The sequence below is a fragment of the Bacillus sp. P14.5 genome, from assembly GCF_003316765.1.
GTDB lineage: Bacteria > Bacillota > Bacilli > Bacillales > Bacillaceae_B > Rossellomorea.
Genome location: NZ_NIJF01000091.1, coordinates 1 through 55,356 on the forward strand (window position 1 = coordinate 1; position 55,356 = coordinate 55,356).

Annotated in this window: 68 protein-coding genes, 1 rRNA gene, 1 pseudogene and 2 other annotated features (1 of these 72 only partly in view); of the genes and pseudogenes, 69 read left to right on the forward strand and 1 reads right to left on the reverse strand. The window is 43.7% G+C overall.

From position 1 onward, the window contains the following. Nucleotides 1–139: 139 nt before the first annotated feature. Together rrf and B9Z54_RS17650 are read left to right on the forward strand one after the other, a co-directional pair. Nucleotides 140–256 (forward strand): 5S ribosomal RNA (gene rrf, locus B9Z54_RS17640). Between the two features lie 487 nt (nt 257–743). Next, complete coding sequence (locus B9Z54_RS17650; RefSeq protein WP_162785278.1) at nt 744–1,139, forward strand: hypothetical protein; 396 nt, start codon at nt 744–746, stop codon at nt 1,137–1,139. Between the two features lie 357 nt (nt 1,140–1,496). Here B9Z54_RS17650 and B9Z54_RS17655 read toward each other — a convergent pair whose 3' ends face one another. After that, nucleotides 1,497–1,985: a hypothetical protein gene (locus tag B9Z54_RS17655; protein WP_113929724.1), complete on the reverse strand. Its 489-nt coding sequence runs from the start codon at nt 1,983–1,985 to the stop codon at nt 1,497–1,499. 538 nt (nt 1,986–2,523) lie between these two features. On the opposite strand from B9Z54_RS17655, the gene B9Z54_RS17660 reads away from it, so the two are divergent. The 67 genes and pseudogenes from B9Z54_RS17660 to truA form a co-directional block, all read left to right on the forward strand. Beyond that, the gene (locus tag B9Z54_RS17660; protein ID WP_481747804.1) at nt 2,524–2,988 is read left to right on the forward strand and encodes a CtsR family transcriptional regulator; all 465 of its coding nucleotides are present in this window, start codon (nt 2,524–2,526) and stop codon (nt 2,986–2,988) included. Between the two features lie 15 nt (nt 2,989–3,003). After that, a complete protein-coding gene (gene mcsA / locus B9Z54_RS17665; RefSeq protein WP_113929726.1) occupies nt 3,004–3,546 on the forward strand; it encodes a protein-arginine kinase activator protein McsA in 543 nt (180 codons plus the stop codon). Then, nucleotides 3,546–4,616, forward strand: coding sequence for a protein-arginine kinase McsB (gene mcsB, locus B9Z54_RS17670; protein ID WP_113929727.1), 1,071 nt, complete (start codon nt 3,546–3,548; stop codon nt 4,614–4,616). The genes mcsA and mcsB overlap by 1 nt, the downstream gene beginning before the upstream one ends. Nucleotides 4,617–4,628: 12 nt before the next feature. Then, nucleotides 4,629–7,070 (forward strand): ATP-dependent protease ATP-binding subunit ClpC, encoded by a 2,442-nt coding sequence (gene clpC, locus B9Z54_RS17675; protein ID WP_113929728.1) that lies wholly within the window; start codon nt 4,629–4,631, stop codon nt 7,068–7,070. 463 nt (nt 7,071–7,533) lie between these two features. After that, complete coding sequence (radA, locus tag B9Z54_RS17680) at nt 7,534–8,886, forward strand: DNA repair protein RadA (protein ID WP_113929729.1); 1,353 nt, start codon at nt 7,534–7,536, stop codon at nt 8,884–8,886. A 4-nt stretch (nt 8,887–8,890) separates the two neighbouring features. After that, nucleotides 8,891–9,964, forward strand: coding sequence for a DNA integrity scanning diadenylate cyclase DisA (disA, locus tag B9Z54_RS17685; protein ID WP_113929730.1), 1,074 nt, complete (start codon nt 8,891–8,893; stop codon nt 9,962–9,964). A gap of 216 nt (nt 9,965–10,180) precedes the next feature. Next, complete coding sequence (locus B9Z54_RS17690; protein WP_113929731.1) at nt 10,181–11,269, forward strand: PIN/TRAM domain-containing protein; 1,089 nt, start codon at nt 10,181–10,183, stop codon at nt 11,267–11,269. Between the two features lie 106 nt (nt 11,270–11,375). Beyond that, entirely contained in the window at nt 11,376–12,062 is a 687-nt protein-coding gene (gene ispD, locus B9Z54_RS17695; RefSeq protein WP_113929732.1) for a 2-C-methyl-D-erythritol 4-phosphate cytidylyltransferase, read from the forward strand. Between the two features lie 19 nt (nt 12,063–12,081). Further along, a complete protein-coding gene (gene ispF, locus B9Z54_RS17700; protein ID WP_113929733.1) occupies nt 12,082–12,564 on the forward strand; it encodes a 2-C-methyl-D-erythritol 2,4-cyclodiphosphate synthase in 483 nt (160 codons plus the stop codon). A gap of 202 nt (nt 12,565–12,766) precedes the next feature. Beyond that, on the forward strand, nt 12,767–14,224 hold the full coding sequence (gene gltX / locus B9Z54_RS17705; RefSeq protein ID WP_113929734.1) for a glutamate--tRNA ligase: 1,458 nt from the start codon (nt 12,767–12,769) through the stop codon (nt 14,222–14,224). A 47-nt stretch (nt 14,225–14,271) separates the two neighbouring features. Beyond that, nucleotides 14,272–14,493, forward strand: a binding site (T-box leader). Between the two features lie 175 nt (nt 14,494–14,668). Further along, nucleotides 14,669–15,328, forward strand: a complete 660-nt coding sequence (cysE, locus tag B9Z54_RS17710; RefSeq protein WP_113929735.1) for a serine O-acetyltransferase — start codon at nt 14,669–14,671, stop codon at nt 15,326–15,328. Further along, nucleotides 15,318–16,715 carry a cysteine--tRNA ligase gene (gene cysS / locus B9Z54_RS17715; RefSeq protein ID WP_113929736.1) on the forward strand — a complete coding sequence of 466 codons (1,398 nt, stop codon included), beginning with the start codon at nt 15,318–15,320 and terminating at the stop codon, nt 16,713–16,715. The genes cysE and cysS overlap by 11 nt, the downstream gene beginning before the upstream one ends. Before the next feature lie 2 nt (nt 16,716–16,717). After that, nucleotides 16,718–17,146, forward strand: a complete 429-nt coding sequence (locus B9Z54_RS17720) for a Mini-ribonuclease 3 (RefSeq protein ID WP_113929737.1) — start codon at nt 16,718–16,720, stop codon at nt 17,144–17,146. After that, nucleotides 17,146–17,889: a 23S rRNA (guanosine(2251)-2'-O)-methyltransferase RlmB gene (gene rlmB, locus B9Z54_RS17725; RefSeq protein ID WP_113929738.1), complete on the forward strand. Its 744-nt coding sequence runs from the start codon at nt 17,146–17,148 to the stop codon at nt 17,887–17,889. Before B9Z54_RS17720 ends, rlmB begins: the two co-directional genes overlap by 1 nt. A 5-nt stretch (nt 17,890–17,894) precedes the next feature. Then, nucleotides 17,895–18,403, forward strand: a pseudogene (locus tag B9Z54_RS17730) (NYN domain-containing protein). Nucleotides 18,404–18,471: 68 nt separating this feature from the next. Continuing rightward, nucleotides 18,472–19,125 (forward strand): RNA polymerase sporulation sigma factor SigH, encoded by a 654-nt coding sequence (gene sigH, locus B9Z54_RS17735; protein ID WP_275887825.1) that lies wholly within the window; start codon nt 18,472–18,474, stop codon nt 19,123–19,125. Between the two features lie 84 nt (nt 19,126–19,209). Then, nucleotides 19,210–19,359, forward strand: a complete 150-nt coding sequence (gene rpmG / locus B9Z54_RS17740; protein ID WP_113929739.1) for a 50S ribosomal protein L33 — start codon at nt 19,210–19,212, stop codon at nt 19,357–19,359. Between the two features lie 50 nt (nt 19,360–19,409). Further along, entirely contained in the window at nt 19,410–19,586 is a 177-nt protein-coding gene (gene secE, locus B9Z54_RS17745) for a preprotein translocase subunit SecE (protein WP_113929740.1), read from the forward strand. Nucleotides 19,587–19,781: 195 nt separating this feature from the next. Next, the gene (nusG, locus tag B9Z54_RS17750; protein ID WP_113929741.1) at nt 19,782–20,315 is read left to right on the forward strand and encodes a transcription termination/antitermination protein NusG; all 534 of its coding nucleotides are present in this window, start codon (nt 19,782–19,784) and stop codon (nt 20,313–20,315) included. Nucleotides 20,316–20,494: 179 nt separating this feature from the next. Beyond that, a complete protein-coding gene (gene rplK / locus B9Z54_RS17755) occupies nt 20,495–20,920 on the forward strand; it encodes a 50S ribosomal protein L11 (RefSeq protein WP_148941924.1) in 426 nt (141 codons plus the stop codon). A 121-nt stretch (nt 20,921–21,041) separates the two neighbouring features. Beyond that, nucleotides 21,042–21,740 carry a 50S ribosomal protein L1 gene (rplA, locus tag B9Z54_RS17760; protein WP_113929743.1) on the forward strand — a complete coding sequence of 233 codons (699 nt, stop codon included), beginning with the start codon at nt 21,042–21,044 and terminating at the stop codon, nt 21,738–21,740. A gap of 56 nt (nt 21,741–21,796) precedes the next feature. Continuing rightward, nucleotides 21,797–21,938: a sequence feature (ribosomal protein L10 leader region), on the forward strand. 43 nt (nt 21,939–21,981) lie between these two features. Continuing rightward, entirely contained in the window at nt 21,982–22,482 is a 501-nt protein-coding gene (rplJ, locus tag B9Z54_RS17765; protein WP_113929744.1) for a 50S ribosomal protein L10, read from the forward strand. Nucleotides 22,483–22,545: 63 nt separating this feature from the next. Next, a complete protein-coding gene (gene rplL / locus B9Z54_RS17770) occupies nt 22,546–22,908 on the forward strand; it encodes a 50S ribosomal protein L7/L12 (RefSeq protein ID WP_113929745.1) in 363 nt (120 codons plus the stop codon). A 122-nt stretch (nt 22,909–23,030) separates the two neighbouring features. Next, nucleotides 23,031–23,636, forward strand: coding sequence for a class I SAM-dependent methyltransferase (locus B9Z54_RS17775; RefSeq protein WP_113929746.1), 606 nt, complete (start codon nt 23,031–23,033; stop codon nt 23,634–23,636). A 239-nt stretch (nt 23,637–23,875) separates the two neighbouring features. Continuing rightward, entirely contained in the window at nt 23,876–27,433 is a 3,558-nt protein-coding gene (rpoB, locus tag B9Z54_RS17780) for a DNA-directed RNA polymerase subunit beta (protein ID WP_113929747.1), read from the forward strand. 55 nt (nt 27,434–27,488) lie between these two features. Beyond that, nucleotides 27,489–31,082: a DNA-directed RNA polymerase subunit beta' gene (gene rpoC / locus B9Z54_RS17785; RefSeq protein WP_113929748.1), complete on the forward strand. Its 3,594-nt coding sequence runs from the start codon at nt 27,489–27,491 to the stop codon at nt 31,080–31,082. A 296-nt stretch (nt 31,083–31,378) separates the two neighbouring features. Further along, a complete protein-coding gene (locus tag B9Z54_RS17790; protein WP_113929749.1) occupies nt 31,379–31,627 on the forward strand; it encodes a 50S ribosomal protein L7ae-like protein in 249 nt (82 codons plus the stop codon). A gap of 102 nt (nt 31,628–31,729) precedes the next feature. Beyond that, the gene (rpsL, locus tag B9Z54_RS17795) at nt 31,730–32,152 is read left to right on the forward strand and encodes a 30S ribosomal protein S12 (RefSeq protein WP_113929750.1); all 423 of its coding nucleotides are present in this window, start codon (nt 31,730–31,732) and stop codon (nt 32,150–32,152) included. A 51-nt stretch (nt 32,153–32,203) separates the two neighbouring features. After that, nucleotides 32,204–32,674, forward strand: a complete 471-nt coding sequence (gene rpsG / locus B9Z54_RS17800; RefSeq protein ID WP_113929751.1) for a 30S ribosomal protein S7 — start codon at nt 32,204–32,206, stop codon at nt 32,672–32,674. Between the two features lie 49 nt (nt 32,675–32,723). After that, a complete protein-coding gene (gene fusA / locus B9Z54_RS17805) occupies nt 32,724–34,802 on the forward strand; it encodes an elongation factor G (protein WP_113929752.1) in 2,079 nt (692 codons plus the stop codon). Between the two features lie 130 nt (nt 34,803–34,932). After that, nucleotides 34,933–36,123: an elongation factor Tu gene (tuf, locus tag B9Z54_RS17810; protein WP_113929753.1), complete on the forward strand. Its 1,191-nt coding sequence runs from the start codon at nt 34,933–34,935 to the stop codon at nt 36,121–36,123. 279 nt (nt 36,124–36,402) lie between these two features. Then, entirely contained in the window at nt 36,403–36,549 is a 147-nt protein-coding gene (locus B9Z54_RS24980; RefSeq protein WP_162785279.1) for a hypothetical protein, read from the forward strand. Between the two features lie 636 nt (nt 36,550–37,185). Then, nucleotides 37,186–37,494 carry a 30S ribosomal protein S10 gene (gene rpsJ, locus B9Z54_RS17820; RefSeq protein ID WP_034676072.1) on the forward strand — a complete coding sequence of 103 codons (309 nt, stop codon included), beginning with the start codon at nt 37,186–37,188 and terminating at the stop codon, nt 37,492–37,494. Between the two features lie 34 nt (nt 37,495–37,528). Beyond that, nucleotides 37,529–38,158 (forward strand): 50S ribosomal protein L3, encoded by a 630-nt coding sequence (gene rplC, locus B9Z54_RS17825; protein WP_113929755.1) that lies wholly within the window; start codon nt 37,529–37,531, stop codon nt 38,156–38,158. 30 nt (nt 38,159–38,188) lie between these two features. Next, nucleotides 38,189–38,812 carry a 50S ribosomal protein L4 gene (gene rplD, locus B9Z54_RS17830; RefSeq protein WP_113929756.1) on the forward strand — a complete coding sequence of 208 codons (624 nt, stop codon included), beginning with the start codon at nt 38,189–38,191 and terminating at the stop codon, nt 38,810–38,812. Next, nucleotides 38,812–39,096, forward strand: coding sequence for a 50S ribosomal protein L23 (gene rplW / locus B9Z54_RS17835; protein ID WP_113929757.1), 285 nt, complete (start codon nt 38,812–38,814; stop codon nt 39,094–39,096). The genes rplD and rplW overlap by 1 nt, the downstream gene beginning before the upstream one ends. 29 nt (nt 39,097–39,125) lie before the next feature. Then, nucleotides 39,126–39,956 carry a 50S ribosomal protein L2 gene (gene rplB / locus B9Z54_RS17840; protein WP_113929758.1) on the forward strand — a complete coding sequence of 277 codons (831 nt, stop codon included), beginning with the start codon at nt 39,126–39,128 and terminating at the stop codon, nt 39,954–39,956. Between the two features lie 60 nt (nt 39,957–40,016). Continuing rightward, a complete protein-coding gene (gene rpsS, locus B9Z54_RS17845; RefSeq protein ID WP_113929759.1) occupies nt 40,017–40,295 on the forward strand; it encodes a 30S ribosomal protein S19 in 279 nt (92 codons plus the stop codon). 19 nt (nt 40,296–40,314) lie between these two features. Then, complete coding sequence (gene rplV, locus B9Z54_RS17850) at nt 40,315–40,656, forward strand: 50S ribosomal protein L22 (RefSeq protein WP_006838981.1); 342 nt, start codon at nt 40,315–40,317, stop codon at nt 40,654–40,656. A 3-nt stretch (nt 40,657–40,659) separates the two neighbouring features. Next, nucleotides 40,660–41,316 (forward strand): 30S ribosomal protein S3, encoded by a 657-nt coding sequence (rpsC, locus tag B9Z54_RS17855; protein ID WP_113929760.1) that lies wholly within the window; start codon nt 40,660–40,662, stop codon nt 41,314–41,316. A 2-nt stretch (nt 41,317–41,318) separates the two neighbouring features. Continuing rightward, complete coding sequence (rplP, locus tag B9Z54_RS17860; RefSeq protein ID WP_113929761.1) at nt 41,319–41,753, forward strand: 50S ribosomal protein L16; 435 nt, start codon at nt 41,319–41,321, stop codon at nt 41,751–41,753. After that, the gene (gene rpmC, locus B9Z54_RS17865; RefSeq protein WP_113929762.1) at nt 41,743–41,946 is read left to right on the forward strand and encodes a 50S ribosomal protein L29; all 204 of its coding nucleotides are present in this window, start codon (nt 41,743–41,745) and stop codon (nt 41,944–41,946) included. Before rplP ends, rpmC begins: the two co-directional genes overlap by 11 nt. Before the next feature lie 19 nt (nt 41,947–41,965). Then, nucleotides 41,966–42,229 (forward strand): 30S ribosomal protein S17, encoded by a 264-nt coding sequence (gene rpsQ, locus B9Z54_RS17870; RefSeq protein WP_113929763.1) that lies wholly within the window; start codon nt 41,966–41,968, stop codon nt 42,227–42,229. A 41-nt stretch (nt 42,230–42,270) separates the two neighbouring features. Further along, nucleotides 42,271–42,639 (forward strand): 50S ribosomal protein L14, encoded by a 369-nt coding sequence (gene rplN / locus B9Z54_RS17875; RefSeq protein WP_113929764.1) that lies wholly within the window; start codon nt 42,271–42,273, stop codon nt 42,637–42,639. 35 nt (nt 42,640–42,674) lie between these two features. Beyond that, nucleotides 42,675–42,986: a 50S ribosomal protein L24 gene (gene rplX, locus B9Z54_RS17880; protein ID WP_113929765.1), complete on the forward strand. Its 312-nt coding sequence runs from the start codon at nt 42,675–42,677 to the stop codon at nt 42,984–42,986. Between the two features lie 25 nt (nt 42,987–43,011). Beyond that, nucleotides 43,012–43,551 carry a 50S ribosomal protein L5 gene (gene rplE, locus B9Z54_RS17885; RefSeq protein ID WP_113929766.1) on the forward strand — a complete coding sequence of 180 codons (540 nt, stop codon included), beginning with the start codon at nt 43,012–43,014 and terminating at the stop codon, nt 43,549–43,551. A gap of 24 nt (nt 43,552–43,575) precedes the next feature. Then, nucleotides 43,576–43,761 (forward strand): type Z 30S ribosomal protein S14, encoded by a 186-nt coding sequence (locus B9Z54_RS17890; protein ID WP_113929767.1) that lies wholly within the window; start codon nt 43,576–43,578, stop codon nt 43,759–43,761. A gap of 30 nt (nt 43,762–43,791) precedes the next feature. After that, nucleotides 43,792–44,190, forward strand: a complete 399-nt coding sequence (rpsH, locus tag B9Z54_RS17895; RefSeq protein ID WP_113929768.1) for a 30S ribosomal protein S8 — start codon at nt 43,792–43,794, stop codon at nt 44,188–44,190. Nucleotides 44,191–44,221: 31 nt separating this feature from the next. Then, nucleotides 44,222–44,758, forward strand: a complete 537-nt coding sequence (gene rplF / locus B9Z54_RS17900) for a 50S ribosomal protein L6 (RefSeq protein WP_113929769.1) — start codon at nt 44,222–44,224, stop codon at nt 44,756–44,758. 32 nt (nt 44,759–44,790) lie between these two features. Further along, the gene (gene rplR, locus B9Z54_RS17905) at nt 44,791–45,153 is read left to right on the forward strand and encodes a 50S ribosomal protein L18 (protein WP_113929770.1); all 363 of its coding nucleotides are present in this window, start codon (nt 44,791–44,793) and stop codon (nt 45,151–45,153) included. 21 nt (nt 45,154–45,174) lie between these two features. Then, nucleotides 45,175–45,675, forward strand: a complete 501-nt coding sequence (gene rpsE, locus B9Z54_RS17910) for a 30S ribosomal protein S5 (RefSeq protein ID WP_113929771.1) — start codon at nt 45,175–45,177, stop codon at nt 45,673–45,675. A 12-nt stretch (nt 45,676–45,687) separates the two neighbouring features. Continuing rightward, a complete protein-coding gene (rpmD, locus tag B9Z54_RS17915) occupies nt 45,688–45,870 on the forward strand; it encodes a 50S ribosomal protein L30 (protein WP_113929772.1) in 183 nt (60 codons plus the stop codon). Between the two features lie 31 nt (nt 45,871–45,901). Further along, nucleotides 45,902–46,342: a 50S ribosomal protein L15 gene (gene rplO, locus B9Z54_RS17920; RefSeq protein WP_113929773.1), complete on the forward strand. Its 441-nt coding sequence runs from the start codon at nt 45,902–45,904 to the stop codon at nt 46,340–46,342. Next, a complete protein-coding gene (gene secY / locus B9Z54_RS17925; protein WP_113929774.1) occupies nt 46,342–47,634 on the forward strand; it encodes a preprotein translocase subunit SecY in 1,293 nt (430 codons plus the stop codon). The genes rplO and secY overlap by 1 nt, the downstream gene beginning before the upstream one ends. Before the next feature lie 59 nt (nt 47,635–47,693). Continuing rightward, on the forward strand, nt 47,694–48,344 hold the full coding sequence (locus tag B9Z54_RS17930; RefSeq protein WP_113929775.1) for an adenylate kinase: 651 nt from the start codon (nt 47,694–47,696) through the stop codon (nt 48,342–48,344). Further along, nucleotides 48,344–49,090: a type I methionyl aminopeptidase gene (gene map / locus B9Z54_RS17935; protein WP_113929776.1), complete on the forward strand. Its 747-nt coding sequence runs from the start codon at nt 48,344–48,346 to the stop codon at nt 49,088–49,090. The genes B9Z54_RS17930 and map overlap by 1 nt, the downstream gene beginning before the upstream one ends. 15 nt (nt 49,091–49,105) lie before the next feature. Further along, nucleotides 49,106–49,432, forward strand: a complete 327-nt coding sequence (locus B9Z54_RS17940; RefSeq protein ID WP_113929777.1) for a KOW domain-containing RNA-binding protein — start codon at nt 49,106–49,108, stop codon at nt 49,430–49,432. Beyond that, entirely contained in the window at nt 49,419–49,637 is a 219-nt protein-coding gene (infA, locus tag B9Z54_RS17945) for a translation initiation factor IF-1 (RefSeq protein ID WP_113929778.1), read from the forward strand. The genes B9Z54_RS17940 and infA overlap by 14 nt, the downstream gene beginning before the upstream one ends. Before the next feature lie 38 nt (nt 49,638–49,675). Then, on the forward strand, nt 49,676–49,789 hold the full coding sequence (gene rpmJ / locus B9Z54_RS17950) for a 50S ribosomal protein L36 (RefSeq protein WP_000868344.1): 114 nt from the start codon (nt 49,676–49,678) through the stop codon (nt 49,787–49,789). A gap of 24 nt (nt 49,790–49,813) precedes the next feature. Beyond that, nucleotides 49,814–50,185: a 30S ribosomal protein S13 gene (gene rpsM / locus B9Z54_RS17955; RefSeq protein ID WP_113929779.1), complete on the forward strand. Its 372-nt coding sequence runs from the start codon at nt 49,814–49,816 to the stop codon at nt 50,183–50,185. 17 nt (nt 50,186–50,202) lie between these two features. Continuing rightward, nucleotides 50,203–50,592: a 30S ribosomal protein S11 gene (gene rpsK / locus B9Z54_RS17960; protein ID WP_113929780.1), complete on the forward strand. Its 390-nt coding sequence runs from the start codon at nt 50,203–50,205 to the stop codon at nt 50,590–50,592. Nucleotides 50,593–50,764: 172 nt separating this feature from the next. Then, nucleotides 50,765–51,709 carry a DNA-directed RNA polymerase subunit alpha gene (locus B9Z54_RS17965; RefSeq protein ID WP_113929781.1) on the forward strand — a complete coding sequence of 315 codons (945 nt, stop codon included), beginning with the start codon at nt 50,765–50,767 and terminating at the stop codon, nt 51,707–51,709. 47 nt (nt 51,710–51,756) lie between these two features. Next, the gene (rplQ, locus tag B9Z54_RS17970) at nt 51,757–52,119 is read left to right on the forward strand and encodes a 50S ribosomal protein L17 (RefSeq protein WP_113929782.1); all 363 of its coding nucleotides are present in this window, start codon (nt 51,757–51,759) and stop codon (nt 52,117–52,119) included. A gap of 345 nt (nt 52,120–52,464) precedes the next feature. Next, nucleotides 52,465–53,301 carry an energy-coupling factor ABC transporter ATP-binding protein gene (locus tag B9Z54_RS17975; RefSeq protein WP_113929783.1) on the forward strand — a complete coding sequence of 279 codons (837 nt, stop codon included), beginning with the start codon at nt 52,465–52,467 and terminating at the stop codon, nt 53,299–53,301. Then, nucleotides 53,277–54,146, forward strand: coding sequence for an energy-coupling factor ABC transporter ATP-binding protein (locus B9Z54_RS17980; protein ID WP_113929784.1), 870 nt, complete (start codon nt 53,277–53,279; stop codon nt 54,144–54,146). Before B9Z54_RS17975 ends, B9Z54_RS17980 begins: the two co-directional genes overlap by 25 nt. Continuing rightward, nucleotides 54,143–54,940, forward strand: a complete 798-nt coding sequence (locus B9Z54_RS17985) for an energy-coupling factor transporter transmembrane component T family protein (protein ID WP_113929785.1) — start codon at nt 54,143–54,145, stop codon at nt 54,938–54,940. The genes B9Z54_RS17980 and B9Z54_RS17985 overlap by 4 nt, the downstream gene beginning before the upstream one ends. A 13-nt stretch (nt 54,941–54,953) precedes the next feature. Beyond that, a protein-coding gene (gene truA, locus B9Z54_RS17990; RefSeq protein WP_113929786.1) for a tRNA pseudouridine(38-40) synthase TruA crosses the window boundary here: on the forward strand, nt 54,954–55,356 show its 5' portion. 335 nt of this gene lie beyond the right edge of the window; only the first 403 of its 738 coding nucleotides appear in the window; it begins with the start codon at nt 54,954–54,956; its stop codon lies off the right edge, out of view.

The window sequence follows — 55,356 nt, forward strand, 5'->3', positions numbered from 1 at the left end:
CGTGGCGACACGTGCAGCTGACAGATACTAATCGATCGAGGACTTAACCACGAATTATTAGCGAAACTCGGAATACTTTCTTCTTTCTTCTGACACTTTATCTAGTTTTGAAAGAACGATGTTCTTTCAACTAAATATGTCTGGTGATTAAGGCGAAGAGGTCACACCCGTTCCCATGCCGAACACGGAAGTTAAGCTCTTCAGCGCCAATGGTAGTTGGGGGATCTCCCCCTGCGAGAGTAGGACGTCGCCAGGCAATTTAAAGAGTACCCGAGGGGTGCTCTTTTTTGTGTTACAAAAGAAAAGGAGAGACTGCTCTTCCCTTTCGCAAATTGATAAGACGCAGGAGCGAGGATGGGGAGGAGCAAGAAGGTCGAGGACGAGAGGGAGAGAACACCGGAGTGGGCTCTGCCCATGAGGATGCGAACGAGCGAAGCGGACGAAGAGATTCGCAGCTCATCGCCGTCCTCGCCTTCAGTGCCGATGGTAGTTGGGTCTCCCCTGTGAGAGTAGGACGTCGCCAGGCAATCAGAGAGTACCCGAAGTGGTGCTCTTTTTTTGTATTCCAAAAGAAAAGGGGGAGATCCCCTGCCGCCCATCAATAAAACGCAGGAGCGAGGATGGGGAGGAGCAAGAAGGTCAAGGACGAGAGGGAGAGAACACCGGAATAGGCTCTGCCCATGAGGATGTGAACGAGCGAAGCGGACGAAGAGATTCGCCGCTCATCGCCGTCCTCGCCTTCAGTGCCGATGGTAGTTGGGGCTCCCCCTGTGAGAGTAGGACGTCGCCAGGCAATTCAAAGAGTACCCGAAGTGGTGCTCTTTTTTTGTATTGAAAAGAAAATAGAGGAGATCCTCTTCCTTTCCGCAACTCAATATGACGCAGGAGCGAGGAAGGGGAGGAGCAAGAAGGTCGAGGAAGAGAGGGAGAGAGCACCGGAATGGGCTCTGCCCATGAGGATGCGAACGAGCGAAGCGGACGAAGAGATTCGCCGCTCATCGCCGTCCTCGCCTTCAGCGCCGATGGTAGTTGGGGACTCCCCCTGTGAGAATAGGACGTCGCCAGGCAATCAGAGAGTACCCGGAGTGGTGCTTTTTTTGTATTCCAAAGAAAAGGGGGAGATCCCCCAAAGTACGTAGGAGCGAGGATGGGGTGGAGCAAAAAGGTCAAGGAAGAACAGCCCGCATAGAAAATCCCAGGTATGAAGAAATTATTGGAGAGTGTGAAATATGAGTGAGTTAGTTTCCTTAATAGAGAAACTTACAATAAATAAAAGTATTTCTCCTTTTAATTTATAGAATTTTCAGCGGCTGCTATTCATGGAGTATATATACGGGCATTTACTGAGTAAGGATTAGAGATAATGGTACCTCTAATCCTTTTTCCTGTTGATTTGTTCTGCGAATTACGGTTATGTACCTAACTTCTCTTATTAATAGGCAGAGGGTAGAATTTTTTGAGCGCTATTGTTCTCTTGAATAAATGCCGCAGTTAGTTCAAAAACTATCCTCTTTACTAGAGTTGGTATACAAAGGAATATTTTTTTTAATACTTTCACCTTTATCCATATTTCTCCATTCGACTACCACATATATGTTACTGACTTCGTTAAAGGTAATAGGGCGGCCGGCTTCATTCACATATTCACCACCTTCAATGCTCCCAGTAGAGTTCTCTGCTATATCAATTCCTGTACCTGCCTCTGAACCAGTATGCACCTTGAAATCTTTACCGTTAATGATTGCGTGAGCTTCAAAGTAAATAGAGTCTGAATTATACTCCTCCGCATCTTTCATGATGAGAGTTCCATTGCCTGCTTTAAAGCTTTCTGGAGATATCTCCATTTCATAACCGGTTAGTTTCCATGTTTTACTTTCTCCCGTCAAAGATAAATATACGGACTTCTCATTATCGTTACAGCCAGAAAGTATAACAATAAGTGACAGAATGAGCGGATAGATTAATTTATTGTTTTTGTGCGTCATGGTACACCCCTTGTTTAATATCGGATCTATTAGTTAGTCTGTTTTCAAAGATATTGTCGCTGATTGTGGTTCCAAATTCCTTAGAACTGCAATTGCTCACACTTTTCGAATAAGACTGTACACTTCTGCTCCAATACGCATTAAGAAAAGCAGAACTCCATTACTTAAAGAGATAGAAACTTAGCAGCTTAGCTAATTTAAGTGTAACATAAGCTGATTTTTTTTGATTAACGGATCAATATTACTTAGGCTTATGTCAGAGAATTCCCCTGAACTAACGAGGTGATTGTAGAGGATCAAAAGTCAGCAGCAGCTTAGTGGCTTAAAATTTTTTGTAAGATTATGCTGGGGAACATTCGACAAATACCGGGGCGTGACTGTCACGAAAGCAAACATTCTTATATATTCCCTCAATTCACAGGTTTAAGAAACCCCTGGTCCTGGGAAAACTTTTAAGGCAGATTAATCGATTGCATTCATAAGTTGTTCTGTTGTATAATCTTAGTCAAATATAGTCAAAGTCAAAAGAGGAGGAGGCCTGATGAGGAATATTTCCGATATCATCGAAAACTATCTTAAAACGGTTTTTGAATCAAGCGGCAATGAGATTGTGGAGATTAAACGCAGCGAAATTGCTGACAAGTTTCATTGTGTCCCCTCTCAAATCAACTATGTAATCAATACCAGGTTCACCATTGAACGGGGATATATGGTAGAGAGTAAACGGGGCGGCGGCGGATATATCCGCATTATGAAAGTGCATTCCCACGATCATGCCCATCTTGTCGACCAGTTGATTTCCCTTGTGGATTCCAGGGTCGCTCAAAGTGCAGCTGAAGATTTGGTATATCGTTTGGTGGAAGAAGAGGTTATTACATTAAGAGAAGCGAAAATAATGTTAAGCGTAATGGATCGTTCGGTGCTTTATATTGAATTGCCTGAGAGAGATGAGTTAAGGGCAAGGATGCTGAAGGCGATGCTGATTACGTTGAAATATAAATAGGAGAGGTGAGTTGAATTGATTTGCCAGGAGTGTAATGAAAGACCTGCCACTCTCCATTTTACAAAAATTGTGAACGGGGAAAAGACAGAAGTCCATTTATGTGAAAAGTGTGCTCAGGAAAAAGGTGAAATGTTCATGTTCGAAGGTTCTCCTTCTTTCTCCGTCAACAGCCTCCTTTCCGGTCTTTTGAATTTAAGTCCCGCTATGAAACAGCAGGAGAAGCACATATCCTCACAGGAGGTGCTTCAATGCGAGAAGTGCAAGTTAACATTTCAACAGTTCATTCAAGTAGGGCGGTTTGGCTGTGCGAATTGTTATGAAACGTTCAAGGAAGAATTGACGCCGATCTTGAAGAGGGTCCACAGCGGAAATGTGGAGCATCATGGCAAGGTCCCTTCGCGGATGGGCGGCACGATTCATTTAAAGAAGAAGGTCACTGGTTTGAAAGCCGAGCTCCAGCAGCTCATTCAGAATGAAGAGTTTGAACAGGCAGCTGGCGTGAGGGATGAAATTCGTTCCCTTGAGAAGGAAATTCGGCAAGAGGGAGGCGGGAAGTAATGTCATTAGAAAAGTTTTTGAGCCAAGCCTCGAGTTCGTGGATGAGTGAGGAAGGACCGAACTCTGATGTGGTATTGAGCACCCGTATCCGCCTTGCCCGCAACTTGAGCAATTACCTCTTTCCTACTCTTTTTTCTTCAGAGGAAGCGAATAAAATCCTCGAAAAGATTCAGGAGAGTATTATGGGAGAGTCTGGGGAACATGGAAACCTCGAATTTTTAAGGATGTCTGATATGCAGCCGCTGCAGAAGCGTGTATTGATGGAGAAGCACCTTGTCAGTCCCAATTTGGCCGATGATTCCAGTTATGGCGGGGTAATTCTTTCAGAAAAGGAAGATATCAGTATCATGGTCAACGAAGAAGACCACATCCGCATACAGTGTTTATATCCGGGTCTACAATTAAAGGAAGCGCTGCAGAAAGCAGGTGAAATAGATGACTGGCTGGAGAGCAAGCTGGACTTCGCTTTTCATGAAAAAAGCGGGTATCTGACTTCCTGCCCGACGAACGTGGGTACAGGGCTGAGAGCTTCAGTGATGATGCACCTTCCTGCCTTGATCATCACCCAGCAAATGAACCGCATCATTCCCGCTATCAATCAGCTTGGATTAGTTGTTAGAGGAATTTACGGTGAAGGCAGCGAAGCTTTAGGTAACATCTTTCAAATCTCCAATCAAATCACTCTCGGAAAATCCGAGGAAGACATCGTGGATGATTTAACGGGAGTCGTTAAGCAGATTATTGCCCAAGAACAATCAGCGCGGGAAGCATTAGTGAAAACTTCAAACATACAATTAGAAGACAGAGTGTTCCGCTCTCTGGGTGTTTTGGAGAATTGCAGAATCATTGAATCAAAAGAAGCAGCAAAATGTTTGTCAGATGTGAGATTGGGCATTGATTTAGGGTATATACAAAATATATCCCGCAATATATTAAATGAATTAATGATACTGACCCAGCCCGGGTTTTTACAACAATATTCAGGCGGTCCGCTCCGCCCTGACGAGAGGGATACAAGAAGAGCGGCCTTTATTCGGGAACGACTTAAACTTGAGAATAGAAGCAGTTAGGAGGAGACGATTATGATGTTTGGCAGATTTACTGAAAGAGCCCAAAAGGTATTGGCTTTGGCACAGGAAGAGGCTATCCGTTTATCTCACAGCAACATCGGTACAGAACATATTCTTTTAGGGTTAGTGCGCGAGGGTGAAGGAATTGCAGCTAAAGGATTGACTGCCTTGGGCTTGAGCCCTGAAAAAATTCAGAAGGAAGTGGAAGGGCTGATTGGGAAAGGCAAGGAGAACTCCCAAACCATCCATTACACTCCCAGAGCGAAAAAGGTTATAGAATTGTCCATGGATGAAGCGAGAAAGCTGGGTCATTCCTACGTGGGGACCGAGCATATCCTTCTCGGATTGATCCGTGAAGGAGAAGGTGTAGCGGCAAGAGTGCTGAACAACCTTGGTGTAAGCTTGAATAAAGCAAGACAGCAGGTATTACAGCTGCTTGGCAGCAACGAATCCAACGGACATCAAAGCGGTACCAGCACAAATGCAAATACACCTACGCTGGACAGCCTGGCAAGGGACCTGACCGCGATAGCAAGGGAAGACAGCCTTGACCCGGTCATCGGGAGAAGCAAGGAAATCCAGCGCGTTATTGAGGTGCTCAGCCGAAGAACGAAGAACAACCCGGTATTGATTGGTGAACCTGGTGTCGGTAAAACAGCAATCGCTGAAGGCCTGGCACAGCAAATCGTCAATAATGAAGTGCCTGAAATCCTGCGTGACAAACGTGTCATGACGCTGGATATGGGTACTGTCGTTGCAGGGACCAAATACCGTGGTGAATTTGAGGACCGCCTTAAAAAGGTCATGGATGAAATCCGCCAGGCGGGCAATATCATCCTCTTCATCGATGAACTCCACACATTAATTGGTGCAGGCGGTGCGGAAGGTGCTATCGACGCATCAAATATCCTGAAGCCGTCCCTTGCCCGCGGTGAATTACAGTGTATTGGTGCAACGACGCTTGATGAGTACCGTAAATACATCGAGAAGGATGCCGCGTTGGAAAGAAGGTTCCAGCCGATCCAGGTGGATGAGCCGACACCGGATGAGTCCGTTCAAATTTTAAAAGGCCTTCGGGACCGTTATGAAGCCCATCACCGTGTTTCCATCACGGATGAAGCGATTGAAGCAGCTGTTAAGCTTTCTGACCGCTACATTTCAGACCGCTTCCTTCCAGATAAAGCGATTGACTTGATTGATGAGTCTGGTTCCAAGGTAAGGCTGCGATCTTATACGACCCCTCCTAACCTTAAAGAACTTGAAGTGAAGCTTGAAGAGATTAGGAAAGAGAAGGATGCTGCAGTCCAAAGCCAGGAATTTGAGAAGGCTGCATCCCTTAGAGATACAGAGCAGCGTTTAAGAGAAGAGCTTGAAGAAACAAAGAAAACCTGGAAAGAAAAGCAAGGGCAGGAGAATACAGAAGTTACAGTCGAAGATATCGCCAAAGTGGTATCCAGCTGGACCGGAATCCCTGTTTCAAAACTGGCACAGACTGAAACGGATAAGCTTCTGAAGCTTGAAGAGATTCTCCATTCACGCGTAATCGGGCAGGATGAAGCAGTCAAAGCGGTTTCTAAAGCTGTCAGAAGAGCAAGAGCCGGCTTGAAAGACCCTAAGAGGCCTATCGGTTCATTTGTATTCCTTGGGCCGACTGGTGTAGGTAAGACCGAGTTGGCAAGGGCGCTCGCAGAATCTATGTTCGGTGATGAAGAATCCATGATCCGGATCGACATGTCCGAGTATATGGAAAAACACTCGACATCCCGTCTTGTTGGATCTCCTCCGGGGTATGTAGGATATGAGGAAGGCGGACAGCTGACAGAAAAGGTTCGCCGCAAACCATATTCCGTCGTCCTGCTGGATGAGATTGAAAAGGCGCATCCAGATGTGTTCAATATTCTTCTGCAAGTGCTGGAAGACGGCCGTCTGACGGATAGTAAAGGGCGCACCGTCGATTTCAGGAATACTGTTCTGATCATGACTTCGAATGTTGGAGCTGAATCGCTGAAAAAGAATAAATATGTCGGATTCAACATCCAGGATGGTGAGCAGGATTATAAAGATATGAAAGGAAAAGTGATGGAAGAGCTGAAAAGAGCCTTCCGCCCAGAGTTCCTGAATCGTATCGATGAGATCATTGTTTTCCATTCGCTTGAAAAAGATCATTTAAAAGAGATAGTGACATTGATGTCCGATCAATTGACAAATAGATTGAAAGAGCAGGATATCAACCTTGAGCTGACCGATGCAGCCAAGGAGAAGATCGCGGATGAAGGCTTTGATCCTGAATACGGGGCGCGTCCACTGCGCCGTGCCATCCAGAAGCATATCGAGGACCGCCTGTCTGAAGAGCTTCTGAAAGGAACTGTCCTTACAGGGCAAAGTGTACTCATAGATGTGGAAGATAAAGAATTCACAGTCAAAATGAGAGAAACCACCAATACACCTTCATAGAGGTCAAGTAAAGCAAAGCAAGAGCAGCCAACTAGTCTTTCCTGTGAGAGGATCACTTTTCAAGTGCCTCCTCCTAAGGAAAGAAGGCTGCTCTTGGCTTGCCTTTTCTTGTTTTCGGACAAGATTGTGTCTAAAAATGTTGATTTCGATTAGTCACTAGGCCGGGGAATGCCCCTGTATGGAAGGGGACTATGGTGATTGAAATTCGAAATTCAAGTGATAGAGCAGCAAGGGTTTAAGAATTAGTCCTGCACAATGGTTTAAAAGAAGAGGCAATCTGCCACATTTCCACGCTTAAACAAAGAAGTACTGCTGCCGTGGACTTTAAAACTTTGAAATTCCTCAAATTTGTAACCTTCCCGTAAAAAAGCTACAATCATTCCCAATAGAAGTATTTCAATAAAATAATTCACATAGATATGAAGAGAGAGGTTATATAGTTGGCAAAGAAAAAACCAAATTCATGTGTCAGTCTTGCGGATACGAATCAGCCAAGTGGATGGGAAGATGTCCAGGCTGTTCAGAGTGGAATAAGATGGTTGAGGAAGTGGAGATTACCGGGAAACAGCCGAGGGGAGCTTTTAAACATTCCATAGAGCAAGGCCCATCAAAGGCTGAGAAACTGGTATCCATTCAATCAAAGCAGGAACCCCGGGTGGAAACGGACTCCAAAGAACTGAACAGGGTACTTGGCGGAGGGGTCGTTCCAGGTTCGCTGATCCTGATTGGGGGAGATCCGGGTATAGGGAAATCCACATTGCTTTTGCAGGTTTCATCCCAGTTGGCTGAGGGTAAACACAAAGTTCTATATATATCAGGTGAGGAATCAATCAAGCAGACGAAACTTAGGGCAGACCGCCTTGAAATAAAAGCAGACGATTTATATATATATGCCGAAACCAATTTGGAAGCAATCCATGGAACCATCGAAGAGATTGCGCCGGAATTTGTGATTGTCGATTCCATTCAAACCGTTTTCCATCCCGAGGTAACTTCAGCTCCTGGCAGTGTTTCACAAGTCAGGGAGTGTACCGCAGAATTAATGAGGATTGCCAAAACAAAAGGAATTGCCATATTTATAGTCGGGCATGTTACAAAAGAGGGGTCCATTGCCGGTCCCAGACTATTGGAACACATGGTGGATACCGTGCTCTATTTTGAAGGCGAGAGGCACCATGCTTACAGAATTTTAAGAGCTGTCAAAAACCGGTTTGGTTCTACTAATGAGATGGGAATCTTTGAAATGAAGGAGCTCGGCCTTGAAGAAGTGGATAATCCATCTGAGATCTTTCTTGAAGAAAGATCCCAGGGAGCAGCCGGATCGACGGTAGTCGCTTCTATGGAAGGCACCAGGCCGGTACTTGTAGAGATTCAGGCGCTCGTTACTCCTACAAGCTTCAATAATCCGAGGAGGATGGCGACAGGAATAGACCACAGCAGGGTATCCTTGATCATGGCTGTACTAGAGAAACGGGCAGGGTTCCTGCTTCAGCATCAGGATGCGTATTTAAAGGTAGCAGGCGGAGTAAAGCTGGATGAGCCCGCAATCGATCTTGCTGTTGCTGCTTCCATTGCCTCAAGTTTCAGGGATCAATCCTCAGATGCCTTCGACTGTATTATAGGAGAAGTGGGGCTGACAGGCGAAATCAGGAGAGTATCCAGAATTGAACAGCGCGTCCAGGAAGCGGCAAAGCTTGGTTTTAAAAGAGTGATCATTCCTGCTAACAATATCGGAGGCTGGAAAGTGCCATCCGGAATTGAAATCGTCGGTGTGAAAAACATCAACGAAGCACTGAAGCAAATTTTAGGAGGATAATTAGATGAGCGAGAAGAAGGTACAGGATAAGTCCATGTCCGATATCCTGCAGTTCGTTGCTCCGGGGTCTCCTCTCCGCGAAGGAATTGACAACGTATTGAGGGCGAATACCGGCGGACTTATCGTAATTGGTTACAATGACAAAGTGAAATCATTGGTGGACGGAGGGTTCCATATTAATAGTGTATTTTCGCCGAGTTATCTTTATGAATTGGCGAAAATGGATGGGGCCATCATCTTAAATGATTCAGGCACAAAAATCATCCTGGCCAATGCGCAGCTTGCCCCGGATGCGACTGTACCTTCTTCCGAGACCGGCATGAGGCACAGGACTGCTGAGCGTGTAGCCAAGCAGACCAAATCCCTGGTTGTTGCTATTTCCCAGAGAAGGAATGTCATTACCTTGTATCAGGGAAATTTCAGGTATGCGCTAAAGGATATTTCGAATATCCTTACGAAAGCTAATCAGGCCATCCAGACACTTGAGAAGTATAAGGTCGTGCTGGACCAGAGTATATCGAACCTTTCTGTGCTTGAATTTGAAGAGCTCGTCACATACAGTGATCTTCTGCAGGTCCTGCACCGCTTCGAAATGGTCCTGCGAATCAAAAATGAACTTTTGACCTATTTAAGTGAGCTGGGAACGGAGGGCAGATTGATCAGACTGCAAATGAATGAACTTCTTTCAGATATCGAAGAGGAAGCGATGCTGATAATAAGGGATTACTCCCATGTCCGGGATATCAAACCTTTTGATATCCTGCACAAATTTCAAGAACTGGTCCATTCTGAAGTTCTGGATGATACTGTGCTTCTTAAACTGCTGGGGTACAACGGATATATCCACCTGGATGATGGAGTCTGCCCTAGAGGCTACAGGGTCTTAAACAAAATCCCAAGGCTGCCGATTGTCATCATTGAGAATCTCGTGACGAATTTTGAGATCCTGCCTAATATCCTTAAAGCGGATGTAGAGGGGCTGGATGATGTGGAAGGCATCGGTGAAGTCAGAGCCCGAAAGATCAAGCAGGGGTTGAAGCTGATCAGGGAACAGACTTTCGCTGACAGGCAGCTATAGGCTATTTGTTTCATTTAATCAACTGTGTAAAAATATTCCTTTTTTAAAATTGACACCCGTCATATTAAGTGTTAGCCTTTTTTCAAAGGCTGAGCAATAGCAGCATTATACTAAGATAACAAACGTGTATCATTTTAATGACATTCAAAAAATATTCTGTTTTTATACGTTTCAAAAAAAGGAAATTGTTTATAATGAGTAGGAGGAGGTGAGGGGATGTTAAAGAGAATCGTTCAAGCGTGTTTCCTTATACTAGGAGGAACATTGGGGATTTTTCTTCTTCCCGATTTACTTAAATTAATCAATTTGTCAGATGAACCTTTATTAAACAACCCTTATATAACTGCCATCTTAGGAGCTATTATTTTTTATATATTAACTTTCTGGGCAGTTAAGTACGCAGTGAATCTTGTGAAGTGGTTTGAAGATACGCTCGTAAAAGCCCCGGTTACGGATATCCTTTTTGGAAGCATGGGGTTAATTATCGGATTGTTCGTAGCTTATCTTTTCGGAATTCCTTTTAACTCATGGGAGATCCCAATCGTTAATACGGTGGTTCCGATCCTGTTGACCCTTCTGCTTGGATACATAGGTTTCCAGGTAGGTTTCAAGAAAAGGGATGAATTAATCAATCTTTTCTCCATGGGCAATAAAACGAAGAAAAAAGGATCAGAAGACGAGATCGAGGTTCCTGAGAAAACTCTGAAGATCCTTGATACAAGTGTCATCATCGACGGGCGCATTGCAGACATATGCCAAACAGGATTCCTGGAAGGCATCGTCGTGATCCCTCAGTTCGTCCTTGAAGAGCTGCAGCACATTGCCGACTCTTCAGACGCCTTGAAGAGAAACCGTGGAAGGCGCGGCCTTGATATCCTGAACCGAATCCAAAAAGAACTGCCGATTGAAGTCCAGATCTACGAGGGTGACTTCGAAGAGATTCAGGAAGTGGACAGCAAGCTGGTGAAGCTCGCTAAAATCACGAACGGTATTGTCGTGACAAACGACTTCAACTTGAATAAGGTATGCGACCTGCAAAGCGTTCAGGTCTTGAATATCAACGATTTAGCCAATGCTGTGAAGCCTGTCGTCCTGCCTGGCGAAGAATTACGCGTCCAGGTCATCAAGGATGGAAAAGAGCAGAAGCAGGGAATTGCCTACCTCGATGATGGAACTATGATAGTGGTGGAAGAAGGCAGGAACTATATCGGCAAGAGCATTGAGGTCCTGGTGACAAGTGTGCTCCAGACGTCTGCCGGAAGAATGATTTTTGCCAAGCCGAAACAACTGGAAAAAGCATTATAAGGTACAAAGATAATAACAGTATGATCAAACCGGCGGTGGCTTATGTTCTCTGAAAAGAGTTCTGTCACCGCCTTTTTATCAGTCTGATAAGGATAGGAGTTTACATATGAAATACCAAGTGATCATTCCGGCGGCAGGACAGGGGAAGCGGATGAAAGCCGGCAGGAACAAACTGCTGCTGGAGCTGGAGGGGCGGCCCATCCTTATCCATACTTTGGAGGTATTTGAGAGGGACACAGATTGTGAAGAAATCCTTCTGGCTGTCCATGCTGACGATAAAGAGAGTTTTGAGAAACTGACTGCCAAGCACCGCATTACCAAAGTGCGGAAAATGGTTCTGGGTGGAAAGGAACGTCAGCATAGTGTTTATAATGCTTTAAAGTCTGCCGAGAACAACCTAATGGTGCTGGTTCATGATGGTGCCAGGCCTTTCGTGACAGGGGAAGTCATTAAGGAACTGGTTAAGAAAGCCGGTGAAATGGGGGCGTCAATTGCGGCTGCACCCGTCAAGGATACAATCAAGAAGGCTGCGGAAGGCATTGTCGAGGAGACCATCGAACGTTCGAGCTTATGGCAAGTCCAGACACCCCAGGCCTTTTGCCATAGCCTCTTGATGGGTGCCCACCAGCGAGCGGAAGAAGACTCATTTACAGGAACAGATGATGCTTCGCTTGTAGAGCGGCTCGGTGAAAAAGTCGGAATTGTGGAAAGCGACTATGATAATATAAAGATAACAACGCCGGAAGATTTATACTTTGCAGAGGCGATCCTCGCAAAGAGAAGGCAAATATAGAACCGAAAGGAAGTTTCGTATGTTCAGGATCGGACAAGGATTCGATGTTCACCAACTGACGGAAGGGAGGCCGCTCATTATCGGCGGGATCACCATTCCTTATGAGAGGGGGCTCCTGGGCCATTCAGACGCAGACGTACTTCTGCATACTGTAGCAGATGCATGCCTTGGAACCATAGCAGCAGGAGACATCGGAAAGCATTTTCCGGACACAGACCCGGAATTCAAAGACGCAGATTCAGGAAAATTGTTAACCCATGTTTGGAATCTGGTAAAAGAGGAAGGCTATGAATTAGCTAATATTGATTGCACAATCATTGCCCAAATGCCCAAAATGGCCCCTTACATTTCTCAAATGAGAGAAAGAATCGCGGAACTCCTGGAAGCGGATATTTCACAGGTCAATGTGAAAGCAACCACTTCCGAAAAGCTCGGTTTCACCGGCCGCGGTGAAGGCATTGCTGCGCAGGCGACGGTTTTGGTTGTTAAATCATCCAAATAATTGTTTATTGTCTGCAGGAATGCATTAGTCAACGACGTTAACGGGACGGAAGTGTTCTATAGTTCCTATTTATAGGAAGAGCTTGTAATAGGCAGTGAAAATACTAAATTTTATTTATGCAGGAACAACAATATAGCTTTATTCATCCACCCAACGGTGATAAAATATTGCAGAGATACTGAGAATCGAGGAGGAAATACTCATGACAAACGAAATCAGAGTGCGTTATGCTCCGAGTCCAACCGGACATTTACATATCGGTAATGCCAGAACAGCTCTTTTTAACTATCTTTTTGCCCGTAATACAGGCGGAAAGTTCATTATCAGGGTTGAAGATACAGACGAGAAACGGAATATTGAAGGCGGCGAAGAAAGCCAGCTGAAATATTTGGAATGGCTTGGCATTGACTGGGATGAGAGTGTGGATAAAGGCGGAGAGTATGGGCCATACCGCCAATCTGAAAGAAATCACATTTACAGCAAATACTATCAAGAGCTCTTGGAAAAAGGCCTTGCTTATAAATGTTATTGTACGGAAGAAGAACTTGAAGCGGAAAGAGAAGCTCAGCAGGCCAAAGGCGAAATGCCGAGATATTCAGGCAAGTGCGCCAACCTGTCCAAGGAAGAACAGGATAAGCTTGCCGCTGAAGGCCGCAAACCGAGCATCCGTTTTAAGGTGCCGGCCGGTAAGGTCTATAAATTTAATGATATTGTTAAAGATGATGTTTCATTTGAATCAGATGGAATCGGCGACTTTGTTATCGTGAAAAAGAACGGCATTCCAACATACAACTTTGCGGTAGCGGTCGATGACTATCTAATGAAAATCACACATGTGCTTCGCGGTGATGACCATATCTCCAATACACCGAAGCAGCTGATGATTTTTGAGGCATTTGGCTGGGAAGCACCTGTATACGGCCACATGACTTTAATCGTGAATGAAAACCGTAAAAAGCTGAGCAAGCGTGACGAAACGATCATTCAATTCATCGAGCAGTACGAAGAACTTGGTTATCTTCCAGAAGCACTGTTCAACTTCATTGCTTTATTGGGCTGGTCTCCAAAAGGAGAAGAGGAGTTGTTCAGCAAAGAGCAGTTCATCGAAATTTTTGACCCTGAACGCTTATCGAAATCACCGGCCGTATTCGATAAACAAAAGCTTCTTTGGGTGAATAACCAGTATATGAAAAACCTTGATCTTGATCAGGTAGCCGCATTAGCAATGCCTCATTTGGTAAAGGCTGGGCGAGTGAGTGAAAATCCTGCTGAAGAAGAACAGGATTGGGCGCGTAAAGTGATTGCTTTGTACCAGGAGCAAATGAGCTTTGGCGCAGAAATTGTCGAGCTCTCAGGCATGTTCTTCAAAAAGGACATTGATTATGATCAAGACGCAAAAGCCGTTCTGGAAGAAGAGCAGGTACCGGAAGTACTAAAAGCGTTTGTAGAAGAAATCGACCAGCTTGAAAATTATGAAGCGGCTGAAATCAAGAAATCCATCAAAGCAGTTCAAAAGTCAACGGGGCATAAAGGGAAAAAATTGTTTATGCCGATCCGTGTAGCGGTAACTGGCCAGACGCACGGCCCCGAGCTTCCGAATGCAATCGAACTTTTAGGAAAAGATAAAGTTAAGCACCGAATTGAAAGTCTTTTGGGTTAACATTTCCGATCGTTTGTAATATATTAAGAGTATCACAAAACGAATAAGCAAAAGTGTTGATGAGGAGAAGTAGAAAAACGAAGCTTTCCAGAGAGAACCGCCACCGGCTGAAAGTGGTTTAAGCCTCTCGTTTTTTGAAATGCACCTCTGAGTCCTTTATTGAAAATAGTATGTAAAGGCGGTTTCCTTCCGTTATAAGGAATTAAAGTTGGGGAGAAGCAATCCGTTTCACCCAAACAGAGTGGAACCGCGCCGAAAGCGTCTCTGTCTATGGACAGAGGCGCTTTTTTTGTTTTTCTAAAAGATTCCATCAGAAGAGCAGCATAACTTGGAGAAGCGGCGAGAAGCAGCTGTCAGGAAATTTTTATAAACCGCTGAAACGAAAGAAGCAGCAACTTTTGACCTTTAGAAAGGAAATTAACGAAAGCGAAAGGAGGTAATCAGTTGTTCAAACACCTTAGAGAAGATATTCAGACCGTATTCGACCAGGACCCGGCAGCAAGAAACTCTCTTGAAGTCATCTTGACGTATTCGGGACTGCACGCGATTTGGGCACACAGACTGGCCCACGCATTTTATAGACGGAAATTTTACTTCCTGGCAAGGGTGATATCCCAATTGAGCCGCTTTTTCACAGGGGTCGAAATCCACCCAGGTGCGGTAATTGGCCGGCGTTTTTTCATTGATCACGGCATGGGGGTCGTCATTGGAGAAACGTGTGAAATCGGTGATAATGTAACGATTTTTCAGGGGGTCACCTTGGGTGGAACGGGAAAAGAGAAAGGAAAGCGCCACCCGACAATCAGGGATAATGCGCTGGTTGCAACAGGCGCAAAGGTATTAGGTTCCATTATTGTTGGGGAGAATTCTAAAATAGGAGCAGGCTCGGTTGTCCTGAAAGATGTACCGGCAAATTCGACTGTGGTCGGCATTCCCGGCAAGGTAGTGATTAAAGATGGCGTGAAGGTCAAAGATTTTAATCATACTGACCTTCCCGATCCGGTGGCAGATCGATGTACCGATTTGGAAAATCAGATCCTGGCACTGAAGCAAAAGCTTGAAGAAGCAGAAAAGAAAGGGGATATCCGGCAAAATGACCATTAAACTATTCAATACCCTCACAAGGCAGAAAGAGGAATTTAAACCGCTCGAAGAAGGCAAAGTAAAGATGTATGTCTGCGGCCCGACCGTATACAATTATATACACATCGGGAATGCCCGTCCGGCTATAGTGTTCGATACCGTACGCCGCTACTTTGAATATAGAGGATACGACGTGAATTTCGTTTCGAATTTCACTGATGTAGATGATAAATTGATCAAGGCAGCGAACGAACTGGGAGAAGATGTCCCTGCCGTCGCGGAGCGCTTTATCGCCGCGTATCACGAAGATACGGAAGCGCTTGGCTGCCAAAGAGCGGATGTCCACCCGCGCGTAACGGAAAATATGGACATCATCATCGATTTTATCCTGGCATTGATTGAGAAAGGGTATGCCTACGAATCACAAGGAGATGTCTATTATCGAACAAGGAAGTTTGACGGTTACGGAAAGCTTTCTCAACAATCGATTGATGATTTAAAAGTTGGAGCCCGCATTGAAGCGGGAGACAAGAAGGAAGATCCTTTGGACTTTGTACTATGGAAAGCTGCAAAAGAAGGGGAAATTTTCTGGGAAAGCCCTTGGGGACAAGGAAGGCCGGGCTGGCATATCGAATGCTCCGCGATGGCGAAGAAGTACTTGGGAGAGACCATCGATATCCATGCAGGCGGTCAGGACCTGGCATTCCCTCACCATGAAAATGAAATTGCCCAGTCAGAGGCATTGAACAACAAGACATTTGCCCGTTATTGGATGCACAACGGTTATATTAATATCGACAATGAAAAGATGTCCAAATCTCTTGGGAATTTCGTCCTTGTCCACGATATTATTAAAGAACAGGACCCGCAGGTTTTGAGATTCTTCATGCTGTCTGTTCATTACCGCCATCCAATCAACTATAACCTGGAACTTCTCGAAAATGCTAAAGCCGGTTTGGACCGTTTGAAGACGTCCTATGAGAATTTGAAGCATCGAAGAGAGGTTTCTGCAGAGCTGACGGATAATAACCAAGAATGGCTGGAAAAGATCGCATCGCTTAAAGATCAGTTCACAGAAGAAATGGATGATGATTTTAATACCGCAAACGGTATCTCTGTCTTGTTCGAACTTTCAAGGCAGGCAAATTACTACCTGATGGAAAAGAATACTTCGATTACAGTCATTGATGCCTTCTCGAAGCATTTCCAGGAATTTTTCGAGGTTCTTGGACTGAAGCTGGAAGAAGCGGAATTGCTGGATGAAGAAATTGAAGAAATGATCAACCAGCGGATCCAGGCCCGTAAAGACCGGGACTTTCAGCTTGCCGACCAACTGCGCGACAAACTGAAATCGATGAATATCATTCTGGAAGATACTGCCCAGGGAACTCGCTGGAAAAGAGGGTAAACATGTTATATCAGCAAAATGAAAACATAGATGCCAAACAAATGAACGCCTTGGCGCTGGCTTATATGGGGGATGCCGTATATGAAACGTATGTACGGCAGCACCTTCTTCAATCTGGAAGGGTGAAGCCGAACCATCTTCATCGAGCGGCGACAGGCTATGTTTCTGCGAAAGCGCAGGCGGCCGCGCTTAAGAGGCTGTCAGATAAAGATGTGCTTTCCGAAGAAGAGCAGGCGATCGTCCGCCGCGGCCGGAATGCTAAGTCAGGGACCATCCCAAAGAATACAGACGTACAGACGTACCGTTACAGTACCGCGTTTGAAGCTTTGATCGGCTATTTATTTCTTCAAAGCCGCAAAGACCGGCTGGAAGAATTGATTCATACCGTTTTGTTAGATAGTTCAACTGATGTTAAGAAAGGAGGATCATAATGAGCAGTGAATTTATAGGCGGGAGAAATCCCGTATTAGAAGCATTAAAATCAGGCAGGGATATCAATAAGATATGGGTTGCCGAAGGCTCGCAGAAAGGGTCAATGGGACAGATCACCACATTGGCTAAAGAAAAGAAGGTCCTTGTCCAATTTGTACCGAAACAAAAGATCGAGGGAATGGTCCGGGAAAACCATCAGGGTGTGGTGGCCCAGGTGGCAGCTTATCAGTATGCAGAAATGGACGAGCTGTATGCCAGAGCAGAACAAAGAGGGGAAATCCCTTTCTTCCTGATGCTGGATGAACTGGAGGACCCTCATAATCTTGGTTCCATCATGAGAACAGCGGATGCCTCAGGTGTTCATGGAATCATCATACCGAAAAGAAGGGCCGTCGGGCTCACAGCTACAGTAGCGAAAGCATCAACAGGGGCAATCGAACATATTCCTGTAGCGCGGGTTACCAACCTTGCACAGACAATTGACGAATTGAAAGAAAGAGGAGTCTGGGTAGCGGGAACAGATGCTAAGGGTGCAGATGATTACCGCAGGCTGGATGGAACTTTGCCGATATGTCTTGTCATCGGCAGTGAAGGAAAAGGAATCGGCCGTTTAATAAGAGAAAAATGTGACTTTCTTATTAAGATGCCTATGGTTGGACATGTGACATCACTGAACGCATCAGTCGCAGCCAGCATTCTGATGTATGAGGTCTACCGTAAACGCCATCCTTTAGGAGAGTAGGGAGAATGAACATCCTCCTTGTTGATGGCTACAACATTATCGGTGCCTGGCCGGAGCTTAGGGAACTCAAGAATAAGGACCTTGCTGCGGCCAGAGACCGCTTGGTGGAATGCATGGCGGAATATCAGGGGTATACCGGCTACAGAGTTATCGTTATATTCGATGCGCACTATGTGACTGGAATCGAAAGAAAATACAAGAATTATAAAGTTGATGTTTTTTTACCAGGGAAAATGAGACAGCTGATGAAAGAATAGAGAAGCTGGCGATCGAACTCAATAATATAAAGACACAGATTTATGTTGCTACCTCCGATTTCACAGAACAATGGGCAATATTCGGGCAGGGGGCATTGAGGAAATCAGCCCGTGAACTTTTTAATGAGATGCAGTCGATTCAAAAAAAAATTGAACGAAATGTAAAGAAATCCGCGGAGAAAAAGCCTTCATCCAAAATCGCATTGACAGAAGAAGTGGCAGAAATTTTCGAAAAATGGCGCAGGGGACAGCAATGACCTGTTGACGCTTTCAAAAAATATACTGTATAATATTTCTATCTATTGTTTCCGCGAGGGGGATATGTGTGGACATTCACAGCAGCACAGGAGAACTGAAAGCTCTACTAGAGACGATGGACGACGAAGCCGTGATTGAGATGGTTCACCAAGGGGAAAGTGAAGCGCTGGATTTTCTTATTAAAAAATATCGGAATTTTGTGAGAGCGAAAGCAAGGTCGTACTTTCTGATTGGCGCTGATAAAGAGGATATCGTCCAGGAAGGCATGATCGGCCTGTATAAAGCGATCCGCGATTATAAAGAAGATAAGCTGACTTCATTCAAGGCATTTGCCGAGCTTTGCATTACACGGCAGATCATTACTGCCATCAAAACAGCGACACGCCAAAAGCATATTCCGTTAAATTCCTATGTTTCTTTGGACAAGCCCATATATGATGAAGAATCGGACAGGACCCTGCTCGATGTCATAACGGGTGCCAAAATTACAAATCCGGAAGAGTTGATCATCAACCGTGAAGAGTTTGACAGCATGGAAGACAAAATGGCTGAACTCCTCAGTGATCTGGAGAGGAAAGTACTGTCGCTTTACCTTGACGGACAATCCTACCAGGAAATCTCCGAGGAATTGAACCGTCATGTCAAATCGATAGATAATGCTTTGCAAAGGGTCAAACGGAAGCTTGAAAGATATTTGGAAGTAAGGGAAATCACCCTGTAATATACGGAGGGCTTATTGACACATTGTCACCTCCATGTTATTTTTGATAGGACTAATTTAGTACAAGCACAGCAGGTGAGATGTATGAGCAACAAGCTGATTTTGGCTTGCAGCGAATGCGGTTCGCGGAATTATTCCGTACCCAATAACAGAAGCGGCAAGCAGGATAGACTGGAATTAAAGAAATTCTGCACTACATGCAATGCACACACTGTTCATAGAGAAACTAAGTAATATTTTACTATAAATGCCCGGTGATATATCCAAGTTGGAGGTAACAACAGATGTTTAAATTCTTTAGCAATGTTTCATCAGAGATGAAAAAGGTAAGCTGGCCTAAACGCAAAGAGCTTACCCGCTACACGATCACAGTCATTTCCACTGTTATTTTTGTTGCACTGTTCTTTACAGTGATAGATTTAGGGATTTCTGAACTCATCCGTCTTATTCCCGGCAGATAACTCTTTTCTGCTCCGGTCTGACTGAAGCGGCAATAGAGAAATAAAGAATGCATTGTATATAGGTGCAGGATTCATGGTATAATGACATTTAATAGCGCAAAACTTCTAGGAACCCGTTAAAACCGGGTTTTTTCATTTGGGCGAAAATAATGATTATGTAATTTAGAGGAGGGACGGACTTTAAAGTCCTAACAAATGGAGAAAAACTGGTATGTGGTCCATACTTACTCAGGATATGAAAATAAAGTAAAAGCAAACTTGGAAAAACGAGTTGAATCAATGGGGATGCAGGATAAGATCTTCCGTGTCGTTGTTCCTGAAGAAGAAGAGACGGAAATTAAGAACGGCAAGAAGAAAGTAGTCAAGAAGAAAGTGTTCCCTGGATATGTAATCGTAGAGATCGTCATGACGGATGACTCTTGGTATGTAGTCCGAAATACACCTGGTGTGACAGGATTCGTCGGATCGACAGGCTCAGGCTCAAAACCGACGCCGCTTCTTCCCGAGGAAGTAAATTCACTTCTGAAGCAGATGGGAATGGTAGAGAAGAAAATGGAAGTCAACTTTGAACTGGGCGAAACTGTAACGGTGACAGAGGGACCTTTCGCCAACTTTACAGGTTCGATTGAAGAGATTGATGCTGCAAAAGGAAAAGTGAAAGTACTTGTGAATATGTTCGGCCGGGAAACTCCGGTAGAGCTGGAATTTACACAAATTGATAAATTATAATTTAAAAGAACTTGAAATTAATTTGGATAAGTGATAATATTTCATAAGTCAGTCTGTCTCTGCGAGAGACTGCTGTACTACAAATCAAGTTCTTTATGTTGATAAAGACATTTATTAAATGAGTGGGAGGGCAATACTGGCCCTATTACCACATCACGGACTTTAAGGAGGTGTGTCTCGTGGCTAAAAAAGTAGTTAAAGTTGTTAAGTTGCAAATCCCTGCTGGTAAAGCAAATCCAGCGCCGCCGGTTGGTCCAGCACTTGGTCAAGCTGGTGTTAATATCATGGGATTCTGTAAGGAGTTTAATGCTCGCACAGCTGATCAAGCTGGCTTGATTATCCCTGTTGAAATTTCGGTATTTGAAGACCGTTCATTTACATTCATCACTAAAACTCCGCCCGCTGCAGTTTTACTTAAGAAAGCAGCTGGCATTGAGTCTGGTTCTGGTGAACCAAACCGTAACAAAGTTGCAACGGTTAAGCGTGACAAAGTACGTGAAATCGCTGAAACAAAAATGCCTGACTTAAACGCTGCAAGCGTGGAAGCGGCTATGTTAATGGTTGAAGGTACTGCGCGCAGCATGGGTATTGTCATCGAAGACTAATACTCAGATTAGTTGAATGTGCATGTTGGACGAGGTTGCGATGATGAAATGGTTGTTTCACTCGCAACCTTTATTCGTGGGAGGTTATTCCGCTAAAACCACAATCTAGGAGGAAATTATAATGGCTAAAAAAGGTAAAAAGTATCTTGAAGCTCAAAAACTAGTTGATCGTTCTCAGAACTACGCTGTAACAGAAGCGGTTGAATTAGTTAAAAAGACAAACTTTGCTAAGTTTGACGCATCAGTAGAAGTGGCTTTCCGTCTTGGAGTAGACACTCGTAAAAACGACCAGCAAATCCGTGGAGCGGTTGTTCTTCCGCACGGAACTGGTAAAACACAAAAAGTCCTTGTATTCGCTAAAGGCGAAAAAGCGAAAGAAGCAGAAGCTGCTGGCGCTGACTTCGTAGGCGATGCAGACATGATCGCGAAAATCAACCAAGGTTGGTTTGATTTCGATGTAATCGTTGCGACGCCTGACATGATGGGTGAAGTTGGTAAACTTGGCCGTGTGCTTGGACCAAAAGGTTTAATGCCGAACCCTAAAACAGGAACAGTAACATTTGATGTTGAAAAAGCTGTGAATGAAATCAAAGCAGGTAAAGTAGAATACCGCGCTGACAAAGCTGGAAATGTACATGTGCCAATCGGTAAAGTATCATTTGACACTGACAAGCTTGTTGAAAACTTCACTACGATGTTTGATACAATGCTTAAAGCGAAACCAGCTGCTGCTAAAGGAACTTACATGAAAAATGTAGCTGTCACTTCAACAATGGGTCCTGGAGTGAAAGTAGATCCTTCAACATTCGCTGTAAAATAATTAAAATGATATTGACTTAACGGATTGAGTGATATATAATTCATTCTGTTGTTAAAAAATATATAACATTTGTACCATAGACAGCAGGTGCTGATAAAGCTTAAATTCCTGCCGAGGTAATTGCGATATAACGATTCGGAAGATTCGTCTGCAATGCCTTCATGTCTACTACGATATGAAGGCATTTTTATTGTGATAGACCGGTATGAATGTTCATCAGAAATCTACAGGAGGTGTAATGATGAGCAGCATTCTTGATCAAAAGAAACAAATCGTTGATGAAATCTCAGACAAGATGAAAAACAGTGTATCTACTATCATTGTAGATTACCGTGGATTAGACGTATCTGAGGTTACTGAACTTCGTAAACAACTTCGTGAAGCTGGCATCGACTTCAAAGTATACAAAAATACAATGATGCGTCGTGCAGCTGAAGCCGCTGGTTACGAAGGTTTGAATGAAGTGTTGACTGGACCGAGCGCAATTGCGTTCAGTACTGAAGAAGTTGTGGCTCCGGCTAAGATTCTTAACAACTTCGCTAAAGACCACGAAGCTCTTGAAATCAAAGCGGGTATTATAGAAGGTACAGTTACTTCTGTAGAAGAAGTTAAAGCAATCGCTGAACTTCCTTCTCGTGAAGGTCTTCTTTCTATGCTTCTCAGCGTGCTTCAAGCACCAATGCGCAACTTCGCGTTGGCTACGAAAGCAGTTGCGGATCAAAAAGAAGAGCAAGGCGCTTAATCTTGCAAGTTAACTTGCAAACAAAATTTAAACTATTCCATATAATATAGGAGGAAATATAAAATGAGTAAAGAGCAAATTATCGATGCGATTAAAGAAATGTCTGTTCTTGATTTAAACGATCTTGTAAAAGCAATTGAAGAAGAATTTGGTGTAACTGCTGCTGCTCCTGTAGCAATGGGCGCTGCTGCTGGCGGAGACGCTGCTGCAGAGCAAACTGAATTTGACGTTATCCTTGAGAGCGCTGGTTCTCAAAAAATCAAAGTTATCAAAGCTGTTCGTGAAATCACAGGCCTTGGTCTTAAAGAAGCGAAAGAACTTGTTGATAACACTCCAAAAGCTCTTAAAGAAGGTATTTCTAAAGAGGAAGCTGAAGAACTTAAAGCTAAACTTGAAGAAGTTGGAGCTGGCGTAGAAGTTAAGTAATTCACGACAGATTTAGAAGCTCGCTTATATAGCGGGCTTTTTTGTTCTGTTAGTTGGTAGAACCAGGCGGTACATCCTTTGTGCAGAACAATCGGGTGACCACCCCGGATGGGAGGCTTTTGATGTCGAATCATTATTATTCCCGCACGCCTGAGGTGAAAAGTGATCCTCAAGTGATGGAAGTCGAATTGAGAGATTTTAAATTCCGCTTGAAAACGGACCAAGGCGTCTTTTCGAAAAATGAAATTGACTTTGGCTCCCGTCTTCTGATCGATTCATTTATTGAAAATGAAAAGGCGGGCCCTCTGCTGGATGTGGGCTGCGGATATGGCCCGATCGGTCTTTCCATGGCGAAAGCTTTTCCAGACCGCACCGTGCATATGGTTGATGTCAATGAACGCGCGCTGGGACTGGCAAAAGATAATGCCGATAAAAACGGGATATCCAATGTATCCATTTATGAAAGCAGCTGCTTTGAGAATGTCGGCGAGAAGAGTTTCTCTGCGATCCTGACCAATCCGCCGATCCGGGCGGGTAAATCGGTTGTTCACGAAATTCTTGAAGACAGCTATAACCATTTGTCTGAAGGCGGGGAGTTGTGGGTTGTGATACAAAAGAAACAAGGTGCAGCCTCTGCATTCAAAAAGATGGAAGATATCTATGGAAACGCCGAAATAGCCGCCAAGAAAAAAGGCTATCAGATTTTAAAGTCTGTAAAAGAAAATTAATTGACGTAACATAGGGGCTATGTTAGTATTATAAAATGCAAAAATATTATTTTCCGGTATTATGTCCATATGTATAAAGTTTGGATTATATGGAAAAGATTATAAAATAATAGCTCGTTATGTGGAAAATGAGGTTTTATGGAGTAAAACCCTTTTTCTTTTTGTCTTATGGTAGAGTGGTTGTACTACTTTAAGACATATAGAGGCAACCAAAACGTTTGATTTGAGGGGTGAATCAGTTGACAGGTCAACTAGTTCAGTATGGACGACACCGCCAACGCAGAAGTTTTGCGCGTATCAGTGAAGTATTAGATTTACCAAATTTAATCGAAATTCAAACATCCTCCTATCAATGGTTTCTTGATGAGGGATTAAGAGAGATGTTTCGCGACATTTCTCCGATTGAGGACTTCACTGGTAATCTTTCCTTGGAATTTATTGATTATAGCCTTGGGGAGCCAAAGTACTCGGTGGAAGAATCAAAAGAGCGAGATGTAACATATTCAGCGCCGTTAAGAGTCAAGGTCCGTTTATTGAACAAGGAAACCGGCGAAGTTAAAGACCAGGATGTGTTTATGGGCGATTTCCCGCTGATGACAGAAACGGGAACGTTCGTGATCAATGGTGCTGAACGCGTTATTGTATCACAGCTTGTTCGTTCGCCAAGTGTTTACTTCAGCGGCAAAATGGACAAAAACGGCAAAAAAGGCTTCACTGCTACCGTTATTCCAAACCGCGGTGCGTGGCTGGAATATGAAACAGATGCGAAAGATGTAGTGCATGTGCGTATTGACCGCACACGTAAATTACCGGTAACGGTTCTATTGCGTGCACTTGGGTTTGGTTCTGATCAAGAAATCATCGATCTTATTGGTGATAATGAGTATATCCGCAATACTCTCGAAAAGGATAACACTGAGGGTATCGAGAAAGCGCTTCTTGAAATCTATGAGCGCCTTCGTCCGGGTGAGCCGCCTACAGTAGAAAATGCTAAGAGTCTTTTAGTTTCCCGCTTCTTTGATCCTAAAAGATATGATCTTGCAAATGTAGGACGCTACAAGATGAATAAAAAGCTGCATATCAAAAACCGTCTGTTCGGACAGACTCTGGCGGAAACGCTGGCAGATCCGGAAACAGGGGAAATTGTGGCAGAGAAGGGCACAGTGCTTGACCGACGTGCTCTGGACAAAGTCATTCCGTACTTAGAAAACGGCATCGGCTTCAAAACCTACCAGCAGTCTGGCGGAGTATTGGAAGATGACGTAGTGCTTCAGTCTATTAAAATCTATTCTCCTAATGAAGAGGGAGAAAAAGAGATCAATGTTATAAGTAACGCGTTTGTAGAAGAAGAAATAAAGAACATCACACCTGCTGATATCATTTCTTCTATCAGTTACTTCTTTAACCTGCTTCACGGAGTCGGCGATACGGATGATATCGACCACCTGGGCAACAGACGTCTTCGTTCTGTTGGCGAATTGCTTCAAAACCAATTCAGGATCGGTCTTTCCCGTATGGAACGTGTAGTTCGCGAAAGAATGTCCATTCAGGATGCGAATACGATCACTCCGCAGCAATTGATCAATATCCGTCCTGTTATTGCATCTATTAAAGAGTTCTTCGGAAGCTCTCAGCTTTCTCAGTTCATGGATCAAACGAACCCGCTGGCTGAACTGACTCACAAAAGACGTCTTTCAGCATTGGGGCCGGGCGGACTTACGCGTGAGCGTGCAGGCTTTGAAGTCCGTGACGTTCACTACTCCCACTATGGGCGTATGTGTCCGATTGAAACTCCAGAGGGTCCGAACATTGGACTGATCAACTCTTTATCTTCATTTGCAAAAGTGAATCGTTTCGGTTTCATTGAAACTCCTTACCGCCGTGTCGATCCTGACACAGGAAAGGTAACGAACCGTATGGATTACTTGACTGCAGACGAAGAGGATAACTATGTGGTGGCACAGGCGAATGCACGCCTGAGTGACGACGGTTCCTTCCTTGACGATGAAGTCATCGCCCGTTTCCGCGGAGAGAATACAGTTGTTAAACGTGAGCGCATCGATTATATGGATGTATCACCTAAGCAGGTTGTATCTGCTGCAACAGCTTGTATTCCTTTCCTTGAGAACGATGACTCTAACCGTGCCCTTATGGGAGCGAACATGCAGCGGCAAGCTGTGCCTCTAATGAATCCTGAATCCCCGATTGTCGGGACAGGGATGGAGCACGTTTCCGCAAAGGATTCCGGTGCTGCTGTCATCTGTAAGCATGAAGGTATCGTAGAGCGTGTAGAAGCGAAACAAGTTTGGGTCCGCCAAATTAAAGAAATAGATGGCCAGGAAGTTAAAGGCGATCTGGATAAATACAGAATGCAGAAATTCATCCGTTCCAACCAGGGAACTTGTTACAACCAGCGCCCGATCGTAAGTGAAGGTGACAGGGTGACAAAAGGTGAAATTCTTGCAGATGGTCCTTCAATGGAAAAAGGTGAACTTGCTCTTGGGCGCAATGTAATGGTTGGTTTCATGACATGGGACGGTTACAACTATGAAGATGCCATCATCATGAGTGAACGCCTTGTGAAGGATGATGTTTATACATCCATCCACATTGAGGAATATGAATCAGAATCCAGGGATACAAAGCTTGGACCTGAAGAAATTACCCGTGACATTCCGAATGTCGGAGAAGATGCGCTTCGCAATCTTGATGAACGCGGAATCATCCGTGTCGGTGCAGAAGTGAAAGACGGAGACCTGCTTGTCGGTAAAGTGACGCCTAAAGGTGTAACAGAACTTACAGCTGAAGAAAGACTGCTTCATGCAATCTTCGGTGAAAAAGCACGTGAAGTCCGTGACACTTCTCTTCGTGTACCTCATGGAGGCGGCGGTATCGTCCTGGATGTTAAAGTCTTCAACCGTGAAGACGGAGACGAACTTCCTCCGGGTGTAAACCAGCTTGTCCGTGCTTATATCGTTCAGAAACGTAAGATTTCTGAAGGAGATAAAATGGCAGGACGACATGGTAACAAAGGTGTTATCTCGCGTATCCTTCCTGAAGAAGATATGCCGTTCCTTCCAGACGGAACACCAATCGATATCATGTTGAATCCGCTTGGCGTTCCATCCCGTATGAATATCGGACAGGTGCTTGAGCTTCATCTTGGTATGGCAGCGAGATACCTGGGAATTCATGTTGCATCACCAGTATTTGATGGTGCGCGTGAGGAAGATGTCTGGTCCACTATCGAAGAGGCAGGCATGGCGAGAGATGCCAAGACTGTCCTGTACGACGGACGTACCGGTGAGCCATTCGATAATCGTGTGTCAGTCGGTATCATGTATATGATCAAGCTTGCCCACATGGTTGACGATAAGCTTCATGCCCGTTCAACTGGACCGTACTCACTTGTTACACAGCAGCCGCTGGGCGGTAAAGCCCAATTCGGCGGACAGCGTTTCGGTGAGATGGAAGTATGGGCTCTTGAAGCATACGGAGCCGCTTATACACTGCAGGAAATCCTTACAGTCAAATCGGATGATGTTGTCGGTCGTGTGAAGACTTATGAAGCTATTGTCAAAGGTGAAAATGTACCTGAACCGGGTGTTCCGGAATCATTCAAAGTATTGATCAAAGAACTTCAAAGTTTGGGTATGGACGTTAAAATCCTTTCAAGCAATGACGAAGAAATCGAAATGCGTGACATGGAAGATGAAGATGAATCACAGCAGGCAGATACTTTAAATATCGCGGACAAGGATCAACAAGAATCCGAAACAGTTGGGTCGAAAGAATAGCCGGATTCGGAGCAATTAGGGTTAGAACCTGTAGATTAAAAGGGAGGTAGGCCCCTTGCTAGATGTTAATAACTTTGAATATATGAAAATCGGCCTTGCATCACCTGACAAGATTCGTTCTTGGTCATTCGGTGAAGTCAAGAAGCCGGAAACTATCAACTATCGTACGTTAAAACCTGAAAAGGACGGTTTGTTCTGCGAGCGTATTTTCGGTCCAACAAAGGACTGGGAATGCCACTGTGGAAAATACAAACGTGTCCGTTATAAAGGTGTAGTCTGTGACCGATGCGGAGTAGAGGTAACAAAAGCAAAAGTGCGCCGTGAAAGAATGGGGCACATCGAGCTTGCGGCACCTGTATCTCATATCTGGTACTTTAAAGGAATTCCAAGCCGTATGGGACTTGTCTTAGACATGTCCCCCCGTGCTTTGGAAGAAGTCATCTACTTCGCTTCCTATGTAGTAACAGAACCGGGAGATACTGCTCTTGAGAAAAAGCAGCTTCTTTCTGAAAAAGAATATCGTGCATACCGTGAAAAATATGGTGTGAAGTTCCAGGCGGCAATGGGTGCCGAGGCAATCAAGAAAATCCTGCAGGACATCGACCTTGATAAAGAGGCTGATTTCCTTAAAGAGGAATTGAAAACTGCTCAAGGCCAGCGCCGTACCCGTGCAATCAAAAGACTTGAAGTTGTAGAATCATTCAGGAACTCAGGAAATGATCCTGACTGGATGATCCTCGATGTTCTGCCGGTTATCCCTCCAGAGCTGCGCCCGATGGTACAGCTTGACGGTGGGCGCTTTGCGACATCAGACCTTAATGATCTGTATCGCCGTGTGATCAACCGTAATAACCGCTTGAAGCGTTTATTGGATCTTGGCGCACCGAGCATAATCGTTCAGAACGAAAAGCGTATGCTTCAAGAAGCTGTAGATGCACTGATTGATAATGGACGAAGAGGCCGTCCTGTAACGGGTCCTGGTAACAGACCGTTAAAATCCCTTTCTCATATGCTTAAGGGGAAACAAGGACGCTTCCGTCAAAACCTTCTTGGGAAGCGTGTTGACTACTCAGGCCGTTCTGTAATCGTTGTTGGTCCCAACCTGAAAATGTATCAGTGCGGACTTCCAAAAGAAATGGCCCTTGAATTGTTCAAGCCTTTCGTTATGAAGGAACTTGTTGAAAAAGGCATCGCTCACAACATCAAGAGCGCGAAACGCAAAATCGAAAGAATACAGCCTGAAGTATGGGATGTCCTTGAAGAGGTAATCAAAGAGCACCCTGTACTGCTTAACCGCGCCCCGACTCTTCACAGATTGGGAATCCAGGCGTTTGAACCTACTTTGGTAGAAGGAAGGGCAATTCGACTTCACCCGCTTGTATGTACTGCTTACAACGCAGACTTTGATGGTGACCAAATGGCTGTCCATGTACCTCTATCATCTGAAGCTCAAGCTGAAGCAAGAATGCTGATGCTCGCAGCTCAAAATATCCTTAACCCGAAAGACGGTAAACCGGTTGTAACTCCATCACAGGATATGGTTCTTGGTAACTACTACCTGACAATGGAACGCGAAGGTGCCAAAGGGGAAGGCAGCACTTACAGCAATGCTAACGAAGCTCTGATTGCTTACCAGAACGGTTATGTACATTTACATTCCCGTATTGCGGTAGCAGCATCATCGCTTAACAATAAAACGTTCACTGAAGAACAAAACAAACAGCTTCTATTGACGACTGTTGGTAAAATTGTCTTCAATGAAATACTTCCTGACAGTTTCCCGTTCATCAATGAACCAACTCAGAGCAATCTGGAAACAGTGACTCCTGAGAACTATTTCGTTGATCCTAAAACGGACATCAGAGAAGAATTCAAGAACAGAGAACTGATCAATCCATTCAAAAAAGGTTTCCTTGGAAATGTCATCGCAGAGGTCTTCAAACGCTTTGCGATCACAGAAACATCCCGTATGCTTGACCGGATGAAGGACCTTGGATTCAGATACTCTACCAAGGCAGGTATCACTGTTGGTATCGCCGATATCGTCGTACTAGCCGAAAAAGAAGAGATCCTGACAGAAGCTCAATCAAAAGTGGATAACGTGCTGAAGCAATTCAAGCGTGGTTTGATCACGGAAGATGAGCGTTATGACAGAGTAATCTCGATCTGGAGTGCAGCCAAGGATACAATCCAAGGCAAGCTGATGGCTACACTTGACCGAAGCAACCCTATCTTCATGATGAGTGACTCCGGGGCCCGTGGTAACGCGTCCAACTTCACTCAGCTTGCAGGTATGCGCGGACTTATGGCCAACCCGGCTGGACGTATTATCGAGCTTCCAATCAAGTCAAGTTTCCGTGAAGGACTGACAGTACTTGAGTACTTCATCTCCACTCACGGTGCCCGTAAAGGTCTTGCCGATACGGCGCTTAAAACGGCTGACTCAGGTTACCTTACACGCCGTCTTGTTGATGTTGCACAGGATGTCATCGTCCGTGAAGAAGATTGCGGAACGGACCGCGGCCTTCATGTTGCATCCATCAAAGATGGTACCGAAATCATCGAACCGCTTGAAGAGCGTCTGATAGGAAGATATTCCCGCAGAGCGATCAAGCACCCGTCCACAGGTGACGTGATGGTTGAGGAAAATCAATTAATTACCCAGGATCTTGCCAAGGCTATCATTGATGCCGGCATTGAAACTGTTTATATCCGTTCTGCGTTCACATGCAACACTCGTCATGGTGTATGTGAGAAGTGCTACGGTACCAACCTTGCTACCGGCCAGAAAGTGGAAGTCGGGGAAGCAGTCGGTATCATTGCTGCACAATCCATCGGTGAGCCTGGTACACAGCTTACGATGCGTACCTTCCATACAGGAGGGGTTGCAGGAGATGATATCACACAGGGTCTTCCTCGTATCCAGGAGATCTTTGAGGCACGCCATCCAAAAGGGCAGGCTGTCATTTCTGAAATTGAGGGTGTCATCACTTCTATTTCCGAAGGCAAAGACCGTCAATACGAAATCACTGTACAAGGTGAAGTCGAAACAAGATCTTACACTGCGCCATATACAGCCCGCTTAAAATACGGTGTCAATGACCGTGTAATAAGAGGTGAAGGAATCACTGAAGGTTCCATCGATCCTAAAGAACTATTGAAAGTCAAGGACGTAAACGCAGTGCAAGAATACTTGCTTCGTGAAGTTCAAAAGGTTTACCGTATGCAGGGTGTTGAAATCGGCGATAAGCACGTAGAGGTAATGGTACGTCAAATGCTGAGAAAAGTCAGAGTAATTGATGCGGGTGAAACGGAAGTTCTGCCTGGTACACTGCTCGACATCCACCAATTCACGGATGCCAATGAAAAAGCCATTCTTAATGGAGATGTACCAGCAACTGGACGTCCGGTATTGCTGGGTATTACGAAAGCCTCCCTTGAGACGGATTCATTCTTGTCAGCAGCATCCTTCCAGGAGACAACCCGTGTCCTTACAGATGCAGCAATCAAAGGCAAGCGCGATGAATTGCTCGGCCTGAAAGAAAATGTCATCATCGGTAAACTTGTTCCGGCTGGAACTGGAATGCAGCGCTACCGCAGGGCTGAACCTTTGATGGAAGAAAAAGAAGAAGCTGTAACAGTAGATTAATTCTATAATGGACGGCATTAAAGTTATCTGCAAAAATTTTAATTTGATTTAACCGCTTTTCTGCTTCAATCTTTGATTGGAGCGCAAGGTGTACGATCTCCTGCGTGATCAGCTCGACAGGCGAGCCCCGCGGAGTCGTTCACCTGGAGCGGAAATCACAAAAAATCATATATGGATGACATATAAGTGCCCGCACTTATAAAATATTTATTTCTGTTGTTGACAATAGTTTTTTAAGATGATAATATATTCAAGGTTGCTCCTATACTGTAACCTGTTACTTTGGAGGATGAAATATGTCTTATGAAAAAGTATCACAGGCTAGTGAAATCATTGTAGGAACAAAGCAGACAGTCAAAGCTCTAAAAAATGGTCTTGTATCACAATTGGTCGTAGCTGATGATGCTGATCACAAAGTAACTTCCAAGGTCATACAAGCAGCCAATGAAATGGATGTTCCAGTGACACGAGTTGATTCCATGCGAAAGCTGGGGAAGTCATGCGGAATTGAAGTTGGAGCGGCAGCTGTGGCTATTATTAAGTAAAATAGTTTTTGCAGTTAGAGATCTGCAAAGACTTTGTTTTTACACAAAAATGAACCACCTGGATGTGTGGGCTTATAAAATATAAGAAGGGAGGATATTTACATGCCTACTATTAATCAATTAGTGCGTAAACCACGCCAGTCTAAATCAACAAAATCTACTTCACCTGCTTTGAATAAAGGTTACAACAGCTTCAAAAAAGTGAACACTAACCTTTCTTCTCCACAAAAACGCGGTGTTTGTACTCGTGTTGGTACAATGACTCCAAAGAAACCAAACTCAGCGTTGCGTAAATACGCTCGTGTACGTTTAACTAACGGAATCGAGGTAACTGCATACATTCCTGGGATTGGACATAATCTTCAAGAGCACAGCGTCGTTCTAATCCGCGGCGGACGTGTAAAGGATTTACCAGGGGTACGCTATCACATCGTTCGCGGTGCGTTGGATACAGCTGGAGTTGAAGGTCGTATGCAAGGCCGTTCTAAATACGGTACTAAGCGTCCTAAAGCAGCTAAAAAATAATAAAGAACTAATTTAACGAATAGATTATTTTCGTTGAAAGGAGGAAAACACATGCCACGTAAAGGTCCTGTAGCAAAAAGAGATGTACTTCCAGATCCAATGTACAATTCCAAATTAGTTTCTCGTCTAATCAACAAAATCATGATTGACGGTAAGAGAGGTAAAGCTCAAAAGAAACTATACGCTGCGTTTGATTTGATCAGCGAGCGTTCTGGTAAAGATGCAATGGAAGTATTCGATCAAGCTTTGAAAAATATCATGCCGGTATTGGAAGTAAGAGCGCGTCGTGTTGGTGGTGCAAACTACCAAGTACCTGTAGAAGTTCGTCCTGAGCGTCGTACTACTTTAGGTCTTCGTTGGTTAGTAAACTATTCCCGTCTTCGCGGTGAAAAGACGATGGAAGAGCGTTTAGCTAATGAAATCCTTGATGCAGCAAACAACACAGGTGCTTCTGTTAAGAAGCGTGAAGATATGCACAAAATGGCGGAAGCAAACAAAGCGTTTGCTCACTACCGTTGGTAATCTTCTACTATATAAAATAATTTTCAATTAATGGAAGGAGAAAGACGACATGCCTAGAGAGTTCTCCTTAGAAAAGACTCGTAATATCGGTATCATGGCTCACATCGATGCTGGTAAAACAACTGCAACAGAGCGTATCCTTTTCTATACTGGACGTATTCACAAAATCGGTGAAACTCACGAAGGTGCTTCTCAGATGGACTGGATGGAGCAGGAGCAGGAACGTGGAATCACGATCACATCTGCTGCGACAACAGCATCTTGGAAAGACCATCGTATCAACATCATTGATACACCAGGACACGTAGACTTCACAGTTGAGGTTGAGCGTTCCCTTCGTGTACTTGATGGTGCAGTAGCAGTTCTGGACGCTCAGTCTGGAGTTGAGCCTCAAACTGAAACAGTTTGGCGCCAGGCAACGACTTACGGTGTACCTCGTGTTGTATTCGTAAACAAGATGGATAAAATCGGTGCAGATTTCTTATACTCTGTAGGAACATTGCATGACCGTCTTCAAGCGAATGCACATCCTATCCAGCTTCCAATTGGTGCTGAGGATGAATTCGAAGGAATCATCGACTTGGTAGAAATGAAAGCATATTTCTATGAAGATGATCTTGGAACACGTGCAGAAGCTCGTGACATCCCGGATGAGTACAAAGATCAAGCTGAAGAATACCGCGGAAAGCTAATTGAAGCTGTATCTGAACTTGATGAAGAGCTTATGATGAAATACCTTGAAGGTGAAGAGTTCACTAACGATGAATTGAAATCTGCTATCCGTAAAGCGACTAACAGCGTTGAGTTCTATCCTGTAGTTTGTGGATCTGCTTTCAAAAACAAAGGTGTTCAGCTGTTGATCGATTCTGTCATCGACTACCTTCCGGCTCCTACTGATGTTGCTGACATCAAAGGTATTCTTCCGGATTCAGAAGAAGAAGTAACTCGTCCTTCAACAGACGACGCTCCTTTCTCTGCGTTGGCATTTAAGGTTATGACTGACCCTTATGTTGGTAAACTTACATTCTTCCGTGTATATTCTGGAACACTTGATTCCGGTTCATACGTCCAAAACTCTACGAAAGGCAAGCGTGAGCGTGTAGGACGTATCCTGCAAATGCATGCTAACTCTCGTGAGGAAATCTCAACAGTATACGCTGGGGATATCGCAGCAGCTGTTGGTTTGAAAGATACATCAACTGGTGATACTCTATGTGACGAAAAGAGTCTAGTTATTCTTGAGTCTATGGAATTCCCAGAGCCTGTTATCTCTCTTTCTGTTGAGCCTAAATCTAAAGCTGACCAAGATAAGATGACGACTGCACTTCAGAAACTTCAAGAAGAAGATCCTACATTCCGCGCGCATACTGACCAGGAAACTGGACAGGTTATCATTGCGGGTATGGGTGAACTTCACTTGGATATCATCGTGGATCGTATGAGACGCGAATTCAAAGTTGAAGCTAACGTTGGTGCTCCTCAAGTATCTTATCGTGAAACATTCCGCGGATCTGCTAAAGTTGAGGGTAAATTTGCCCGTCAATCAGGTGGTCGTGGACAATTCGGTCACGTTTGGATTGAGTTCTCTCCAAATGAAGAAGGAAAAGGCTTCGAATTCGAAAATGGTATCGTCGGAGGGGTTGTTCCTCGTGAATACATCCCTGCAGTTCAAGCTGGTCTAGCAGACGCTATGGAAAACGGTGTAATCGCCGGTTATCCTTTAATCGATGTAAAAGCCAGACTTGTGGACGGTTCTTACCATGATGTCGATTCTTCTGAAATGGCCTTTAAAGTGGCTGCTTCCCTTGCACTTAAAAACGCAGTTTCTAAGTGTGATCCAGCTATCCTTGAGCCAATGATGAAGGTAGAAGTTGTCATCCCTGAAGAATACATGGGTGATATCATGGGTGATATCACATCCCGTCGTGGACGTGTAGAAGGTATGGAAGCTCGCGGAAACGCACAAGTAGTTAAATCCTTCGTCCCTCTTTCTGAAATGTTTGGTTATGCAACTTCATTGCGTTCTAACACGCAAGGTCGCGGAACATACTCTATGCACTTCGACCATTACGAAGAAGTTCCAAAATCAATCGCTGAAGAAATCGTACAAAAAAATAAAGGTGAATAATTGATTTATTCGCTGTAATAAAGTATAAATACTAGTGTAAGCTATGGTGTCTTAGAAGGTGGAAACCCCGCCTTCGGGCAGCCATATAAAAATATACTTAACTTTTTATAATTTAAAGGAGGAATTCCTAATGGGTAAGGAAAAATTCGATCGTTCCAAGGAACATGCTAATATCGGTACAATTGGTCACGTTGACCATGGTAAAACTACATTAACAGCTGCTATCACAACTACTTTGCATAAAAAGTACGGCCGTGGAACAGCTATGGCGTATGACCAAATTGATGGTGCTCCAGAAGAAAGAGAGCGCGGTATCACAATCTCTACTGCACACGTTGAGTATGAAACTGATACTCGCCACTATGCACACGTTGACTGCCCAGGACATGCTGACTACGTTAAAAACATGATCACTGGTGCTGCTCAAATGGACGGCGGAATCCTAGTTGTTTCTGCTGCTGATGGCCCAATGCCACAGACTCGTGAGCACATCCTTCTTTCTCGCCAAGTTGGTGTACCATACCTAGTAGTATTCATGAACAAGTGTGATATGGTAGACGACGAAGAGCTTCTTGAACTAGTAGAAATGGAAGTTCGTGACCTTCTTTCTGAGTACGATTTCCCTGGTGATGATGTACCAGTAATCAAAGGTTCTGCTCTTAAAGCTCTTGAAGGAGAAGCTGAGTGGGAAGAAAAAATCTACGAACTAATGGAAGCTGTTGACAGCTACATCCCAACTCCAGAACGTGACACTGAAAAACCATTCATGATGCCTGTTGAGGACGTATTCTCAATCACTGGCCGTGGTACAGTTGCAACTGGACGTGTAGAGCGTGGACAAGTTAAAGTTGGAGACACTATCGACATCATCGGTCTTTCTGAGGAGCCTAAATCTACTACTGTAACTGGTGTAGAAATGTTCCGTAAGCTTCTTGACTATGCAGAAGCTGGAGACAACATCGGAGCTCTTCTTCGTGGTGTAGCCCGTGAAGATATCCAACGTGGCCAAGTACTTGCTAAGCCAGGTACTATCACTCCACACACAAAGTTCAAAGCTGAAGTTTATGTTCTTTCTAAAGAAGAGGGTGGACGTCACACTCCATTCTTCACTAACTACCGTCCTCAGTTCTACTTCCGTACAACTGATGTAACTGGTATCTGTAATCTTCCTGAAGGCGTAGAAATGGTTATGCCTGGAGATAACATTGAAATGACAGTTGAACTAATCTCTCCAATCGCTATCGAAGAAGGTACTAAATTCTCTATCCGTGAGGGTGGACGTACTGTAGGCGCTGGAGTAGTTGCTACAATCCAAGAGTAGTCTTTACTCTTAGATTAACACTAAAGCAGATGGGATCCGGAGCCCATCTGCTTTTTTATATGCTTGGAATTCAGGAATCATTCATAACCATTATGAGCTTATATGGGTTTTCTGAAGTAAAAGATTTCGAAATTTGCCGGGATACGTACTGTCAAAGCAAGAAAATAAAAGGATAATGGCAAGATTAATGAAGAAACGTACCATCAAAGCAAGAGGATCAAAAGATAATGGTAGGATTAGTGAAGAAACGTACCATCAAAACAAGAAACTAAAAAGATAATGGTAAGAAAAATGAAGAAACGTACCATCAAAGCAAGAGAATCAAAAGATAATGGTACGATTAGTGAAGAAACGTACCATCAAAGCAAGAAACTAAAAAATGGTAAGATTCCTGAAGAAACGTCCATCAAAGCAAGAAAATCATAAAATAAAGGTATGATTAATAAAGAAACGTACCATCAAAGTAAAAGAATCAAAAGATAATGGTAAGATTAACGAAGCAACGAACCATTAGAAAAAGAAGAAAAAGAGATAATGGAGCAAGTAGAAGAAAACGAACTATATTTTCAAACACAGCTGCGGGATAGTGCACAGAAAAAATTATATAATATACGCAGCAACCTGATAAACAGGAAGCAGAAAACTCCCCAAACCATATTGGTTAACTATTTCCTTCTATATATATAAAACAACATTAAGTATTAACCCATATAGATCTTTAACAGCCTGATAATGAACTAGGTATCTAATCCCCAGTAACCAGCTGGAAAAACACCTGCCACCCTTTAATAAACTCCAACACAATAGAAATATTATGAAATATTCTCTCCCCCTTGCAATCACCCTTATAGATTTGTATAATTGTAAAAGTGCTCTGATCACAAAGATATTCAATTAAATGTTGCATATCTCCTGTGAATTAGTTATAATAGACAATGTTGGTCTTTGACTGCGATGAAATGGAAGGTTGCTGACACACCCGGCCGCTTTGCCATGGCGAGTGTGTGGGAAATTTCCATGGAGAATGTCTATCTTAAAGTAGGCGAAAAAGGAGGGAAAATAATGGCAAAACAAAAAATTCGTATCCGTTTAAAAGCGTATGATCACAGAATCCTGGATCAATCTGCAGAGAAAATTGTTGAAACAGCAAAGCGTTCTGGTGCGGCAGTGTCCGGCCCGATCCCGCTTCCGACTGAGAAGTCCATCTACACAATTCTTCGTGCGGTCCATAAGTACAAAGATTCTCGTGAGCAGTTCGAAATGCGTACGCATAAACGCTTAATCGATATTGTTAACCCAACACCACAAACGGTTGATGCGCTAATGCGTTTAGATCTTCCATCTGGTGTCGATATTGAAATCAAATTATAATTACTATACAAAAATTATTCAGGAGGTGTGACTTATGACCAAAGGAATCTTAGGCAGAAAGATCGGTATGACTCAAGTTTTTGCTGAAAACGGTGATCTTATCCCGGTAACAGTTATCGAAGCAGCTGGAAACGTTGTTCTTCAAAAGAAAACTTCAGAGGTGGACGGCTACGAAGCTATCCAAATCGGTTTTGAAGACAAACGCGAAAAGCTTTCTAACAAACCGGAAAAAGGACACGTTGCTAAAGCAGAAACTGCTCCTAAGCGCTTCATCCGTGAATTCCGCGGAGTTAACTCTTCAGATTATGAAGTAGGTCAAGAAGTCAAAGTAGAAATTTTCGCAGAAGGCGATATCGTAGATGTAACAGGAATTTCAAAGGGTAAAGGTTTCCAAGGTGCTATCAAGCGTCATAACCAATCCCGCGGACCTATGTCCCATGGTTCCCGCTACCATCGTCGTCCTGGTTCAATGGGACCTGTTGATCCAAACCGTGTATTCAAAGGTAAATTACTACCTGGACGCATGGGTGGAGAGCAAATCACGATTCAAAACCTTGAAATCGTTAAAGTTGATGCTGAGCGCAACTTGCTTCTAGTTAAAGGAAATGTTCCTGGACCTAAAAAAGCAATGCTTAAAGTTAAAACTGGCGTAAAAACAAAATAATAGAACTTTTTTGGAAAGGAGGAAACACGAATGCCGAAAGTAGCATTATTTAACCAAAGCGGATCACAAGTTGGTGATGTAGAACTTAATGATTCAGTATTTGGTATCGAACCAAACCAAAACGTACTTTATGAAGCTGTTATCATGCAAAGAGCATCTCAGCGTCAAGGTACAAGCAAAGTAAAAGGCCGTTCTGAAGTAAGAGGCGGTGGACGTAAACCATGGCGTCAAAAAGGTACTGGACGTGCACGTCAGGGATCTATCAGATCTCCACAATGGCGCGGCGGTGGTACTGTATTTGGACCGGTTCCACGCAGCTACAGCTACAAGCTTCCTAAGAAGGTTCGTCGCTTAGCTATCAAATCTGCTTTATCTACTAAGGTAGCAGAAGAAAACATCCTAGTATTGGAATCTCTTGTTTTTGATGCTCCAAAAACAAAAGAATTCGCTGGTGTATTGAAAAACCTTTCTGTTAACTCTAAAACATTAGTAGTAACAGAAGGAAATGAAGATTATGTAGCACTATCAGCACGTAACATTCCTGGTGTAACAGTTGTTGCAGCTAATGGAATCAGCGTACTTGACGTTATTGCTCATGATAAATTGATCATCACTAAAGCAGCAGTTGAAAAAGTAGAGGAGGTGCTTGCATAATGGATGCACGCGATATCATTAAGCGCCCCGTAATTACAGAACTTTCAACTGATCTTATGGCTGATAAAAAATACACTTTTGAAGTCGACACTAGAGCTAACAAAACTCAAGTGAAAGATTCAGTTGAAGAAATCTTCGGCGTTAAAGTTGCAAAAGTGAACGTTATGAATTATAAAGGTAAATTCAAGCGTATGGGAAGACATGCCGGCTATACGAACAAACGTCGTAAAGCTATTGTTACTCTTACAGCTGAAAGCAAAGAAATCGAATTCTTTGAAGCTTAATTTAAAAAATTAGAAGAGGAGGGAAAAACATGGCGATTAAAAAGTATAAACCAACCTCTAATGGTCGTCGCGGAATGACTACTTCTGACTTTGCAGAGATCACTACTGACAAACCAGAAAAGTCATTGCTTGCGCCTTTGCACAGAAAAGGCGGCCGTAACAACCAAGGTAAGTTAACAGTTCGTCATCAAGGCGGCGGTCATAAGCGTCAATACCGTATCATCGATTTCAAACGTGATAAAGATGGTATACCAGGACGCGTTGCTACAATCGAATATGATCCTAACCGCTCAGCAAACATTGCATTAATCAACTATGTGGATGGAGAAAAACGTTACATTCTTGCTCCTAAGACACTTCAAGTAGGTATGGAAGTAACGTCTGGCTCTGAAGCAGATATCAAAGTAGGTAACGCATTACCACTTATCAACATCCCTGTAGGTACTGTAGTTCATAACATCGAACTTAAGCCAGGTAAAGGCGGACAATTGGTTCGTTCTGCTGGTACATCAGCTCAGGTTCTTGGTAAAGAAGGTAAATACGTGCTTGTACGTTTAAATTCAGGTGAGGTTCGCATGATCCTTTCATCTTGCCGCGCGACTGTAGGTCAAGTAGGTAACGAACAGCACGAACTAATCAACATCGGTAAAGCAGGTCGTTCTCGCTGGTTAGGCAAGCGCCCAACTGTACGTGGATCTGTAATGAACCCTAACGATCACCCACACGGTGGTGGTGAAGGACGCGCTCCTATCGGACGTAAATCACCAATGTCTCCATGGGGTAAACCAACTCTTGGATTCAAGACTCGTAAGAAGAAGAGCAAATCTGACAAATTTATTGTGCGCCGTCGCAAAAAATAACGGGATTGACCTACGGTTCATCTATAGAGCCGTAGAACAATCACGAAGGGAGGTTCAAACATGGGTCGTAGCTTAAAAAAGGGACCTTTTGTTGATGATCATTTGATGGTTAAAATCGAGAAATTGAACGAAGGCGAAAAGAAGCAAGTTGTTAAGACTTGGTCACGCCGTTCAACAATTTTCCCGAACTTCATCGGTCATACAATCGCAGTTTATGATGGTCGTAAACATGTACCGGTATATGTTACAGAAGATATGGTAGGACACAAGCTTGGTGAATTCGCACCATCTCGTTCTTACAAAGGTCATGGAAATGATGACAAGAAAACAAGACGCTAATTGAGAGGAGGGTATCCTAATGCAAGCTAAAGCTGTCGCTAAAACAGTTCGTATTGCTCCTCGTAAGGTACGTTTAGTGGTTGATCTAATCCGAGGTAAGCAAGTAGGCGAAGCTGTAGCGATTTTAAATCTTACTCCTAAAGCTGCTTCTCCAGTAGTTGAGAAAGTATTAAAATCTGCTATCGCTAACGCAGAACATAACTATGACATGGACGTGAACAACTTGGTCATCTCTGATGCCTTTGTTAACGAAGGTCCAACAATGAAACGCTTCCGCCCTCGTGCGATGGGACGCGCAAGCCAAATCAACAAACGCACAAGCCACATCACTATCGTGGTATCAGAAAAGAAGGAGGGATAATTCGTGGGTCAAAAAGTACATCCAGTCGGACTGCGTGTAGGAGTAATTCGTGATTGGGAATCAAAATGGTACGCTGATAAAGATTATGCCAATCTTCTGCACGAAGACCTTAAAGTACGTGAATATATTGCAAAACGTTTAGTTGACGCTTCTGTTTCTAAAGTGGAAATCGAGCGTGCGGCAAACCGCATCAATATTACAGTTCATACAGCAAAACCTGGTATGGTTATCGGTAAAGGTGGTACAGAGGTTGAAGCTTTGCGTAAAGCTTTGAACGAGCTTACTTCTAAGCGTGTACACATCAATATCGTTGAAATCAAGAGAGCAGACCTAGATGCCAAGCTAGTTGCGGAGAACATCGCTCGTCAATTAGAAAACCGTGTATCTTTCCGTCGTGCTCAAAAACAAACTATCCAACGTGCAATGCGCGCAGGAGCTAAGGGTATCAAAACTCAAGTATCTGGTCGTCTTGGCGGTGCAGATATCGCTCGTGCTGAACATTACAGCGAAGGAACAGTTCCACTTCATACACTTCGCGCTGACATTGATTATGCTCATGCTGAAGCTGACACAACTTACGGTAAACTTGGTGTTAAAGTATGGATCTATCGTGGAGAGGTCCTTCCTGCTAAGAAGAAATCTGAGGAAGGAGGAAAATAATTATGTTATTACCTAAACGCGTTAAGTATCGTCGTGAACATCGTGGTAAAATGCGTGGACGCGCAAAAGGCGGCCAAGAAGTTGCTTTCGGTGAATACGGTCTTCAAGCTGTAGAAGCTTCTTGGATCACTAACCGACAAATCGAAGCTGCACGTATTGCTATGACTCGTTACATGAAACGTGGCGGTAAAGTGTGGATTAAAATTTTCCCTCATAAACCTTACACTGCTAAGCCTCTAGAAGTCCGAATGGGTTCTGGTAAAGGTGCTCCTGAAGGTTGGGTAGCAGTAGTTAAGCCTGGAAAGATCATGTTCGAAATAGCAGGTGTATCTGAAGAGGTTGCTCGTGAAGCACTTCGTCTTGCATCACACAAACTTCCAATCAAGACTAAGTTTGTGAAACGAGAAGAAATTGGTGGTGAATCAAATGAAAACTAATGAAATCCGTGACCTGACCACTGCCGAAATTGACCAAAAAGTAAAATCTTTAAAAGAAGAATTATTTAACCTTCGCTTCCAACTTGCGACAGGACAACTTGAAAACACTGCCCGCATTCGCGAAGTACGTAAGGCGATCGCTCGTATGAAAACTGTAATCCACGAAAGAGAGATCGGGGTTAACAATCGATAATTGAGAGGAGGTTTGCAGAATGAGTGAACGCAATCAACGTAAGGTTTACACTGGACGTGTTGTTTCCGACAAAATGGATAAAACAGTTACTGTTCAAGTTGAAACTTACAAAAAACATTCACTGTACGGCAAACGCGTAAAATACTCTAAAAAGTTCAAAGCTCATGATGAGCAGAACGAAGCTAAAACTGGCGATGTAGTTCGTATCATGGAAACTCGTCCGCTTTCAGCTACTAAACGTTTCCGTATGATTGAAGTAGTAGAAAAAGCAGTAATTATTTAATAAATGTTCGGATATTTGTTTTCCGAAGGGAGGTTACCTAGATGATTCAACAAGAATCTCGTTTGAAAGTTGCCGACAACTCTGGTGCTCGTGAAGTTTTGACTATTAAAGTACTTGGCGGATCCGGCCGTAAGACAGCTAATATCGGTGATGTAATCGTATGTACAGTAAAACAAGCAACACCAGGTGGCGTTGTTAAAAAAGGCGACGTAGTAAGAGCTGTTGTTGTTCGTACAAAGAGCGGTGTTCGCCGTCCAGACGGAACTTACATTAAGTTTGATGAAAACGCATGTGTAATTATCCGCGATGATAAAGGACCGCGTGGTACTCGTATCTTCGGACCGGTTGCTCGTGAATTACGTGAAAATAACTTTATGAAAATTGTATCTTTAGCTCCAGAAGTTCTTTAATAGAACCTATTGTGCGTTAAGAGGAGGTGCGACTAATGCATGTAAAAAAAGGCGATAAAGTAATGGTAATCACAGGTAAAGATAAAGGTAAAACTGGTGTAGTACTTTCAGCTCTACCTAAAAAAGACCGTGTGATTGTAGAAGGAATCAATGTTATCAAGAAACATTCAAAACCTTCTCAAACGAATCCGCAAGGCGGAATCATCAGCCAAGAGGCACCTGTTCATGTATCGAATGTTATGCTGCTTGATCCTAAATCGAATGAACCAACTCGCGTAGGATTCAAGAAGGTTGATGGTAAAAATGTACGTGTAGCAAAAAAATCTGGTGAAGTTCTAGATAAATAGTTCAAAGAAGAAGGGAGGTACTCAAATGAACCGCCTAAAAGCAAAATTTAATGATGAAATTACTCCAGCTCTAGTGAGCAAATTCAGTTATAAATCAGTTATGCAGGTACCTAAGCTTGAAAAGATTGTTGTCAACATGGGTATCGGCGATGCAGTTTCAAATGCAAAAGCTTTGGACACTGCTGTTGAAGAATTAACATTAATCACTGGTCAAAAACCAGTTGTAACTAAAGCAAAAAAATCTATCGCAGGTTTCCGTCTTCGTGAAGGTATGCCTATCGGTGCGAAAGTAACTCTTCGCGGCGAGCGCATGTATGAGTTCCTAGATAAACTTATATCTGTATCTCTACCACGTGTACGTGACTTCCGCGGTATTTCTAAAAAAGCATTCGATGGTCGCGGTAACTACACTCTTGGTGTTAAAGAGCAGCTGATTTTCCCAGAGATCGATTATGATAAAGTTTCCAAAGTACGCGGAATGGATATCGTTATCGTTACAACTGCAAACTCTGATGAAGAATCACGTGAGTTATTGACTCAATTCGGAATGCCATTTCAAAAGTAATCTCTAAATAAGGGAGGCGAAAATGTGGCTAAAAAATCAATGATCGCAAAACAAAAACGTGAACCCAAGCATCCTGTTCAAGGATACACTCGCTGTGAGCGTTGTGGCCGTCCACATTCAGTAATCCGCAAATTCAAACTTTGCCGTATCTGTTTCCGTGAACTTGCTTACAAGGGTCAAATTCCTGGCGTTAAAAAAGCTAGCTGGTAAAACCCTATATTGGGAAGGAGGTAAATTAATATGACATTGACAGATCCAATTGCAGATATGCTTACTCGCATCCGTAATGCGAATATGGTACGTCACGAGAAGCTAGAAATACCTGCTTCTAACATCAAAAAAGAAATCGCAGAAATCCTCAAACGTGAAGGTTTCGTGCGTGACGTGGAATTTGTAGAAGATAACAAGCAAGGTGTTATCCGCATCTTCTTAAAATATGGTTCTAACAACGAACGTGTAATCACTGGATTAAAGCGTATCTCTAAACCAGGTCTACGTGTTTATGCTAAAGCTGATGAAGTTCCTAAAGTACTTAACGGTTTGGGTGTAGCTCTTGTTTCAACTTCTCAAGGAGTTTTAACTGACAAAGAAGCCCGTGCTCAGCAAGTCGGTGGAGAAGTACTAGGATACGTTTGGTAATATTTTTTGAAATGAATGGAGGTGCAACAGTATGTCACGTGTAGGTAAAAAACCTATCGAGGTGCCAGCAGGCGTTACAATTACTACTGATGCCAATAATGTAACTGTAAAAGGTCCTAAAGGTGAATTGTCTCGTACATTCAGCCCGGATATGAATATCGAAATCCAAGACAATGTAGTGAACATCACTCGTCCATCTGAATCAAAAGAACATCGTTCATTACATGGAACGACTCGTGCTTTGATCTCAAACATGGTTGAAGGTGTTTCTAAAGGCTTCGAAAGAAACCTTGAACTTATTGGAGTAGGTTACCGTGCTCAAAAACAAGGTACTAAGCTTGTATTGAACGTTGGTTACTCTCATCCAGTTGAATTCGAACCTGAAAATGGTATCGAAATCGAAGTTCCTGCTAATACAAAGATTTCTATCAAAGGTATTGACAAGGAGCGTGTTGGTGCGATTGCTTCCAACATCCGCGCTGTCCGTCCTCCTGAGCCTTATAAAGGTAAAGGTATCCGTTACGAAGGCGAGTTCGTACGCCGTAAAGAAGGTAAAACAGGTAAATAATGCCGCTTAGGCAGTAGAAAGGAGTGACCTTAATGATCACTAAGCCATCTAAAAACAAAACGCGTAAGAAAAGACATGCTCGTGTACGTTCTAAGATCACAGGAACAGAACAACGTCCTCGTTTAAACGTATATCGTTCAAATAAAAACATCTACGCTCAATTGATCGATGATGTTAATGGTGTAACTTTGGCAAGTGCTTCTACTGTAGATAAAGAAATCAACCTTGACTCTACTGGTAATGTAGATGCAGCAGTCCAAGTCGGTGAACTAATTGCTAAACGCGCAACTGAAAAAGGTTTGAAATCAGTAGTATTTGACCGTGGAGGTTACCTATACCACGGCCGCGTAAAAGCATTAGCCGATGCAGCTCGTGAAAACGGCTTAGAATTTTAATAAAAAAGGAGGGACATATAGATGCGTCGTATTGATCCAAACAAACTAGAACTTGAAGAACGCGTAGTAACGATCAACCGTGTTGCGAAAGTAGTTAAAGGTGGACGTCGTTTCCGCTTCGCTGCTCTTGTTGTTGTCGGAGACAAAAACGGTAACGTAGGTTTTGGTACTGGTAAAGCTCAAGAGGTACCTGATGCTATCCGTAAAGCGATTGAAGATGCGAAGAAAAATCTTGTTGAAGTACCTATGGTAGGTGGAACTACTCCTCACCAAGTAATCGGTCGTTTTGGTGCAGGCGAAATCCTTATCAAACCTGCTTCTGCCGGTACAGGAATCATCGCTGGCGGCCCGGTTCGTGCGGTACTTGAACTTGCTGGTGTTCAGGATATCCTTTCTAAATCATTGGGATCCAACACTCCAATCAACATGATCCGTGCTACAATCGAAGGATTAAAACAACTAAAACGTGCTGAGGACGTAGCGAAATTACGTGGTAAATCAGTAGAAGAACTGTTAGGATAAGGAGGGATAACGATGGCAAACAAACTAGAAATTACCCTCACTCGCAGTGTGATTGGTCGTCCAAAAGATCAACGCGAAACAGTAAAGGCTCTGGGCTTACGTAAGCTTCATCAAACAGTTGAACAACAAGATAATGCTGCTATCCGCGGTATGGTCAATAAGGTTGCTCACTTAGTCACGGTTAAAGAAGCTTAATTAGATTCTTTGTAAATAAGGAGGTGCCGACATGAAATTACATGAATTAAAACCTGCTAAAGGTTCTCGCAAAGAGCGCAATCGTGTAGGCCGTGGAACTGGTTCTGGAAATGGTAAGACTTCCGGTAAAGGCCACAAAGGTCAAAACGCCCGTTCTGGCGGCGGAACTCGTCCTGGTTTCGAAGGTGGTCAAACACCTTTATTCCAACGTCTTCCTAAGCGCGGTTTCACAAACATCAACCGTAAAGAATTTGCAATCGTTAACCTTGATGCATTAAATCGTTTTGAAGAAGGAACTGAAGTTACACCTGAACTTCTTATCGAAACGGGTGTAGTAAGCAGCGAAAAATCTGGAATCAAGATTCTTGGTAAAGGTAATATTGAGAAAAAGCTTACAGTAAAAGCAAACAAATTCTCATCCACTGCTAAAGAAGCGATCGAAGCTGCCGGTGGTAAAACCGAGGTGATTTAATGTTTCAGACAATCTCCAACTTTATGCGCGTGGGTGATATAAGAAACAAAATTATTTTCACCCTTCTAATGTTAGTTGTCTTCCGCTTAGGTACTTTCATTCCAGTGCCAAGTGTTGACGCAGATGTGTTGAAAATGCAAGAACAAGCCGGCTTGATCGGCTTCCTTAATACATTCGGCGGAGGAGCGCTTCAGAACTTCTCGATCTTTGCTATGGGGATCATGCCGTATATCACAGCATCTATCATTGTGCAGTTATTGCAGATGGATGTTGTGCCTAAATTTACGGAGTGGTCTAAACAGGGGGATGTTGGCCGCCGTAAGTTAGCTCAGTTTACCCGTTACTTTACGATCGTATTAGGTTTTATCCAGGCTTTGGGTATGTCTTATGGATTCAACCAATTATACGGTGGATTTTTAATCCCGAACCCAAGTGTTACAACGTACCTGTTAATTGCACTCATCTTGACTGCTGGTACTGCGTTCCTTTTATGGCTGGGTGAGCAAATCACTGCTAAAGGTGTTGGTAATGGTATTTCGATTCTGATATTCGCAGGTATCGTGGCCGCCATCCCTAATGCAGTAAACCAATATTATGCATCTCAATTAGAAGGCGCTGGTGAACAGCTGTTCCTTCGTATTGTTGTGACAATATTGATCCTATTGGCAATCGTGGCAATCACGGTGGGTGTAATTTTCATCCAGCAGGCTCTGAGAAAGATTCCTATTCAATACGCTAAGCGTTTAGTAGGCCGCAGTCCTGTCGGTGGACAATCAACTCACTTGCCATTGAAAGTCAATGCAGCAGGTGTAATTCCGGTAATCTTCGCGATTTCCTTCATCATTACACCGCAAACCATCGCATCATTCTTTGGTACGAATGATGTAACAAGTACGATTCAGTATGTGTTCGATTATACTCAGCCGGTCGGAATGATCATTTATGTTGCGTTGATCGTCGCATTCACGTACTTTTATGCTTTCATTCAAGTCAACCCTGAACAGATGTCAGAGAACTTGAAGAAGCAAGGTGGCTATATCCCTGGTATCCGTCCGGGTAAAACCACTCAAGAATACTTGACAAGGGTATTATATCGACTGACTTTCGTTGGTGCGATATTCCTAGCCGTCATTTCCATTCTTCCTGTTTTCTTCATCAAATTTGCAGGTCTGCCACAGGCAGCTCAAATTGGAGGAACAAGCTTGCTGATCGTTGTGGGTGTTGCACTCGAAACGATGAAAGGGCTGGAAGCTCAGTTGGTGAAACGCCACTATAAAGGCTTCATTAAATAAAAAAAGGTTTTGGGGACGTCGGTTCCCTGAAACCCTAATAGAGACTGAGGTGGATCCGAGTGAATATAGTTTTAATGGGTCTTCCAGGTGCAGGGAAAGGTACTCAGGCTGAAAAGATCGTCGAGAAATATGGCATCCCCCATATCTCTACTGGCGATATGTTCCGTGCCGCTATGAAAGAGGAGACGGAACTGGGCTTGAAAGCTAAATCTTTTATGGACAAAGGGGAATTGGTTCCTGATGAAGTAACAATCGGAATCGTCCGCGAACGTCTCAGCAGAGAAGACTGCCATAAAGGTTTCCTTTTAGACGGGTTTCCAAGAACGGTTGCTCAAGCCGATGCTCTGGAATCTATCTTATCCGACCTGGGCAAGAAAATTGATTATGTGATTAACATACAGGTAGATAAAGAGGTCTTGATGGAACGCCTGACAGGCCGACGCATTTGTAAAAAGTGCGGCGCGACTTATCACCTTGTATTCAATCCACCAAGCGAAGAGGGCGTTTGTGATCGCTGCGGCGGTGAACTCTATCAGCGTGCAGATGATAATGAAGAAACTGTTCAGAACCGCTTGGATGTCAATATCAAGCAAACTCAGCCGCTTCTTGATTTCTATCAGGAGAAGGGCTACTTAGTTAACATCGACGGCCAGAGAGATATCAAAGAGGTTTTCTCTGATATTGATGAACTGATCGGGAGCTCTCGCTGATGATCATTTGTAAAACACCTCGTGAGTTAGACATCATGCGTGAAGCTGGCAGGATCGTCGCACTTGCTCACAAGGAATTGCAAAAGCATATTGCCCCGGGAATAACGACCGGTGAATTGGATGCAATCGCTGAAAAATTCATAAGTCAAAATGGTGCAATTCCTTCTTTTAAAGGTTATAATGGGTTTCGTGGCAGCATTTGTGCTTCCGTAAACGATGAATTGGTTCATGGAATTCCCGGTGACCGCACGTTGAAAAACGGCGATATTATCAGCATCGACATCGGTGCTAAATATAATGGTTATCATGGAGATTCCGCCTGGACTTATCCTGTGGGGATTATAGATGACGAAACTCAAAGACTGCTGGATGTAACTGAGGAATCATTATATCTTGGCTTAAAAGAAGCAAAACCAGGTGAACGCCTATCGAACATCTCTCATTCGATTCAGACTTATGTTGAAGCAGAAGGGTTTTCCATTGTTCGTGAGTATGTCGGGCACGGTGTTGGTCAAGACTTACATGAGGATCCTCAAATTCCTCACTATGGTCCGCCCAACAGAGGTCCGCGTCTAAAGCCTGGTATGGTACTTGCTATTGAACCTATGGTGAATGCAGGCAGTCGTTATGTAAGGACATTAGTTGATAACTGGACAGTTGTTACAGTTGATGGTAAAATGTGTGCGCACTTTGAACACACAATTGCTATTACAGAAGAAGGTTACGAGATTCTAACGAAAGCCTAAGTGAAGGTGATCTGATTGATCGAGTCCGATACGACTCCATGTATAGGGCAGATCGTTTCAACCAGAAAGGGAAGAGATGCCGGGCAGTACTCGGTAATCATCCAAAAGATGGATGAACGGTTTGTGTTAATTGCTGATGGAGATAAGCGAAAGTTTGATCGTCCTAAGAAGAAAAACATTCAACATCTCTATTTTCACAATTATATCTCTCCAGAAGTTCAGAACAGTTTAGCAGAAACTGGGCGGGTGACAAATGGAAAATTGCGTTACGCTCTAACGAAGTTTTTGAACGAAGTCTTAGAAGATGTTAAGAAGGGAGACGAATTCGATGGCGAAAGATGATGTAATCGAAGTGGAAGGCACAGTAGTAGAAACTTTGCCTAACGCTATGTTTAAGGTAGAATTAGAAAATGGTCATACGGTACTTGCTCACGTATCAGGTAAGATTCGCATGCATTTCATCCGAATCCTGCCAGGAGATAAAGTTACTGTTGAACTATCTCCATATGACCTGACTCGTGGAAGAGTCACTTATCGTTATAAATAATTCATTGCACTCCGTACTCTCAAGGAGGTTAGAATAAGATGAAAGTCAGACCATCAGTAAAGCCGATCTGCGAAAAATGTAAAGTTATTCGCCGTCGCGGTAAAGTAATGGTTATCTGTGAAAACCCTAAACACAAACAAAAACAAGGCTAATAAAGAAGGAGGTGCGCTTTTAATATGGCACGTATTGCTGGTGTTGATATCCCACGTGACAAACGTATTGTCATTTCATTAACATACATTTTCGGTATTGGTAAAAATACTGCGAAGAAAATCCTAGCTGAATCAGGTGTATCTGAAGATACTCGCGTTCGCGACCTGACTGACGATGAACTTGGTAAAATCCGTGATATCGTAGACAAATTGAAAGTTGAAGGAGATCTTCGTCGTGAAATCTCTCTTAACATCAAACGTCTAATGGAAATCGGTTCTTACCGTGGTCTTCGCCACCGCAGAGGTTTACCTGTTCGCGGTCAAAACACTAAAAACAATGCTCGTACTCGTAAAGGTCCTCGTAAGACTGTAGCGAACAAGAAAAATAATAGGTAAAGGAGGTACATCTTAAAATGGCACGTAAAACTAATACTCGTAAGCGTCGTGTGAAAAAGAATATCGAATCTGGTATTGCACACATTCGTTCTACTTTCAACAACACTATCGTAATGATCACTGACGTTCATGGTAATGCTGTAGCATGGTCAAGTGCAGGTTCTTTAGGGTTCAAAGGTTCTCGTAAATCTACTCCTTTCGCTGCGCAAATGGCTGCTGAAACTGCTGCAAAAGCATCCCAGGAACACGGATTAAAAACTCTTGAAGTAACAGTTAAAGGACCAGGTGCAGGCCGTGAAGCAGCAATCCGTGCTCTTCAAGCTGCAGGACTTGAAGTTACTGCAATCAGAGACGTTACTCCAGTTCCTCATAATGGATGTCGTCCGCCAAAACGTCGCCGCGTTTAATTTCTCTGTATAAATTTCGTATCCCTGTCAATAATGGATATGATAAAATGATACGTTCATTAAGAGAGGGTTAAACCAGTTGTTGGTACGCAATCGGGAACGTAAGCATGGGAAATTTCGGTGATAAACCTATAAACCGGGATTTTGACGTTTTGAAGGAGGGTAAATATTAATGATCGAAATTGAGAAACCAAAAATTGAAACGGTTGAGATCAGCGATGATGCCGCATTTGGAAAATTCGTCGTAGAACCACTCGAGCGTGGGTATGGAACAACTTTGGGTAACTCCTTACGTCGTATCCTATTGTCCTCACTCCCTGGTGCTGCTGTAACGTCCATCCAAATCGATGGAGTACTGCATGAATTTTCAACAATTGAAGGTGTCGTGGAAGATGTTACGACAATCATCATGAATATCAAAAAGCTTGCTCTGAAGATCTACTCTGATGAAGAGAAAACGCTTGAAATCGATGTACCAGGTGAAGGCGTGGTAACAGCTGCTGATATTACTCATGATAGTGATGTAGAAGTCCTTAATCCGGATCTGCACATTGCTACATTGTCTACTAACAGCAATTTCCGTATGCGTCTGACTGCTCAACGAGGTCGAGGATATACACCTGCTGATCAAAACAAACGTGAGGACCTGCCAATCGGCGTGATCCCAATCGACTCTATTTACACTCCAGTTTCACGCGTTAACTATCAAGTTGAAAATACTCGTGTTGGTCAATTGACTAACTTCGATAAACTTTCCCTTGATGTTTGGACTGACGGAAGCATTGGCCCTAAAGAAGCGATTTCTCTTGGCGCCAAGATTCTAAATGAGCACCTTAACATTTTTGTCGGTCTTACTGACGAAGCTCAGAATGCTGAAATCATGGTAGAAAAAGAAGAAGATCAAAAAGAGAAAGTTCTCGAAATGACTATAGAAGAACTGGATCTATCTGTTCGTTCATATAACTGCTTGAAGCGTGCCGGAATCAACACTGTTCAGGAACTTGCCAACAAGACTGAAGAAGATATGATGAAAGTCCGCAACTTAGGACGTAAATCCTTGGAAGAAGTAAAAGTTAAGCTTGAAGACTTGGGCTTAGGTTTACGCAAGGACGACTGAGCCAGGCATACCGTTATTTAACGATCTAACAAAGGAGGGAATCTTAAATGGCATACAGAAAGTTAGGACGTACTAGCGCTCAACGTAAAGCAATGCTTCGCGATTTGGCTACTGACCTAATCATCAACGAACGTATTCAAACAACAGAAGCTCGTGCAAAAGAACTTCGCTCAGTTGTTGAGAAAATGATCACATTAGGAAAACGTGGTGACTTGCATGCACGTCGTCAAGCATCAAGCTTCATCCGTCATGAAGTAGCTAATGCTGAAGAGAACCAAGATGCAGTACAAAAGTTATTCGCTGACATCGCTGGCCGCTACACAGAGCGTCAAGGCGGATACACTCGTATCATGAAGCTTGGACCTCGCCGTGGTGACGGTGCTCCAATGGTTATCATTGAGCTAGTATAATTTCATTTCACACAACGAGGGCAGGACAGTTATTTTGTTAACTGCTTCTAGCCCTTTTTGTTTACACCCTGGTCAATACACAAAAAGCAGAGCGTTATGATGGGCATTCCAGAAGTGACCCGTCTAGCTCCATGCACCTCTTCCAGCTTCTATTTTGATAGAAGTCCGTTCCTGCAGTGAACAAAACAGCCGCCGCTGTTTTTGGAACGAGGTGCAGGCTTTTTTTTGTATTGGGGACTTTTTTAAATAGGGTGGAGAGCAATTACCGTTAGCATTCCCAATCCATATATGAAAAATGAGAAGAGAACAGAATGAGCCTAGAAGAGATGAGAGGAGGAGGTCACTATGACAGAACGCATTTCCATCGAGAACGTGAGCTATCGTTATAATGATCAAGAAGGATTTGCTTTAAATGATATATCTTTAAAAGTATATGATACTGAATGGCTTGCCATTGTAGGGCATAATGGCTCGGGTAAATCAACATTGGCTAAAATGCTGAATGGGCTGCTGTTTCCTGAAGAAGGGACCGTGACGGTTGATGGCATCTCCTTATCTGAAGAAAGTGTATGGGATATAAGAGCCAAAGTCGGAATGGTTTTTCAAAACCCCGATAACCAATTTGTCGGGACTACAGTTGAAGATGATGTGGCTTTTGGTTTAGAAAATCACGGAATCGCCCAGGATGTAATGTCAGAAAGAGTTCTGGGTGCACTTAAGTTGGTCAATATGAGTGATTTTCTTAATCAAGAACCTCACCACCTATCAGGAGGGCAGAAACAGCGAGTGGCGATTGCTGGTGTAGTTGCCTTAAGGCCGGATATCATCATCCTCGATGAAGCCACTTCCATGCTGGACCCCCAGGGGAAAAAGGAAGTCTTAGCAACGATCAGGGAATTGAAGGAAAACAGCCGCCTTACTGTCATTTCGATTACACATGATTTGGAGGAGGCCGCAAAGGCAGACAGAATGGTCGTATTGAATAAGGGGGAGGTCTTCAAAGAAGGTACCCCAATGGAGATTTTCAAGCTTGATGAAGAATTAACCGCCTTGGGATTGGATATCCCCTTTCCAGGCAGGATGGCGAAAGCGTTGAGAAACAGGGGCATTTCCCTGGCTGATACTTATTTGACTCAAGAGGAATTGGTGAGGGATTTATGGACATATCACTCGAAAAAGTAGAATACCGCTATTCCGCAGGGACCCCTTTTGAGAAGCTGGCACTTAAGGACCTCAACCTCCTTTTGCCTTCAAACAAGTATACAGCCATCATAGGGCATACCGGTTCAGGAAAATCAACTCTGCTTCAGCACTTAAATGCTTTATTGAAACCGACATCAGGGAAAGTAGTCATTGGAGAATATGAAATCACCCCGAAAAAGAAATATAAACAGTTAAAGCCTATTAGGAAACGCGTTGGAATCGTCTTTCAATTCCCTGAGCATCAGCTGTTTGAAGAAACGGTATTAAAAGATATATGCTACGGGCCCCTGAATTTTGGCGTCTCACCGGAAGAGGCGGAAAGGAGAGCAAAGGATTTAATCGGCATTGTAGGTTTGAATGAGGATGTACTGGATCGCTCTCCTTTCGATCTCTCAGGAGGACAAAAAAGAAGAGTGGCCATTGCCGGCGTCCTGGCAATGGAGCCTGATGTGCTTGTACTGGATGAGCCGACTGCGGGGCTTGACCCAAGGGGTAGGACGGAAATCATGGATATGTTCCACAGGATCCATGTGGAAAAAGGGCTTACTACCGTACTAGTTACACATAGTATGGAAGATGCTGCCCGGTATGCCGATGAAATCGTCATTATGCAAAAAGGCGAACTTGTCGGAAAAGGCTCACCGGAAGAGATATTTTCAAAACCGGAATGGCTGTTTTCACTTGGCTTGGATGTACCGGAAGTGGTGAAATTTCAATATAGTATAGAACAGCAGCTGGGGATGAAATTCAGTAAGACGTGTCTAACCATTGAAGAACTGGCAGCAGAAATGGAAGCCATTGCTGAAGGCGGTGAGCGGACATGATGGAGAAAATGATATTCGGCCGTTATATACCAAGTGATTCTTTTGTGCACAGAATGGATCCACGCTCTAAGCTGATTTTTGTTTTTGCATTTATTTGTATTGTTTTTCTTGCTGATAATGCTGTTACGTATGCAGTGCTGGGAGCTTTTACGCTGGGGGCCATGCTTTCTGTGAAGGTGCCGCTGAAGTTTCTCCTTGGAGGGCTGAAGCCTGTAATGTGGCTTGTGCTGTTCACATTCCTCCTTCATATCTTTTTTACAAAAGAGGGAGATGTACTTGCAGATTTAGGTATAATCACTATATATGAAGAGGGTCTGAGACAGGCTGTCTTCATCTCTCTAAGGTTTACCTACTTAATCATCGTTACGACACTCTTGACGCTTACAACCTCACCCATCTCCATTACGGACGGTCTGGAGACATTGCTGAACCCGCTGAAAAAGGTAAGATTCCCGGTTCATGAGATGGCACTGATGATGAGTATCTCTCTCCGCTTCATACCTACCCTTATGGAAGAAACGGACAAGATCATCAAAGCACAAACAGCCAGGGGCGCTGAACTGGCCACAGGACCAATAAAAGAGAGAATCAAGTCTATCGTTCCGCTGCTGATCCCTTTGTTCGTCAGTGCCTTCAAACGGGCAGAGGATCTGGCTACAGCTATGGAAGCCAGAGGATATAAGGGCGGTGAAGGCAGAACGAAGTACCGGGTTCTCAACTGGACTGTAACTGACACGGCTGTCCTGGGATCACTCGTCGTACTGGCAGCAGTCCTAATTGTATTACGAGGATAATAGGAGTGTTTCTATGCAGAGAATAAAATGTACAGTGGCCTATGACGGCTCCCCGTTTGCGGGCTATCAGATACAGCCGGGGAAACGGACGGTCCAGCTCGAAATTGAAAAGGCCTTGAGCGGCATCCACAAAGGGGAAAAACTGAAGATCACCGCCTCAGGCAGAACAGATGCAGGGGTCCATGCAAAAGGACAGGTCTTTCACTTTGATACAAAGCTCTCTATTCCCGAGGACAAGTGGCCGAAGGTGCTGAACAGCATGCTGCCCCCTGAGATAGTAATAACTTCCGCAGAAACAGTTCCAAAGGATTTTCATGCACGTTTTTCAGCAGTGAAAAAAGAATACCGGTATTCTGTCTATCGCTCGAAAACGGCCGATCCATTTAAGAGGAACTTTTCCTTGCATTATCCGTTTC

What these genes read in the sequence shown, in the direction of transcription:
- B9Z54_RS17655 (WP_113929724.1), bottom strand. Translation starts at nt 1,985, where the DNA reads ATGACGCACAAAAACAATAAATTAATCTATCCGCTCATTCTGTCACTT.
- mcsB (WP_113929727.1), top strand. Translation starts at nt 3,546, where the DNA reads ATGTCATTAGAAAAGTTTTTGAGCCAAGCCTCGAGTTCGTGGATGAGT.
- clpC (WP_113929728.1), top strand. Translation starts at nt 4,629, where the DNA reads ATGATGTTTGGCAGATTTACTGAAAGAGCCCAAAAGGTATTGGCTTTG.
- radA (WP_113929729.1), top strand. Translation starts at nt 7,534, where the DNA reads ATGTGTCAGTCTTGCGGATACGAATCAGCCAAGTGGATGGGAAGATGT.
- disA (WP_113929730.1), top strand. Translation starts at nt 8,891, where the DNA reads ATGAGCGAGAAGAAGGTACAGGATAAGTCCATGTCCGATATCCTGCAG.
- B9Z54_RS17690 (WP_113929731.1), top strand. Translation starts at nt 10,181, where the DNA reads ATGTTAAAGAGAATCGTTCAAGCGTGTTTCCTTATACTAGGAGGAACA.
- ispD (WP_113929732.1), top strand. Translation starts at nt 11,376, where the DNA reads ATGAAATACCAAGTGATCATTCCGGCGGCAGGACAGGGGAAGCGGATG.
- ispF (WP_113929733.1), top strand. Translation starts at nt 12,082, where the DNA reads ATGTTCAGGATCGGACAAGGATTCGATGTTCACCAACTGACGGAAGGG.
- gltX (WP_113929734.1), top strand. Translation starts at nt 12,767, where the DNA reads ATGACAAACGAAATCAGAGTGCGTTATGCTCCGAGTCCAACCGGACAT.
- cysS (WP_113929736.1), top strand. Translation starts at nt 15,318, where the DNA reads ATGACCATTAAACTATTCAATACCCTCACAAGGCAGAAAGAGGAATTT.
- B9Z54_RS17720 (WP_113929737.1), top strand. Translation starts at nt 16,718, where the DNA reads ATGTTATATCAGCAAAATGAAAACATAGATGCCAAACAAATGAACGCC.
- rlmB (WP_113929738.1), top strand. Translation starts at nt 17,146, where the DNA reads ATGAGCAGTGAATTTATAGGCGGGAGAAATCCCGTATTAGAAGCATTA.
- rpmG (WP_113929739.1), top strand. Translation starts at nt 19,210, where the DNA reads ATGAGCAACAAGCTGATTTTGGCTTGCAGCGAATGCGGTTCGCGGAAT.
- secE (WP_113929740.1), top strand. Translation starts at nt 19,410, where the DNA reads ATGTTTAAATTCTTTAGCAATGTTTCATCAGAGATGAAAAAGGTAAGC.
- nusG (WP_113929741.1), top strand. Translation starts at nt 19,782, where the DNA reads ATGGAGAAAAACTGGTATGTGGTCCATACTTACTCAGGATATGAAAAT.
- rplA (WP_113929743.1), top strand. Translation starts at nt 21,042, where the DNA reads ATGGCTAAAAAAGGTAAAAAGTATCTTGAAGCTCAAAAACTAGTTGAT.
- rplJ (WP_113929744.1), top strand. Translation starts at nt 21,982, where the DNA reads ATGAGCAGCATTCTTGATCAAAAGAAACAAATCGTTGATGAAATCTCA.
- rplL (WP_113929745.1), top strand. Translation starts at nt 22,546, where the DNA reads ATGAGTAAAGAGCAAATTATCGATGCGATTAAAGAAATGTCTGTTCTT.
- B9Z54_RS17775 (WP_113929746.1), top strand. Translation starts at nt 23,031, where the DNA reads ATGTCGAATCATTATTATTCCCGCACGCCTGAGGTGAAAAGTGATCCT.
- B9Z54_RS17790 (WP_113929749.1), top strand. Translation starts at nt 31,379, where the DNA reads ATGTCTTATGAAAAAGTATCACAGGCTAGTGAAATCATTGTAGGAACA.
- rpsL (WP_113929750.1), top strand. Translation starts at nt 31,730, where the DNA reads ATGCCTACTATTAATCAATTAGTGCGTAAACCACGCCAGTCTAAATCA.
- rpsG (WP_113929751.1), top strand. Translation starts at nt 32,204, where the DNA reads ATGCCACGTAAAGGTCCTGTAGCAAAAAGAGATGTACTTCCAGATCCA.
- fusA (WP_113929752.1), top strand. Translation starts at nt 32,724, where the DNA reads ATGCCTAGAGAGTTCTCCTTAGAAAAGACTCGTAATATCGGTATCATG.
- tuf (WP_113929753.1), top strand. Translation starts at nt 34,933, where the DNA reads ATGGGTAAGGAAAAATTCGATCGTTCCAAGGAACATGCTAATATCGGT.
- B9Z54_RS24980 (WP_162785279.1), top strand. Translation starts at nt 36,403, where the DNA reads ATGGTAAGAAAAATGAAGAAACGTACCATCAAAGCAAGAGAATCAAAA.
- rpsJ (WP_034676072.1), top strand. Translation starts at nt 37,186, where the DNA reads ATGGCAAAACAAAAAATTCGTATCCGTTTAAAAGCGTATGATCACAGA.
- rplC (WP_113929755.1), top strand. Translation starts at nt 37,529, where the DNA reads ATGACCAAAGGAATCTTAGGCAGAAAGATCGGTATGACTCAAGTTTTT.
- rplD (WP_113929756.1), top strand. Translation starts at nt 38,189, where the DNA reads ATGCCGAAAGTAGCATTATTTAACCAAAGCGGATCACAAGTTGGTGAT.
- rplW (WP_113929757.1), top strand. Translation starts at nt 38,812, where the DNA reads ATGGATGCACGCGATATCATTAAGCGCCCCGTAATTACAGAACTTTCA.
- rplB (WP_113929758.1), top strand. Translation starts at nt 39,126, where the DNA reads ATGGCGATTAAAAAGTATAAACCAACCTCTAATGGTCGTCGCGGAATG.
- rpsS (WP_113929759.1), top strand. Translation starts at nt 40,017, where the DNA reads ATGGGTCGTAGCTTAAAAAAGGGACCTTTTGTTGATGATCATTTGATG.
- rplV (WP_006838981.1), top strand. Translation starts at nt 40,315, where the DNA reads ATGCAAGCTAAAGCTGTCGCTAAAACAGTTCGTATTGCTCCTCGTAAG.
- rplP (WP_113929761.1), top strand. Translation starts at nt 41,319, where the DNA reads ATGTTATTACCTAAACGCGTTAAGTATCGTCGTGAACATCGTGGTAAA.
- rpmC (WP_113929762.1), top strand. Translation starts at nt 41,743, where the DNA reads ATGAAAACTAATGAAATCCGTGACCTGACCACTGCCGAAATTGACCAA.
- rpsQ (WP_113929763.1), top strand. Translation starts at nt 41,966, where the DNA reads ATGAGTGAACGCAATCAACGTAAGGTTTACACTGGACGTGTTGTTTCC.
- rplN (WP_113929764.1), top strand. Translation starts at nt 42,271, where the DNA reads ATGATTCAACAAGAATCTCGTTTGAAAGTTGCCGACAACTCTGGTGCT.
- rplX (WP_113929765.1), top strand. Translation starts at nt 42,675, where the DNA reads ATGCATGTAAAAAAAGGCGATAAAGTAATGGTAATCACAGGTAAAGAT.
- rplE (WP_113929766.1), top strand. Translation starts at nt 43,012, where the DNA reads ATGAACCGCCTAAAAGCAAAATTTAATGATGAAATTACTCCAGCTCTA.
- rpsH (WP_113929768.1), top strand. Translation starts at nt 43,792, where the DNA reads ATGACATTGACAGATCCAATTGCAGATATGCTTACTCGCATCCGTAAT.
- rplF (WP_113929769.1), top strand. Translation starts at nt 44,222, where the DNA reads ATGTCACGTGTAGGTAAAAAACCTATCGAGGTGCCAGCAGGCGTTACA.
- rplR (WP_113929770.1), top strand. Translation starts at nt 44,791, where the DNA reads ATGATCACTAAGCCATCTAAAAACAAAACGCGTAAGAAAAGACATGCT.
- rpsE (WP_113929771.1), top strand. Translation starts at nt 45,175, where the DNA reads ATGCGTCGTATTGATCCAAACAAACTAGAACTTGAAGAACGCGTAGTA.
- rpmD (WP_113929772.1), top strand. Translation starts at nt 45,688, where the DNA reads ATGGCAAACAAACTAGAAATTACCCTCACTCGCAGTGTGATTGGTCGT.
- rplO (WP_113929773.1), top strand. Translation starts at nt 45,902, where the DNA reads ATGAAATTACATGAATTAAAACCTGCTAAAGGTTCTCGCAAAGAGCGC.
- secY (WP_113929774.1), top strand. Translation starts at nt 46,342, where the DNA reads ATGTTTCAGACAATCTCCAACTTTATGCGCGTGGGTGATATAAGAAAC.
- map (WP_113929776.1), top strand. Translation starts at nt 48,344, where the DNA reads ATGATCATTTGTAAAACACCTCGTGAGTTAGACATCATGCGTGAAGCT.
- infA (WP_113929778.1), top strand. Translation starts at nt 49,419, where the DNA reads ATGGCGAAAGATGATGTAATCGAAGTGGAAGGCACAGTAGTAGAAACT.
- rpmJ (WP_000868344.1), top strand. Translation starts at nt 49,676, where the DNA reads ATGAAAGTCAGACCATCAGTAAAGCCGATCTGCGAAAAATGTAAAGTT.
- rpsM (WP_113929779.1), top strand. Translation starts at nt 49,814, where the DNA reads ATGGCACGTATTGCTGGTGTTGATATCCCACGTGACAAACGTATTGTC.
- rpsK (WP_113929780.1), top strand. Translation starts at nt 50,203, where the DNA reads ATGGCACGTAAAACTAATACTCGTAAGCGTCGTGTGAAAAAGAATATC.
- B9Z54_RS17965 (WP_113929781.1), top strand. Translation starts at nt 50,765, where the DNA reads ATGATCGAAATTGAGAAACCAAAAATTGAAACGGTTGAGATCAGCGAT.
- rplQ (WP_113929782.1), top strand. Translation starts at nt 51,757, where the DNA reads ATGGCATACAGAAAGTTAGGACGTACTAGCGCTCAACGTAAAGCAATG.
- B9Z54_RS17975 (WP_113929783.1), top strand. Translation starts at nt 52,465, where the DNA reads ATGACAGAACGCATTTCCATCGAGAACGTGAGCTATCGTTATAATGAT.
- B9Z54_RS17980 (WP_113929784.1), top strand. Translation starts at nt 53,277, where the DNA reads ATGGACATATCACTCGAAAAAGTAGAATACCGCTATTCCGCAGGGACC.
- B9Z54_RS17985 (WP_113929785.1), top strand. Translation starts at nt 54,143, where the DNA reads ATGATGGAGAAAATGATATTCGGCCGTTATATACCAAGTGATTCTTTT.